General features: G+C 60.6%; 72 protein-coding genes (1 of these 72 running past the window's edge). 24 read left to right on the top strand and 48 right to left on the bottom strand.

Features of this window, described 5'->3' with window-relative positions:
- Positions 1-1615, top strand: the 3' portion of a protein-coding gene (locus B9A19_RS00360) for an ATP-binding protein (protein WP_084088558.1). It extends 521 nt beyond the left edge of the window; only the last 1615 of its 2136 coding nucleotides appear in the window; its start codon lies off the left edge, out of view; it ends in the stop codon at positions 1613-1615.
- Positions 1612-2115 (top strand): putative pterin-binding protein, encoded by a 504-nt coding sequence (locus B9A19_RS00355; protein ID WP_084088557.1) that lies wholly within the window; start codon positions 1612-1614, stop codon positions 2113-2115. The genes B9A19_RS00360 and B9A19_RS00355 overlap by 4 nt, the downstream gene beginning before the upstream one ends.
- 10 nt (positions 2116-2125) lie before the next feature.
- Here B9A19_RS00355 and B9A19_RS00350 read toward each other — a convergent pair whose 3' ends face one another.
- The 5 genes from B9A19_RS00350 to B9A19_RS00330 all read right to left on the bottom strand — a co-directional run bounded on the left by B9A19_RS00350 (position 2126) and on the right by B9A19_RS00330 (position 5870).
- Positions 2126-2842: an LrgB family protein gene (locus B9A19_RS00350; RefSeq protein WP_084088556.1), complete on the bottom strand. Its 717-nt coding sequence runs from the start codon at positions 2840-2842 to the stop codon at positions 2126-2128.
- Positions 2839-3180: a CidA/LrgA family protein gene (locus B9A19_RS00345; RefSeq protein ID WP_084088555.1), complete on the bottom strand. Its 342-nt coding sequence runs from the start codon at positions 3178-3180 to the stop codon at positions 2839-2841. The genes B9A19_RS00350 and B9A19_RS00345 overlap by 4 nt, the downstream gene beginning before the upstream one ends.
- A gap of 1 nt (position 3181) precedes the next feature.
- Positions 3182-3991, bottom strand: coding sequence for a glutamate racemase (murI, locus tag B9A19_RS00340; protein ID WP_084088554.1), 810 nt, complete (start codon positions 3989-3991; stop codon positions 3182-3184).
- Between the two features lie 130 nt (positions 3992-4121).
- The gene (gene pxpA, locus B9A19_RS00335) at positions 4122-4832 is read right to left on the bottom strand and encodes a 5-oxoprolinase subunit PxpA (protein ID WP_176216715.1); all 711 of its coding nucleotides are present in this window, start codon (positions 4830-4832) and stop codon (positions 4122-4124) included.
- A 153-nt stretch (positions 4833-4985) separates the two neighbouring features.
- Complete coding sequence (locus tag B9A19_RS00330) at positions 4986-5870, bottom strand: 2OG-Fe(II) oxygenase (protein WP_084088552.1); 885 nt, start codon at positions 5868-5870, stop codon at positions 4986-4988.
- Between the two features lie 270 nt (positions 5871-6140).
- Between B9A19_RS00330 and purB the strand changes: the two genes are divergently transcribed.
- The 8 genes from purB to B9A19_RS00290 all read left to right on the top strand — a co-directional run bounded on the left by purB (position 6141) and on the right by B9A19_RS00290 (position 15230).
- Positions 6141-7511, top strand: a complete 1371-nt coding sequence (purB, locus tag B9A19_RS00325) for an adenylosuccinate lyase (RefSeq protein WP_084088551.1) — start codon at positions 6141-6143, stop codon at positions 7509-7511.
- A gap of 60 nt (positions 7512-7571) precedes the next feature.
- Positions 7572-9032, top strand: a complete 1461-nt coding sequence (locus B9A19_RS00320) for a YdgA family protein (RefSeq protein WP_084088550.1) — start codon at positions 7572-7574, stop codon at positions 9030-9032.
- A gap of 151 nt (positions 9033-9183) precedes the next feature.
- Positions 9184-10122 (top strand): DegV family protein, encoded by a 939-nt coding sequence (locus B9A19_RS00315; protein ID WP_084088549.1) that lies wholly within the window; start codon positions 9184-9186, stop codon positions 10120-10122.
- Between the two features lie 227 nt (positions 10123-10349).
- Positions 10350-11777, top strand: coding sequence for a circularly permuted type 2 ATP-grasp protein (locus tag B9A19_RS00310; protein WP_084088548.1), 1428 nt, complete (start codon positions 10350-10352; stop codon positions 11775-11777).
- A 13-nt stretch (positions 11778-11790) separates the two neighbouring features.
- Positions 11791-12717 carry an alpha-E domain-containing protein gene (locus tag B9A19_RS00305; protein WP_217806935.1) on the top strand — a complete coding sequence of 309 codons (927 nt, stop codon included), beginning with the start codon at positions 11791-11793 and terminating at the stop codon, positions 12715-12717.
- 2 nt (positions 12718-12719) lie between these two features.
- Positions 12720-13517 carry a transglutaminase family protein gene (locus B9A19_RS00300; protein ID WP_084088547.1) on the top strand — a complete coding sequence of 266 codons (798 nt, stop codon included), beginning with the start codon at positions 12720-12722 and terminating at the stop codon, positions 13515-13517.
- Positions 13518-13589: 72 nt separating this feature from the next.
- Positions 13590-14321, top strand: a complete 732-nt coding sequence (locus B9A19_RS00295; RefSeq protein ID WP_084088546.1) for a proteasome-type protease — start codon at positions 13590-13592, stop codon at positions 14319-14321.
- Between the two features lie 354 nt (positions 14322-14675).
- Positions 14676-15230, top strand: a complete 555-nt coding sequence (locus B9A19_RS00290) for a hypothetical protein (RefSeq protein ID WP_084088545.1) — start codon at positions 14676-14678, stop codon at positions 15228-15230.
- A 73-nt stretch (positions 15231-15303) separates the two neighbouring features.
- On the opposite strand, the gene mnmA is transcribed toward B9A19_RS00290, so the two are convergent.
- The 3 genes from mnmA to B9A19_RS00275 all read right to left on the bottom strand — a co-directional run bounded on the left by mnmA (position 15304) and on the right by B9A19_RS00275 (position 17518).
- The gene (gene mnmA, locus B9A19_RS00285; RefSeq protein ID WP_084088544.1) at positions 15304-16362 is read right to left on the bottom strand and encodes a tRNA 2-thiouridine(34) synthase MnmA; all 1059 of its coding nucleotides are present in this window, start codon (positions 16360-16362) and stop codon (positions 15304-15306) included.
- Complete coding sequence (locus B9A19_RS00280; RefSeq protein WP_084088543.1) at positions 16359-16829, bottom strand: NUDIX hydrolase; 471 nt, start codon at positions 16827-16829, stop codon at positions 16359-16361. Before B9A19_RS00280 ends, mnmA begins: the two co-directional genes overlap by 4 nt.
- A gap of 65 nt (positions 16830-16894) precedes the next feature.
- Positions 16895-17518: a pseudouridine synthase gene (locus B9A19_RS00275; RefSeq protein ID WP_084088819.1), complete on the bottom strand. Its 624-nt coding sequence runs from the start codon at positions 17516-17518 to the stop codon at positions 16895-16897.
- 122 nt (positions 17519-17640) lie between these two features.
- Here B9A19_RS00275 and icd point away from each other — a divergent pair, with 122 nt between their 5' ends.
- Complete coding sequence (icd, locus tag B9A19_RS00270; RefSeq protein WP_084088542.1) at positions 17641-18864, top strand: NADP-dependent isocitrate dehydrogenase; 1224 nt, start codon at positions 17641-17643, stop codon at positions 18862-18864.
- A gap of 134 nt (positions 18865-18998) precedes the next feature.
- On the opposite strand, the gene B9A19_RS00265 is transcribed toward icd, so the two are convergent.
- On the bottom strand, positions 18999-19202 hold the full coding sequence (locus B9A19_RS00265) for a cold-shock protein (RefSeq protein WP_084088541.1): 204 nt from the start codon (positions 19200-19202) through the stop codon (positions 18999-19001).
- Between the two features lie 256 nt (positions 19203-19458).
- Here B9A19_RS00265 and clpS point away from each other — a divergent pair, with 256 nt between their 5' ends.
- Both clpS and clpA read left to right on the top strand, forming a co-directional pair.
- Positions 19459-19770 (top strand): ATP-dependent Clp protease adapter ClpS, encoded by a 312-nt coding sequence (clpS, locus tag B9A19_RS00260; RefSeq protein WP_084088540.1) that lies wholly within the window; start codon positions 19459-19461, stop codon positions 19768-19770.
- Positions 19767-22049 (top strand): ATP-dependent Clp protease ATP-binding subunit ClpA, encoded by a 2283-nt coding sequence (gene clpA / locus B9A19_RS00255; RefSeq protein ID WP_084088539.1) that lies wholly within the window; start codon positions 19767-19769, stop codon positions 22047-22049. Before clpS ends, clpA begins: the two co-directional genes overlap by 4 nt.
- A 216-nt stretch (positions 22050-22265) precedes the next feature.
- On the opposite strand, the gene B9A19_RS00250 is transcribed toward clpA, so the two are convergent.
- The 8 genes from B9A19_RS00250 to ffh form a co-directional block, all read right to left on the bottom strand.
- Positions 22266-23150: a mechanosensitive ion channel family protein gene (locus B9A19_RS00250; RefSeq protein ID WP_245804227.1), complete on the bottom strand. Its 885-nt coding sequence runs from the start codon at positions 23148-23150 to the stop codon at positions 22266-22268.
- 65 nt (positions 23151-23215) lie between these two features.
- Positions 23216-24136, bottom strand: a complete 921-nt coding sequence (xerD, locus tag B9A19_RS00245) for a site-specific tyrosine recombinase XerD (RefSeq protein ID WP_217806934.1) — start codon at positions 24134-24136, stop codon at positions 23216-23218.
- Positions 24120-24629, bottom strand: a complete 510-nt coding sequence (locus B9A19_RS00240; protein WP_084088537.1) for a methylated-DNA--[protein]-cysteine S-methyltransferase — start codon at positions 24627-24629, stop codon at positions 24120-24122. The genes xerD and B9A19_RS00240 overlap by 17 nt, the downstream gene beginning before the upstream one ends.
- Before the next feature lie 137 nt (positions 24630-24766).
- The gene (rplS, locus tag B9A19_RS00235; protein WP_084088536.1) at positions 24767-25144 is read right to left on the bottom strand and encodes a 50S ribosomal protein L19; all 378 of its coding nucleotides are present in this window, start codon (positions 25142-25144) and stop codon (positions 24767-24769) included.
- Between the two features lie 163 nt (positions 25145-25307).
- Complete coding sequence (trmD, locus tag B9A19_RS00230; RefSeq protein WP_084088535.1) at positions 25308-26081, bottom strand: tRNA (guanosine(37)-N1)-methyltransferase TrmD; 774 nt, start codon at positions 26079-26081, stop codon at positions 25308-25310.
- 11 nt (positions 26082-26092) lie between these two features.
- Entirely contained in the window at positions 26093-26578 is a 486-nt protein-coding gene (gene rimM, locus B9A19_RS00225) for a ribosome maturation factor RimM (RefSeq protein ID WP_084088534.1), read from the bottom strand.
- 73 nt (positions 26579-26651) lie between these two features.
- Complete coding sequence (gene rpsP, locus B9A19_RS00220; protein ID WP_084088533.1) at positions 26652-26900, bottom strand: 30S ribosomal protein S16; 249 nt, start codon at positions 26898-26900, stop codon at positions 26652-26654.
- Positions 26901-27081: 181 nt separating this feature from the next.
- On the bottom strand, positions 27082-28440 hold the full coding sequence (gene ffh / locus B9A19_RS00215) for a signal recognition particle protein (RefSeq protein ID WP_084088532.1): 1359 nt from the start codon (positions 28438-28440) through the stop codon (positions 27082-27084).
- Positions 28441-28525: 85 nt separating this feature from the next.
- On the opposite strand from ffh, the gene B9A19_RS00210 reads away from it, so the two are divergent.
- The 10 genes from B9A19_RS00210 (at position 28526) to B9A19_RS00165 (ending at position 37941) form a co-directional block, all read left to right on the top strand.
- Positions 28526-29329, top strand: coding sequence for a cytochrome C assembly family protein (locus B9A19_RS00210; protein WP_176216713.1), 804 nt, complete (start codon positions 28526-28528; stop codon positions 29327-29329).
- A 55-nt stretch (positions 29330-29384) separates the two neighbouring features.
- Positions 29385-30644, top strand: a complete 1260-nt coding sequence (locus B9A19_RS00205) for an HlyC/CorC family transporter (RefSeq protein ID WP_084088530.1) — start codon at positions 29385-29387, stop codon at positions 30642-30644.
- A gap of 141 nt (positions 30645-30785) precedes the next feature.
- Positions 30786-32492 (top strand): type IV-A pilus assembly ATPase PilB, encoded by a 1707-nt coding sequence (gene pilB / locus B9A19_RS00200; protein WP_084088529.1) that lies wholly within the window; start codon positions 30786-30788, stop codon positions 32490-32492.
- Between the two features lie 14 nt (positions 32493-32506).
- The gene (locus B9A19_RS00195) at positions 32507-33733 is read left to right on the top strand and encodes a type II secretion system F family protein (protein ID WP_084088528.1); all 1227 of its coding nucleotides are present in this window, start codon (positions 32507-32509) and stop codon (positions 33731-33733) included.
- Entirely contained in the window at positions 33733-34605 is an 873-nt protein-coding gene (locus B9A19_RS00190) for a prepilin peptidase (protein WP_084088527.1), read from the top strand. Before B9A19_RS00195 ends, B9A19_RS00190 begins: the two co-directional genes overlap by 1 nt.
- Position 34606: 1 nt before the next feature.
- The gene (gene coaE / locus B9A19_RS00185) at positions 34607-35209 is read left to right on the top strand and encodes a dephospho-CoA kinase (RefSeq protein ID WP_084088526.1); all 603 of its coding nucleotides are present in this window, start codon (positions 34607-34609) and stop codon (positions 35207-35209) included.
- Positions 35210-35332: 123 nt separating this feature from the next.
- Complete coding sequence (zapD, locus tag B9A19_RS00180) at positions 35333-36049, top strand: cell division protein ZapD (RefSeq protein WP_245804226.1); 717 nt, start codon at positions 35333-35335, stop codon at positions 36047-36049.
- The gene (locus B9A19_RS00175; protein WP_084088524.1) at positions 36046-36234 is read left to right on the top strand and encodes a DNA gyrase inhibitor YacG; all 189 of its coding nucleotides are present in this window, start codon (positions 36046-36048) and stop codon (positions 36232-36234) included. Before zapD ends, B9A19_RS00175 begins: the two co-directional genes overlap by 4 nt.
- An 86-nt stretch (positions 36235-36320) precedes the next feature.
- Positions 36321-37073 (top strand): GNAT family N-acetyltransferase, encoded by a 753-nt coding sequence (locus B9A19_RS00170; protein ID WP_084088523.1) that lies wholly within the window; start codon positions 36321-36323, stop codon positions 37071-37073.
- Positions 37074-37227: 154 nt separating this feature from the next.
- A complete protein-coding gene (locus B9A19_RS00165) occupies positions 37228-37941 on the top strand; it encodes a lysophospholipid acyltransferase family protein (RefSeq protein WP_176216712.1) in 714 nt (237 codons plus the stop codon).
- Positions 37942-38194: 253 nt separating this feature from the next.
- Here the strand turns inward: B9A19_RS00165 and B9A19_RS00160 are convergent, their stop codons facing one another.
- On the bottom strand, positions 38195-39016 hold the full coding sequence (locus B9A19_RS00160) for a symmetrical bis(5'-nucleosyl)-tetraphosphatase (RefSeq protein WP_084088521.1): 822 nt from the start codon (positions 39014-39016) through the stop codon (positions 38195-38197).
- 49 nt (positions 39017-39065) lie between these two features.
- Between B9A19_RS00160 and B9A19_RS00155 the strand changes: the two genes are divergently transcribed.
- On the top strand, positions 39066-40016 hold the full coding sequence (locus tag B9A19_RS00155) for an HDOD domain-containing protein (RefSeq protein ID WP_084088520.1): 951 nt from the start codon (positions 39066-39068) through the stop codon (positions 40014-40016).
- Positions 40017-40059: 43 nt separating this feature from the next.
- Here the strand turns inward: B9A19_RS00155 and rplQ are convergent, their stop codons facing one another.
- From rplQ to B9A19_RS00005, 30 genes are all read right to left on the bottom strand, one after another.
- Positions 40060-40449, bottom strand: coding sequence for a 50S ribosomal protein L17 (gene rplQ, locus B9A19_RS00150; protein WP_084088519.1), 390 nt, complete (start codon positions 40447-40449; stop codon positions 40060-40062).
- Between the two features lie 25 nt (positions 40450-40474).
- The gene (locus B9A19_RS00145) at positions 40475-41458 is read right to left on the bottom strand and encodes a DNA-directed RNA polymerase subunit alpha (protein ID WP_084088518.1); all 984 of its coding nucleotides are present in this window, start codon (positions 41456-41458) and stop codon (positions 40475-40477) included.
- A 36-nt stretch (positions 41459-41494) separates the two neighbouring features.
- Positions 41495-42121, bottom strand: coding sequence for a 30S ribosomal protein S4 (rpsD, locus tag B9A19_RS00140; RefSeq protein WP_084088517.1), 627 nt, complete (start codon positions 42119-42121; stop codon positions 41495-41497).
- Positions 42122-42135: 14 nt separating this feature from the next.
- Positions 42136-42528 (bottom strand): 30S ribosomal protein S11, encoded by a 393-nt coding sequence (gene rpsK, locus B9A19_RS00135; RefSeq protein WP_018748522.1) that lies wholly within the window; start codon positions 42526-42528, stop codon positions 42136-42138.
- Positions 42529-42556: 28 nt separating this feature from the next.
- A complete protein-coding gene (gene rpsM / locus B9A19_RS00130; protein WP_084088516.1) occupies positions 42557-42919 on the bottom strand; it encodes a 30S ribosomal protein S13 in 363 nt (120 codons plus the stop codon).
- A 60-nt stretch (positions 42920-42979) separates the two neighbouring features.
- Positions 42980-43093: a 50S ribosomal protein L36 gene (gene rpmJ / locus B9A19_RS00125; protein WP_018748524.1), complete on the bottom strand. Its 114-nt coding sequence runs from the start codon at positions 43091-43093 to the stop codon at positions 42980-42982.
- A 39-nt stretch (positions 43094-43132) separates the two neighbouring features.
- A complete protein-coding gene (gene infA, locus B9A19_RS00120; protein WP_084088817.1) occupies positions 43133-43351 on the bottom strand; it encodes a translation initiation factor IF-1 in 219 nt (72 codons plus the stop codon).
- Positions 43352-43365: 14 nt separating this feature from the next.
- Positions 43366-44670, bottom strand: a complete 1305-nt coding sequence (gene secY / locus B9A19_RS00115) for a preprotein translocase subunit SecY (RefSeq protein ID WP_084088515.1) — start codon at positions 44668-44670, stop codon at positions 43366-43368.
- Between the two features lie 26 nt (positions 44671-44696).
- Positions 44697-45131 carry a 50S ribosomal protein L15 gene (gene rplO / locus B9A19_RS00110; RefSeq protein ID WP_084088816.1) on the bottom strand — a complete coding sequence of 145 codons (435 nt, stop codon included), beginning with the start codon at positions 45129-45131 and terminating at the stop codon, positions 44697-44699.
- Between the two features lie 8 nt (positions 45132-45139).
- Positions 45140-45325: a 50S ribosomal protein L30 gene (gene rpmD / locus B9A19_RS00105; protein WP_084088514.1), complete on the bottom strand. Its 186-nt coding sequence runs from the start codon at positions 45323-45325 to the stop codon at positions 45140-45142.
- Positions 45325-45837 (bottom strand): 30S ribosomal protein S5, encoded by a 513-nt coding sequence (gene rpsE, locus B9A19_RS00100; RefSeq protein ID WP_084088513.1) that lies wholly within the window; start codon positions 45835-45837, stop codon positions 45325-45327. The genes rpmD and rpsE overlap by 1 nt, the downstream gene beginning before the upstream one ends.
- Before the next feature lie 19 nt (positions 45838-45856).
- On the bottom strand, positions 45857-46210 hold the full coding sequence (gene rplR, locus B9A19_RS00095) for a 50S ribosomal protein L18 (RefSeq protein WP_084088512.1): 354 nt from the start codon (positions 46208-46210) through the stop codon (positions 45857-45859).
- A 13-nt stretch (positions 46211-46223) separates the two neighbouring features.
- Positions 46224-46757: a 50S ribosomal protein L6 gene (gene rplF, locus B9A19_RS00090; protein ID WP_084088511.1), complete on the bottom strand. Its 534-nt coding sequence runs from the start codon at positions 46755-46757 to the stop codon at positions 46224-46226.
- A 14-nt stretch (positions 46758-46771) separates the two neighbouring features.
- Positions 46772-47164, bottom strand: coding sequence for a 30S ribosomal protein S8 (gene rpsH / locus B9A19_RS00085; protein WP_084088510.1), 393 nt, complete (start codon positions 47162-47164; stop codon positions 46772-46774).
- A 15-nt stretch (positions 47165-47179) separates the two neighbouring features.
- Positions 47180-47485, bottom strand: coding sequence for a 30S ribosomal protein S14 (gene rpsN, locus B9A19_RS00080; RefSeq protein WP_084088509.1), 306 nt, complete (start codon positions 47483-47485; stop codon positions 47180-47182).
- A gap of 7 nt (positions 47486-47492) precedes the next feature.
- Positions 47493-48032, bottom strand: coding sequence for a 50S ribosomal protein L5 (gene rplE, locus B9A19_RS00075; RefSeq protein WP_084088508.1), 540 nt, complete (start codon positions 48030-48032; stop codon positions 47493-47495).
- Positions 48033-48042: 10 nt separating this feature from the next.
- Complete coding sequence (rplX, locus tag B9A19_RS00070; protein ID WP_084088507.1) at positions 48043-48363, bottom strand: 50S ribosomal protein L24; 321 nt, start codon at positions 48361-48363, stop codon at positions 48043-48045.
- Between the two features lie 10 nt (positions 48364-48373).
- A complete protein-coding gene (rplN, locus tag B9A19_RS00065; protein ID WP_035061755.1) occupies positions 48374-48742 on the bottom strand; it encodes a 50S ribosomal protein L14 in 369 nt (122 codons plus the stop codon).
- Positions 48743-48954: 212 nt separating this feature from the next.
- Positions 48955-49218: a 30S ribosomal protein S17 gene (gene rpsQ, locus B9A19_RS00060; RefSeq protein ID WP_084088506.1), complete on the bottom strand. Its 264-nt coding sequence runs from the start codon at positions 49216-49218 to the stop codon at positions 48955-48957.
- 2 nt (positions 49219-49220) lie between these two features.
- Positions 49221-49406 (bottom strand): 50S ribosomal protein L29, encoded by a 186-nt coding sequence (gene rpmC / locus B9A19_RS00055; protein WP_084088505.1) that lies wholly within the window; start codon positions 49404-49406, stop codon positions 49221-49223.
- Complete coding sequence (gene rplP, locus B9A19_RS00050) at positions 49406-49822, bottom strand: 50S ribosomal protein L16 (RefSeq protein ID WP_084088504.1); 417 nt, start codon at positions 49820-49822, stop codon at positions 49406-49408. Before rplP ends, rpmC begins: the two co-directional genes overlap by 1 nt.
- Positions 49806-50510, bottom strand: coding sequence for a 30S ribosomal protein S3 (gene rpsC / locus B9A19_RS00045; protein WP_084088503.1), 705 nt, complete (start codon positions 50508-50510; stop codon positions 49806-49808). Before rpsC ends, rplP begins: the two co-directional genes overlap by 17 nt.
- A gap of 9 nt (positions 50511-50519) precedes the next feature.
- On the bottom strand, positions 50520-50849 hold the full coding sequence (gene rplV / locus B9A19_RS00040) for a 50S ribosomal protein L22 (RefSeq protein ID WP_084088502.1): 330 nt from the start codon (positions 50847-50849) through the stop codon (positions 50520-50522).
- 9 nt (positions 50850-50858) lie between these two features.
- The gene (gene rpsS / locus B9A19_RS00035) at positions 50859-51134 is read right to left on the bottom strand and encodes a 30S ribosomal protein S19 (protein WP_084088501.1); all 276 of its coding nucleotides are present in this window, start codon (positions 51132-51134) and stop codon (positions 50859-50861) included.
- A 6-nt stretch (positions 51135-51140) separates the two neighbouring features.
- Positions 51141-51974 (bottom strand): 50S ribosomal protein L2, encoded by an 834-nt coding sequence (gene rplB / locus B9A19_RS00030; RefSeq protein WP_084088500.1) that lies wholly within the window; start codon positions 51972-51974, stop codon positions 51141-51143.
- Between the two features lie 12 nt (positions 51975-51986).
- Entirely contained in the window at positions 51987-52292 is a 306-nt protein-coding gene (rplW, locus tag B9A19_RS00025) for a 50S ribosomal protein L23 (RefSeq protein WP_084088499.1), read from the bottom strand.
- Positions 52289-52909: a 50S ribosomal protein L4 gene (gene rplD / locus B9A19_RS00020; protein ID WP_084088498.1), complete on the bottom strand. Its 621-nt coding sequence runs from the start codon at positions 52907-52909 to the stop codon at positions 52289-52291. Before rplD ends, rplW begins: the two co-directional genes overlap by 4 nt.
- Positions 52909-53553 (bottom strand): 50S ribosomal protein L3, encoded by a 645-nt coding sequence (rplC, locus tag B9A19_RS00015; protein ID WP_084088497.1) that lies wholly within the window; start codon positions 53551-53553, stop codon positions 52909-52911. Before rplC ends, rplD begins: the two co-directional genes overlap by 1 nt.
- A gap of 157 nt (positions 53554-53710) precedes the next feature.
- Positions 53711-54022 carry a 30S ribosomal protein S10 gene (rpsJ, locus tag B9A19_RS00010; RefSeq protein ID WP_084088496.1) on the bottom strand — a complete coding sequence of 104 codons (312 nt, stop codon included), beginning with the start codon at positions 54020-54022 and terminating at the stop codon, positions 53711-53713.
- Between the two features lie 93 nt (positions 54023-54115).
- The coding region (locus tag B9A19_RS00005) for an EF-Tu C-terminal domain-related protein (RefSeq protein WP_505579032.1) at positions 54116-54434 on the bottom strand (319 nt) is incomplete at its 5' end.

Here is a 54434-nt window from a genome sequence, read left to right as displayed (position 1 = left end):
ACTGGTGACGCGACTGGGCCGCACCCGCATTGCGCTGGCCGTGTTCCAGTCGTTGCTGCTGCTGGGCTTTGCCGGCATGGCGCTGTTCGAGCTGCGGCGCAGCCTGCAGCGTGAACACCTGCTGGGCGAGGCCCGCAGTGCCGCGCAGGCAGCCAACGAGGCCAAGAGCCGCTTCCTGGCCAATGTCAGCCACGAGATGCGCACGCCGCTGACCTCGGTGCTGGGTTACGCCGGGCAAACGCTGAAAGACCCGTCGCTGAGCGCGACCTCGCGCCACCAGTTGGGGCTGATCCGCCGCAGCGCCGAATATCTGGCCAGCTTGCTGGGCAATGTGCTCGATGTATCGCGTATCGAGGCCAACCGGGTGCAACTGAACAGCGAGCGACTGTCGCTCTCCAGCCTGGCCGACGATCTGTATGGCCTGTTTGCCTTGCAGGCCAGCGAGAAAGGCATTCTGCTGACTATTGCGCCCCCCCCGGAAAACGCCCCGCAGCTGCAGATCGATGGTGGCAAGCTGCGGCAGATCCTCATCAACCTGATCGGCAATGCGGTCAAGTTCACCCTGCAGGGCCATGTGCACGTGGCCTTCAGCCTGCGCGATGCCCCACAGGGGCGTTTGCAGCTGCAAACCCGCGTCAGCGACACCGGCCCCGGCATTGCCGCCGGCGAACTGACACAGCTGTTCTCGCCCTTCGAGCAAACAGCCAGCGGCCGCGCTGCGGGTGGCAGCGGGCTGGGGCTGGCCATCAGCCGCGAGTTTGCCCGCCTGATGGGCGGCGACGTGGTCTGCAGTGCCAGCAGCTCGGCCGGCAGCGTATTCGACGCCACCGTGCTGGCAGATGCCGCGCCGGACGCAGGCCCGGTCACTACCCCGATACTGGCGGCGCCACAGTTGCACGGGCTGGCCGTGCTGGTGCTGGAGGACCAGGCCATCAACCGGGAATTGCTGGCCGAAATCCTGCGCGGCGCACATGCGGTGGTGACCACGGTGGCCACCCTGCACGATGCGCGCCAATTGCTCACGCACAAGGCCTTTGATGCCGTAGTGCTCGATTACAATCTGCCCGACGGCAACGGGCTGGAGTTCGCACGCTACCTGCGCGCGCAGCAATGGCGTGGCCGCTTGCTGATGCTGAGCGCAGCGCTGCACCCCGGCACCGACGCCCTGGACGCCGCCGGGGTGGACCGCTGGCTGGCCAAGCCATTCGATAGCGCGGAACTGATCGCCGCGCTGGCCGGCCGCGCCGCCCGCAACAATATGCCCGCCCCCATCTCGCCGAGCGATCTGCTCGATATGGACGCCGCCATGCTCAGGCTGGGCTGCAATGCCAGCCGGTATCTGGCTATTGCAACGCGCGGACTGAATCGCATTGAAGAACTGCTGCGCGACTATGCCGCAGACGAGGCAGGCAACCGCAGCCGGCTGGCGCACAGCGCACGCGGTGTTGCCCTGCAGATCGGCGCCATGAGCCTGGCCGCAGCCTGCGGTGATCTGGAGTTTGCACCTGCAGCAGCAAAAGATGCGGCCAGGCTGGACAATATGGACCAGCTGCTGGCGCACACAAGACAGGCGCTGGCAACGCTGACCACCGAAACCCGCAAGGAGAACGCATGATCCCCTCGACCTGGCGTGCGCTGCTTGCCGCCGCCCTCCTGAGCGTGGCAGGTCACGCCGCTGCGCTGGAGCCGCCCAAGGGCGTGCCGGTGCTGACACTGACCGGGCAGATCAGCCACACCAACCAGGGCAAGAGCGCCGTTTTTGACGACGCCATGCTGGCCAGACTGCCGCAGAAAACGCTGCACGTGCATGCACCGTGGTACCCGACCCCGCAAACCTTTGAAGGCCCGCTGCTGCGCGATGTGCTCGACGCTGCCGGCGCCAGCGGCAAGGCGCTGAACCTGACCGCTCTGAATGACTACGTGGTCGCCATCCCCAGCGATGATGCCACCCGCTACGACGTGATCGTGGCGCGCCGCCTCAACGGCAAACCGATGTCGGTGCGCGAGAAGGGGCCACTGTTCGTGATGTACCCGTTCGACAGCAACCCGGAGCTGCGCCAGGCCGAGTATTACCGGCGCTGTGCGTGGCAGCTCAACCGCATCGAAGTGGAATAATCCTGGCGATCTAGTGTGGCCAGAAGGCCAGCACCAGCGGCAGCACCACTGAGGTCCACACGCCGTTCAGCCCCATGGCCAGCCCGGCAAATGCCCCGGCCGTGGGCGACAGCTGGAACGCCCGCGCCGTGCCTACGCCGTGTGCAGCCACACCCAGCGCAAAACCACGCTCCACGTCCCCGTCAACCCTGAGCAGGCGCAACAGCGGCACCACGGCCACCGCACCGACCACGCCGGTGATGATCACCACGTTGGCGGTCAGCGCTGGCAGGCCGCCCAGATGCTCGGCCAGCGCCATGGCGATCGGCGTGGTGACCGACTTGGGCGCAAACGACAGCTGCACCGGCCAGCTCAAACCGAACAGATGCGCCAGCCCCAGCGCCGATACGATGCCGACCACGCCCCCCACCAGCAGTGCAATCATCAGCGGTGCAAGCAGGCTGCGCACGCGCTGCAGGTTGTCGAACAGCGGCACGGCCAGCGCCACGGTAGCCGGCCCCAGCAACCAGTGAAGCGGGCGGGCGCCGGCAAAGTAATCGGGATAAGGCACGCCCAGTACCAGCAGCAAACCAGCCACCAGCACGATGGCCACCAGCACCGGATGCAGCAGTGGAAAATGGCGGGTATGCCGATAAAGCTTTTCAGCCAGCAGATAGGCAAACGCCGTCACCGCCAGCCACAACAGCGGCGCCGCCTTGAGCGGGGCCAACCAGGCTGCGGCATTCATGGGCGGTGCCTCAACAGCCATTTGAGCAACAGCGCCGTCACCGCCAGCGTGATCAACGTAGAGAGCACCAGCACCGCCAGCATGGGCCAGCCCTGCGCGCGCACCTGCGGGTCCAGCGCGATGATGCCGACGCCGGCCGGCACAAACAGCAAGCCCAGATAGCCGAGCAAAGCCTGCGCCACCTTGGCGACACGTTCATCGACGCCCCGCCGCAGCATGCACCATGCCGCCAGCAGCAACATGCCCAGCACCGGCCCCGGCAAGGGCAGATGCAAGAGCTGGCTGAGCAATTCGCCCAGCAGCTGGAACACGATCAGCAGCGTGATGCCATAGAGCATCTCACAACTCCACGCGGTCTATCCGGTTGAGGCTGCGACCGAGAAAGCGCTCGCCGATGGTCTGGAACTTGACCGGCACATCGGTCACCACATACCGATAGTCCGGCATGGCACGGCTGGTGTTGGCCAGGCCCTGCGCCTGCAACAGCTCGGCGGTCTGGTCGGCAATCGACAATGCCGAATCAACCAGCTGCATGCGGTCACCGGTCACATCCAGCAGCAGTGGCTTGAGCAGCGGATAGTGGGTGCAGCCCAGCACCAGGGTGTCGATCTGCTCGACAAATACCGGCTTGAGGTATTCCTGTGCGGTCAGCCGCGTGACCGGATGATCCAGCCACCCCTCCTCCACCAGCGGCACGAACAACGGACAGGCTTGCGAATACACGTGCTTGTCCGGGCTGAGCTGGTGGATGGCGCGCGCATAGGCATTGGAATTGATGGTGGTGGGCGTACCGATCACGCCAATCCCGCCCGAGCGGGTACGGGCAATGGCATTCTTCGCCCCGGCCTCGATGACGTCGAGCACCGGCACCGGCGATTTGGCCCGCACCACGTCGGCGGCCACTGCGGCCATGGTATTGCAGGCGATGATCAGCAGTTTCACGTCTTGCTGCAGCAGGAAGTCGGCAATCTGCTGGGTGAAATGCTGGATGGTCGACACCGACTTCACGCCATAAGGCACGCGCGCGGTATCGCCGAAGTAGACGATGTTTTCAAACGGCAGCCGGTCCATCAGCGCGCGTACGACGGTCAGGCCGCCAACGCCGGAATCGAATACGCCAATGGGATGGGAGGGCAGCGACTGAGCCATGCAACAGGATCCGGAGCTTCCAAAACCGGCATTCTACGCCGCGCCAACGAACACTGGACAGGCGGGGAAAAACAAACAGCGGCTTTTGTGACGGAATTACATCCGCCACACCCGCCGCAAGCGAAGCGGCTCAGGCTGCGATCAACTTGCCGCGCAGCGCCCGCACAAACGCCAGGGCGTGCGGATTGTCGCCATGTACGCACAGCGTATCGGCCTGCACCGGCAGCCAGCTGCCATCGACGGCTGTCACGCCCCCTTGCTCCACCAGGCTCAGCGCCTGCGCCAGCGCGGCTTCCTCATCCAGCACCGCACCGGGCAAGTCACGCGGTTGCAGCGTGCCATCGGACCGGTAGGCACGATCGGCAAATGCCTCGCTGATCACATCCAGCCCGGCCTGCCTGCCGGCAGCCAGCAATTCGCCCCCCGCCAACCCCATCAGCGCAAGACCGGGGTCGATTTCGCGCACGGTATCGGCGATCAGTTTGGCCAGCACCGGGTCACGTGCAGCATCGTTGTAGAGCGCGCCATGCGGCTTGACGTAGGAAAAAGACACGCCTGCCTCGAAACAGACCGCCTTGAGCGACCACAGCTGCGCGGTGATGTCGATCACCAGCCGGGATGGCGCCAGCGGCATGCTGCGGCGGCCGAAGTTGGCGCGGTCGGGGTAGCTGGGGTGGGCGCCGATGCGCACGCCATGCGCACGCGCCAGCAACACGGTCGCACGCATGGTGTCGACGTCGCCGGCATGGCCACCACAGGCCACATTGGCCGAGTTGATCAAGGGCATCAGCGCGGCATCGTTGGGGGCGCCTTCGCCAAGATCAGCGTTGAGATCAATCATGCTTGCTGCCACTGCCATTCCCCTGCGGATTCGGGTACAGGCTTCAGCATAGCCCTTTTATTGCACTGCACCATAATTTCCTGCCGCGCGGCCAAGAACTGAAAAAGGCGAGGCCGCAGCCTCGCCTTGCGAACGCAAACCACCTTCTGCGCATCAACCGCCGTAGCGATGCTGCCGCAGCCACTTGGTGGCGATCCACTTCTCTCCTTCGATGACCGGGTTGCCGCCATGCAGGGTGAGCGGGTCAACCTGATCGAGGCTGTTGCAGTACTCGAAGTACACCGCCGAGCCCTTCTTGGGCGCAACGGCCAGGCCCAGCTCGGGGAAGATGGTCTCGCCACCGGCCGGTACGTCGTTCAGATACATCACCAGCGTGGAAATCCGCTGGCCACCCTGGCCAAGATGCACCTTGCTGCCTTCGTCGCTGGGCGGGAAGTAATCAAAGTGCGGCTTGTATTCCCCACCGACCTTGTAATTGAGGATCTGGATGCCCTCGCCGTTTTCCACCGGCCAGCTCATCAGCTCGGCCAGGCGGCGGTCGATATTGGCAATCAGCGGATTTTCGTTGATCGCGAAGAACGCACCATAGCTGGTACGGTCGGCAATCACCGCATCGCCACCGGTCTTGGGATCAACCGTCATCGAGCGCTTGAGCTTGTCCGACGACAGCCGGATCATTTCGTCGCACTCTTCCGCGGTCAGCACGTTTTCCAGTACCACCACATAGGGCTTGTTGATGCGGGTGACCACACGCACGGTCAGATCATGCGTCTGGATGGTGTTGCCGGCGGGCGCCAGCCTGGGGGCTTCGTATTGATAACCGGTTTGCGCTGCGCGCTGGCCGGCAGAGGGCTCCGAGGCCTGTGCCGCCGGCACCTGGCGCAAGGCGCTGAAGTGAAAAACGATCGCATTGGCGAACATCGGTTCGAATTGATGCGACACCATGACTTCAACCAGCGACTGCGGCGTGCAGCCGCGTGCCAGATTGTCCTGCAGCCAGCTCTGCCATTCAGGAGACAGTTCGGCAATCTTGTCCATTTATCTACTCCATCCTCGTGATGGACTCGTATATACGGTCCATTTTTTATGTAAGGACTATTGTCAGCCAGCCGCGGGCCAAAGTCATCCGCTTTCCACGTTGCATTGCAATATATGCGCAACGCGCCACACCCGGCAGTAATGCGCCTGCACTATTGCATGGCAGCATTGCTGCGCCCCCTTGGCAAGTATTGCCCGCCGGGCGGGGGCAGGCGCGTGATCTGGCTGTGCTAGAATTCCGCCTTTGTTTCGATCCGCTGCAGACCGCTCATGGAACTCTCCGCACTGACCGCCCTCTCGCCGCTCGACGGCCGTTATGAAAAGCAACTCGCCGACCTGCGCCCTCATTTTTCGGAATATGCGCTGGTAAAGAACCGCGTAACCGTTGAAGTGGCGTGGCTGAAGGCGCTGGCAGCGGAAAGCGCCATTGCGGAAATCAAGCCCTTCTCGGCCGCCACCATTGCCGAGCTGGATCGCGTCGTCGCCGACTTCTCGCCCGAGCACGCGCTGGAAGTGAAGACCATCGAACGCACTACCAATCACGACGTCAAGGCGGTCGAGTACTGGATGAAGGAGCGCCTGTCGGGCAATGCCGAAGTCAGCGCCGCGTCCGAGTTCATCCACTTTGCCTGCACGTCGGAAGACATCAACAACCTCAGCCACGCGCTGATGCTCAAGGGCGCGCGTGACAGCGTGCTGGTGGGCAAGCTGCGCGAGATCGTGCTCAAGTTCAAGGAGCTGGCGCACGCGCTGGCCGACGCCCCGATGATGAGCCGCACGCACGGCCAGCCGGCCACGCCGACCACCATGGGCAAAGAAATGGCCAACGTGGCCTATCGTCTGGAGCGCCAGCTGGCACGCCTGGAAAACATCGAGCTGCTGGGCAAGATCAACGGTGCGGTCGGCAACTACAACGCCCACCTGTCGGCCTACCCGGAATTCGACTGGGAAGGCTTCTGCCGCCGCTTCGTGGAAGGTCTGGGCATCGGTTTCAATCCATACACCATCCAGATCGAGCCGCATGATTACATGAGCGAGCTGTACGACACGTTCGCGCGCATCAACACCATCCTGATCGATACCAACCGCGACATCTGGGGCTACATCTCGCTGGGCTTCTTCAAGCAGAAGGTCAACAAGAACGAAGTCGGCAGCTCGACCATGCCGCACAAGGTCAACCCGATCGACTTCGAAAACTCGGAAGGCAATCTGGGCCTCGCCAACGCGCTGCTGACCCATCTGAGCCAGAAGCTGCCGGTATCGCGCTGGCAGCGCGACCTGACCGACTCGACCGTGCTGCGCAATATGGGCGTGGGCCTCGGTTACGCACTGCTGGGCTATGTGTCGGCGCTCAAGGGCCTGAACAAGCTGGAAGTGAACCGCCAGGCCATGGTGGACGACCTGAACGATAACTGGGAAGTGCTGGCCGAGCCGATCCAGACCGTGATGCGCCGCTATGGCGTGCCCAATCCGTACGAACAGCTGAAAGAGCTGACCCGTGGCCAGCGCGGCATCACGCGTGAAACACTGGCCGTGTTCATCGACGGGCTGGCGATTCCGGATGCCGAGAAGACCCGCCTGAAAGAACTGACCCCGGCCGGCTACCTTGGCAAGGCTGAGGAACTGGCCCGCCGCATCTAACCGCAGCATCCAGCCCGGGCCGGCCCGCAGCCGGCCCATCCAAGCAAGGGATTACACAGGGTGAAACGTAACGTTCTGATCGCTGGTGCAGCCGCCGTCGTCGTGCTGGCCGCCAGCTATGTTGGTGGTGCCTGGTTTGCCGGCGCTGCCGCCGAAACCACGCTGCAAAAGCAGCACGAATGGCTGACCGGCCTGCCCTATTTCATCGTGAAGAACCGCCAGTACGAACGCGGCTGGTTCAGCTCGACCGAAAAGACCACGCTCAAGGTCAATCCCGAGCTGTACCGCTTTGCGCTGGAGAAGGAAGGCGAGCCGCTGCCGGAATTCGAAGTCACCTACACCCAGCACATCACGCACGGCCCGCTGCCGCTGCTGAGCCACTTCAACCTGCACCCGTACAAGGCGGTGGTGACCACCGACTTCGAGTTCGCACCGGCCACCAAGAAGCTGCTGGACAAGTTCTTTGGCGACAAGACACCGATCAGCATCGAGAACCGCATCGGTTTTGATGACGACGGCGTGATCAAGGTCAAGGTGCCGGGTTTCGATTACGAAGAAGCCATTTCCGGCGTCAAGGCCAAGTGGCTGGGGCTGGATACCACAGTGGATTACGGCGGCGACTTCAATCGCGTCAAGATCGACCTGAATGCCCCCGGCCTGTCCGGCGAAGCCAAGGGCAAGGGCACGTTCGACTTCAAGAACCTGCAAGTTACCCTCGATCACACGCGCGGCAAGACCGGGCTGATGGTGGGACAGACGCTGGCACATTTCGACAGCCTTGACGTGAACCTGCAGGAAGGCACGCCGCTCAAACTGCGTCTGGAAAACGCCGGCTATACCGGCAAGCTGGTGGAGAACGGCGAATTCATCGACGGCACAGCCGAATTCAAGCTGGCCAAGCTGGTGCTGGACGGCAAGCCCTATGGCCCGGCCGAGCTGCAAGCCAGTGCCCGCCACCTGCACGGCCCGACGCTGGCCAAGCTGGGCGACGCCTTCACCGCGCTGCAGAAGAAACCGATCAAGCGTGACCAGTTTGCCGATCAGCTCTCCAAGCTGGCGCACGATGAAGGCATGCCGCTGCTTGAGCACGATCCGCAACTGGCCATCGACAAGCTGGAAGTGAAGCTGCCGGATGGCGACATCCACTTCAACGGTTCGGTGGGCCTCAAGGGCTTCCAGCGTGGTGATATCGACAAGCCGGTCGAGCTGGTGAAAAAGCTCAACGCCAAGGCCGACTTCAAGGTGCCGCGCAAGGTGGTGGAAACCGTGATCGCCTGGCAGGCCACGCGCATGTTTGGCGGGCCGGATTCGGGCATCTCGCAGGCCGATCTCGATTACCTCGCCGGCCAGTTCGTCGAGGGCCAGATCAACCGCCTGGCCGAGCAAAAGCTGATCCGCGTCGAAGGCGACATGCTGGCGGCCACCGCCGACCTCAGCAAGGGTGCCTTTACGCTCAATGGCGTGAACGTGCCGATGCCGTGGGCGGCCAGCAGCCCGGCCGCAGCAGAACCCGCCAAGTAAGCCGCAATTCATGGCAAAGAAACGGGGGCGCAAGCCCCCGTTTTGCATTGCGCCGCCTGTCGCTAAAACCCGTCGCTTTGGTATTGGCCTGATTGACAGCGGCATATCACATTTACATCATGCACGACCGTTTTGTTACATAGGTATTGCCATGCGTATCGGCATCGTCACCGATTCCTGCTGCGATCTGCCGCGTGCTTTCCTCGACCGGCACCAGATCGAAATCCTGCCGATCACGATCCGCAGCGGTGAGACCACCTTCATCGACAAGCGTGACCCCAAGGCCACCCAGCAGTTCTACAAGAGTCTGGGCGATGCCGAATACCTGTCCGAACCATTCAGCGTCGACGCCATCAGCCAGCGCTTTCTGGAACGACTAGTGGTCGAATTCGACTATGTGTTCTGCCTGACAGTGATGAGCTCGCGCAGCAAGATTTTCGACAATGCCACGCAGGCGGCGCGTGCCATCCTTACCGACTACCGCCCCATCCGCGAGGCCGCCGGCCATACCCGTCCATTCAGCCTGCGCGTGTTCGACAGCCAGAACCTGTTTGTCGGCCAGGGTTTGATCGTGGCCGAAGCAGCCCGGCTGGCCGAGCAGGACGCCACCACCTCGGCCATCATCGCGCGCATTGAGCAATTGAGCCACTGCACGCAGGCTTTCCTGATCCCGTCCGACCTCAGCCAGCTGCGCAACAATGCGCGCCGCAAGGGCGACAAGAGCGTGGGGCTGGCCAGCTACCTGCTAGGCAGTGCACTCGACATCAAGCCGGTAATCCGTGGTTTCCAGGGCGATACGCACCCGGTGGCCAAGGTACGCGGCTTTGAAGCCGGCGTGAACAAGCTGTTCAACCTCGCCATCAAGCTGATCGAGGGCAAGCACCTGCTGTCCAGCATCGTCACCGTGAGCTTTGGCGGCGATCCGGCCGAGGTCGCGCAGCTACCCGGCTATGTCGATCTGGTGGCCTGCGCCGCGCGACACGGCGTTGACGTGCTGGTGAGCGAAATGAGCGTGACTGCCGGCGTGAACATCGGCGCGGGCGGGCTGGCACTGGCCTTTGCCGCCGAACACGAAATCCCGTTCGACTGATTGCACGCCAGCTTTGTCACAGACCGCCGATTGGCGGTCTGTTGCTTTGCGGCGCCTGAAAACGGGGCAATGCACTGCAGACGGCACGCCTGCATGCACAGCTTTGGCGCAAGCCCGCAGGGGCATTTAGCCACCTGCAGCCAGCCAATGCAGCAAATACGGGGCATGACGCGCCTTGGCGCGGAGCTTGCTAGTACAGCAGCATCTCGCACCGCCAGGATGACCCCATGCACCGCATCGAACCCCCTGCCGCCAGTATTTACGACGAGATGCTCGGCGCCGATCTCTCCGTGCGCCCCCACTACGATGAATTCCTGCGCTGGCTCAACCAGCAAAGCGCCGACACGCTGGCGCAGCGCCGCCAGGAAGCCGAGCTGCTGTTCCACCGCGTCGGCATCACCTTTGCCGTGTACGGCGACAACCCGGATGCCGAGCGGCTGATTCCGTTCGATACCATCCCGCGCATCCTGCCCGCTGGTGAATGGCGCACGCTGGAGGCCGGCCTGCGCCAGCGCGTGACCGCGCTCAATGCCTTCCTGCACGACATCTATCACGAGGGCCACATCCTCAAGGCCGGGCTGATCCCGGCCGAACAGGTACTGGCCAACGCGCAATACCAGACCGCGATGCGCGGCGTGAACCTGCCGCACGGCATTTACTCGCACATCAGCGGCGTGGACGTTATCCGCCACAACGACGGCCAGTATTACGTGCTGGAGGACAATCTGCGCGTGCCGTCCGGCGTGTCCTACATGCTGGAAAACCGCAAGATGATGATGCGGCTGTTCCCCGAGCTGTTCGCCCGCCATGCCGTCGCGCCTGTCGAGCACTACCCCAGCTTGCTGCTGGATACCTTGCGCCATGCCACCCATGCCGACAACCCGACCGTGGTGGTGCTCACACCGGGGCATTTCAACAGCGCCTATTTCGAGCATGCCTTCCTCGCACAGCAAATGGGCGTGGAGCTGGTGGAGGGGCGTGACCTGTTCGTGCGCAACGAACGCGTTTACATGCGCACCACAGCCGGCCACAAGCAGGTGGACGTGATCTACCGCCGCGTCGACGACGTGTTCCTCGACCCACTGGCTTTCCGCCCCGATTCCATGTTGGGGGTGCCCGGTCTGCTGGCGGCGTATCGCGCCGGCAATGTGGTACTGGCCAATGCAATCGGTACCGGCGTGGCCGACGACAAATCCATTTACCCCTATGTACCGGACATGGTGCGCTTTTATCTGAGCGAAGAACCGCTGCTCAACAACGTACCCACCTGGCAGTGCCGCAACCCGAGCGAGCTGTCGCACGTGCTGGCGCACCTGGATGAACTGGTGGTGAAGGAAGTCCACGGCGCCGGCGGCTACGGCATGTTGATCGGCCCCAAGGCCAGCCGCGCCGAGATCGACGACTTCCGTGCCCGACTGATCGCCGATCCGGCCAATTACATCGCCCAGCCCACCCTGGCACTATCGACCTGCCCGACCTTTGTCGAGGAAGGCATTGCGCCGCGCCATATCGACCTGCGCCCCTTCGTGCTGGCAGGCAAGGACGTCAAGATCGTGCCGGGCGGACTGGCGCGCGTGGCGCTGCAGCGTGGCTCGCTAGTGGTGAATTCATCGCAGGGCGGCGGCACCAAGGACGCCTGGGTGCTGGAAGCGTAAAGGAGACGAGAACATGATGCTGAGCCGAACCGCCGATCACCTGTACTGGATGAGCCGCTATCTGGAGCGTGCCGAAAACTTGGCGCGTTTGCTGGACGTGAGCTTCAGCCTGGCGCTGCTGCCGCAATCGCAGAACGGCGCGCGCGCCGAGATCAGCGCACCGCTGGTCATCACCGAAATGCTGGATGAATACAACCGCCGCCACGACGAGCTGACGCCGGAAAAACTGCTGCACTTCGTTGCACTGGACCGCAGCAACCCCGCCAGCATCGTCAGCTGCATCCGCCAGGCGCGCGAGAACGCGCATGCGGTGCGTGGCAAGATCACCGCCGAGATGTGGGAGAACATCAACGCCACCTGGATCGAAGCGCGCGACTACGCCACGCGCGGCATCGACAACGTCGGCGCCTTCTTCGACTGGGTGAAGGAGCGCTCGCACCTGTTCCGTGGCGTGACCTATGGCACCATCCTGCGCGGCGATGCCTACAGCTTCATCCGGCTGGGCACCTTCATCGAGCGCGCCGACAACACCGCCCGCCTGCTGGACGTGAAAGCCCACCTGCTGCAGGTGGAAGCCAGCGCATCTGACTATTACGCCTGGAGCGCCTTGCTGAAGGCACTGTCGGCCTACGAGGCCTATCTGGAAATCTACCGCGATGCCGTCACCGCCCGGCAGGTGACCGAGATGCTGATCCTGTCACCCCGCCTGCCACGCTCGCTGCGCGCCTGCCTGGAGGCCATCTGCAAGATCCTGGCGCAGATCGAGGGCGACAACGGCCGGCTGGCGCAGCGCGATGCCGCCGCGCTGCTGGCACAGCTCAAGTTTGCCAGCGTGGACGAGATTGTTGCCGATGGCCTGCACGACTATCTGAGCCAGCGGCTGATCGACATCAACGGGCTGGGTGACCGCATCTACCAGGCCTATCTGAAAGCCGCCTGATCATGCGCCTGCACATCCATCATGAAACCGTCTACCGCTACGACAGCACGCTGGCGCACAGCGCGCAATTGCTGCGGCTGACACCCCGGCTAGATGACGGCCAGCGGATCGTGGACTGGCAACTGTCGCTGCCCGCTCCCGCCAGTGCCGGTACGGATGCCTATGGCAACCGGCAGCACCTGCTGGTGCTGGATACGCCGCGCGACCTGATTCATATCGTGGCCGAAGGCGTGGTGGAAACCCACCCGGCCACAGCCGCTGCCGACGATGCAACCCTGCCCGCAGCGCTATTCCTGCGCGACACCCCGCTGACCCGCTGCGATGCGGGGTTGGGCGCGTTTGCCGACACCTACCGCAACCTGATCGCCCGGCACGGCCGCGAAGCACTGCTCGACCTGATGGCCGACCTGCTCGACCGCATGCCCTACCGGCTGGGCGGCACGCATGCCGGCACGCCCGCTGCCGACGCCTTTGCGCTGGGACAGGGCGTGTGCCAGGACCACGCACACGTGTTCATCGCCGCCTGCCGCCAACTGGGCCTGCCGGCGCGCTATGTGAGCGGCTATCTGTTTACCGAGCACGACGGCCACGTGGCCAGCCACGCCTGGGCTGAAGTCTGCTGCGGCGGGCACTGGCATGGTTTCGATGTCAGCAACAACTGCATACCGGACGAGCGCTATGTGCGGCTGGCCATCGGCCTTGATTACCTCGAAGCCGGCCCGGTGCGCGGCGTGCGGCGTGGTGGCGGACAGGAGTCGCTGCATTCGCTGGCACGCGTAGCACTGGCACAGCAGCAATAGGCGCTCGACTATCGCACTGGGTGGCTGGCGTACAATGGGGCGAATCTGCCCCGGTTTTATCGGATTTACCGCATGACTTACTGCGTTGCCATGGCCCTGCAAGACGGGCTGCTGTTTGCCTCCGACTCGCGCACCAATGCCGGGGTCGATCACATCGCCACCTTCCGCAAGATGCACGTGTTCGAAACTGCCGGCGAGCGCCTGGTGGTGTTGCTGAGTGCCGGTAACCTGGCCACCACGCAAAGCGTGATCAGCCTGCTGCGCAGTCGCTGCGGCGGTGACGGCGCCAGCCTGCTGACCGTACCGACCATGTACGCCGCCGCCGAACTGGTCGGCCAGGCGGTGCGCGAAGTGATCGCCCGTGACAGCGGTGGCGAGATGACGCAAGGCGTCGATTTCAGCTGTTCCATCCTGCTGGGCGGGCAAATCCATGGCGAAGCACCGCGCCTGTTCAACGTCTATGCCGCCGGCAACTTCATCGAAGCCACCGAGGACACGCCCTACTTCCAGATCGGCGAAGCCAAATACGGCAAACCCATCATCGACCGCGTGGTGCGCCACGACACGGCGCTGAAGGAAGCGCTCAAGTGCACGCTGATTTCGTTCGATTCGACCATACGCAGCAATCTGTCGGTCGGCCTGCCGGTGGACGTGTTGAGCTATCGCCGCGACAGCTATGCCCCGGCCAAGCCGTATCGGGTGACTGAGCATGACCCCTACTTCAACAGCATCCGCCAGCGCTGGGGGGCGGGGTTGCGGCAGGTGTTCAGCGAGCTGGATGATGCAGGGTGGTTTGAGCAGTAAGTGCCGTACTGCGGGCGGCTTTTTTCTGCATCACCCGAGGCATCAGTTAAGCGCCTGCGGCGCACTTCTTAAGTGCCGGTTCCGCCCGGCGGACAGGTTAAGGGATGGTCTCGCCCATCCCTTAACAATCCCAGGCGACCCTACTAAAGCGCCCCTGCGGGGTTCCCTGCGCTGCGCGCCAAGCCCCGCGGGTCGGTAACTCGGCCCTTTGGGCCTCAAACATCCCTCCCCTTCATCCGGGCTTGGCTGTGCTGCTCGGCGCTTCAGAAGGGATTGGGGTGGTGTGCCACGGGCAGTTGGCATCGTATTGAAAAATCGATTTCTGACCAAGAACACCTATTGAGAATCCACACCATGCATGCCGAGTTTCTGCAGCAAGTCGATGAGGAATGGTGCAGCGCTCCGTCGATCAAAGTGCACCTCAGCCAGCAGGTCACGAGAATAGCGAGGTCTGTTGGCATAACGGTCACGCCAACATCAGCACTGCGCGTGGATATATGCGCGGATGGTGATTGGTCAATCTTTGATGGGATCGCCTGTGCTTGTGGTTTGGTTGCGATCGGATTTTCCAATGCGCTAATCCTCATTGATCCGATCAATCGGACCAGTACAAGCTTCCAGCTCGACGGGTACTTCAGCCGTATTTACCCAAATACAGAGGAAACCCTTGAGGAATACAGCAGAGTATTCTCATTTCTGGTCACCTCTGCTTCTGAGCTCATCTGCATTTCGCCATCGGGAACACCCGCCTGGCGCACCGAAGGCCTTGCCATTGATGGCGTAGTCATCCATTCAATCAAGAACGGCCTGGTCCACGGCTCGGGGGAATGGGATCCACCTGGCGGCTGGCAACCCTTTGCGATTGACTTGAATTCAGGCATTCCTGCTTCAGTGGTACAACAAAGCTGACAAACAGCTCAGCCATGATGAAAAACAGCCAGCGCTCATCACGCTGGCCGTCCCAATACCCGCATCAAAAAAACTACTGAATGATGCCCCCGCCCAAGCACACATCGCCGTCATACAACACCATCGACTGCCCCGGCGTCACCGCCCATTGCGCTTCGTCGAAGGTCAGCAGTACGCCGTCGTCCTGATAGGCCAGCGTACAGGCAGCATCCTGCTGACGGTAGCGCGTCTTGGCGGTGTAGCGCCCCTCGGCCGGGGCTTCGCCCAGTATCCATGAGCAATCGCGTGCGAACAGCGTGGGCTTGAGCAGCAGCGGGTGGTCGTGCCCCTGCACCACGATCAGCTCGTTGGCGGCCATGTCCTTGCCGGCGACGAACCACGGCAGGCCTTCACCGCCAATACCCAGGCCCTGGCGCTGGCCGATGGTGTAGTACATCAGGCCCATGTGCTCGCCCACCACGCGGCCTTCCGGCGTGCGCATCTTTCCCGGGATCTTGGGCAGGTAGCGGTTCAGGAACTCGCGGAACGGCCGCTCGCCGATGAAACAGATGCCAGTGCTGTCCTTCTTGCGCGCATTGGGCAGCTTGATCTGCTCGGCAATCTCGCGCACTGCGGACTTCTGCAGGCCGCCGAGCGGGAACACCGCCTGACTGACCTGCTGTTGCGACAAACGATAGAGGAAGTAGGTCTGGTCCTTGCTCTGGTCGGCCGCGCGGATCAGCTCGGTGCGGCCATCGGGGCGCAGGCGATTGCCGGCATAGTGGCCGGTGGCCATCTTCACCCCGCCCAGCTCGATGGCGTAATCGAGGAAGCATTTGAACTTGATTTCGCTATTGCACAGGATGTCCGGGTTCGGCGTACGGCCGGCCGAGTATTCGGCCAGGAAGTAGCTGAACACACGGTCCTTGTATTGCGCGGCGAAGTTCACCAGCTCGATGTCGATGCCCAGCAGGTCGGCCACCGCAATGGCGTCCATGCTGTCTTCCTTGATCGAGCAGTACTCGTCGTTGTTGTCGTCTTCCCAGTTCTGCATAAACACGCCATGCACTTCGAAGCCCTGTTGCTGCAACAGGTGCGCAGTGACAGACGAATCCACCCCGCCGGACAGGCCAACCACGATCTTGTCGCTCATGGTGCGGCCTCCCGCGTTGCAGCGTCGAAATCACGCAGCAGCGCCAGCGGATAGCGTTTGCCGGCCAGATAGTCGTCAATGCACGCCAGCAGCAAGGGGCTGCGGTGCTCGGCGCTGCGCGCCACGATCTCGTCGCGGCTGAGCCACACGGCAGCCTCGATGCCATCATCAAGCTGCGCGCTGGCATCAAAACCGGTCACGTCGGCGGCAAAGGCAAAGCGCAGATAGGTCAGCTCCGGCCGCTCGGGCGGGCTCCACTGATAGATGCCCACCAAGGCGGTCGGCACCGCGTGGTGTGCGGTTTCCTCAAAGGTTTCGCGCACACAGGCCGCCACGATGGATTCGCCCTGCTCGACATGGCCGGCAGGCTGGTTGAGCTTGCGCGCACCAAGAATGCGCTCTTCCACCAGCAGGAACTTGCCGTCACGCTCGATGACCGCTGCGACGGTGGCATTGGGTTTCCACATACAACAATCAATTTCTCATGCAAAACAGGATTTTACCCGAAGCCCCACCGCCTCGGCAGGAATGATTACCGCGCCTTGTTCGGCCCGCGCCGGCCGCGCTGCTTGGGCCGTTCTGGCTGCTGCGGCACCTTGGGGGCAACAGGGGCCTGCACGCGCAGCTCGCGCCACTGGCCGGGCTGCAGCTCATCCAGCGTGTAGTCGCCGATGGCGGCACGGATCAGCCGCAGGGTGGGAAACCCCACCTTGGCGGTCATGCGCCGCACCTGGCGGTTCTTGCCCTCGGCAATGATGACCTCCAGCCAGGTGGTGGGAATGGCGGCGCGAAAGCGTACCGGCGGGTTGCGCGGCCACAGGCCGGCCGGCTCGTCGATGACGCGCACCTGCGCCGGCCTGGTGACAAAATCGCCCAGATCGACACCGGCGCGTAACGGGGCGAGTGCAGCATCGTCGGCAGCACCTTCCACCTGCACCCAATAGGTTTTGGGCAGCTTGTGCTTCGGGTCGGCAATGCGTGCCTGCAGTGCACCGGAATCGGTCAGCAGCAGCAAGCCTTCCGAATCGGTATCCAGCCGCCCTGCCGGGTAGACGTCCTTGACCGGCACATGGTCGGCCAGGCACTGATGCGGCGGGCTGGGGCTGAACTGGCAGATCACGCCATAAGGCTTGTTGAGCAGGATGAGTTTGGCCATGAATGACATTCTACCTGCCCATACATCAGGCATGGCTTGGCACAAAGTGGTGCTTCACGCGATAATCCCGTTTTTGCCAACGCTTCAAGGCGTTGTCTGACTAACCACATCAGGGAAGCAACATGAGCCACATCCAAGTTCCGCAGGGCGGCACCAAGATCGTCCCGAACCTCGCCACCCCCGACAATCCGATCATTCCGTTCATCGAAGGCGATGGCATCGGTGTCGATATCACCCCGGTGATGAAGGATGTGGTCGACGCTGCCGTGGCCAAGAGCTACGGCGGTTCGCGCAAGATCCACTGGATGGAAATCTATTGCGGCGAGAAGGCTGCCAAGGTCTACGGCAACGACAACTACCTGCCGGAAGACACCCTGGCCGCACTGAAAGAATACGTTGTTTCGATCAAGGGCCCGCTGGCTACGCCGGTTGGCGGCGGTATCCGTTCGCTGAACGTGGCCCTGCGCCAGCAGCTGGACCTGTACGTCTGCCTGCGCCCGGTACGCTACTTCGACGGCGTGCCGTCGCCGGTGAAGCGCCCGGACCTGATCGACATGGTGATCTTCCGTGAAAACACCGAAGACATCTACGCCGGTATCGAGTGGGATGCCCAATCGGAAGGCGCCAAGAAGGTCATCGATTTCCTGCAACAGGAAATGGGCGTCAAGAAGATCCGCTTCCCGGAAAGCAGCAGCATCGGCATCAAGCCGGTGAGCAAGGAAGGCACCGAGCGCCTGGTGCGCAAGGCCATCCAGTACGCGATCGACAACAACCGCAAGAGCGTTACCCTTGTTCACAAGGGCAACATCATGAAGTTCACCGAAGGCATGTTCCGCACTTGGGGCTATGAGCTGGCCAAGAGCGAGTTCGGCGGCGTCGAGATCGACGGCGGCCCGTGGGTGCAACTGCCGAACGGCATCGTGATCAAGGACGTGATCGCCGACGCCTTCCTGCAGCAAATCCTGCTGCGCCCGGCTGAATACGACGTGATCGCCACGCTGAACCTGAACGGCGACTACATCTCCGACGCACTGGCTGCAGAAGTGGGCGGTATCGGTATCGCTCCGGGTGCCAACCTGTCGGACAACGTGGCGTGCTTTGAAGCCACCCACGGCACCGCACCGAAGTACGCAGGCCAGGACAAGGTGAACCCGGGTTCGCTGCTGCTGTCGGCTGAAATGATGCTGCGCCACATGGGCTGGAAGGAAGCTGCCGACCTGATCATTGCCGCGATGGAAAAGACCATCAAGGACAAGATCGTGACTTACGACTTTGCCCGCCTGATGGACGACGCGGAAGAAGTATCGTGCTCGGCCTTCGGCAAGGCCATCATCGCCCGCATGTAATTGCGTGTAATGTCGAAAAAGCCCCGCGATTGCGGGGCTTTTTTTGTTGCGCCGCCACCACGGGCAGGCACACAAAACATGCTGACAATAAAAAAGCCCCGCTTACGCGGGGCTTTTCACATTCAGGCAGCGAATCAGGCAGCCTGGATGTTTGCAGCTTGCTTGCCCTTCGGGCCGTTGGCGACTTCGAAAGTCACGCGCTGGCCTTCTTTCAGGGTCTTGAAGCCCGGCATGTTGATTGCGGAGAAGTGTGCGAAGATGTCTTCGCCGCCTTCGTCCGGCGTAATGAAGCCGAAGCCCTTGGAATCATTGAACCACTTGACGGTACCGGTTGCCATTTTGGGGTCTTTCCTCAGATATAGCGTTGATGCAGACGTGTCCCGGATTGGGACTCCGGTTTGATACCAAGACCTGCACCACGGTGAACCCGGTATTGCATGAAGCTTGCTTATCAAACGCGTTGACTTTGTACTTTAGTAATCATGCGATGGTCAAGCACCGTGGGACAAAAAAACAACACGCATTGTCCCCCTCGGTAAGCTTGAAAAGCCCGGCAGTCGGGCCAAAATGAGAATCAGAGGTGAATGGAACAGCATGGCAATACAGCACCAGAGCGATCAGCAACTTGCAGAGCAGCAAACACGCGTCGGCCCACCGCCGCTTTATACGGTGCTCCTGATGAATGATGACTACACCCCGATGGAATTCGTCGTGGTGGTGCTGCAGCAATTTTTTGCGATGGGGCATGAACAAGCCACCGCCGTCATGCTCAAAGTTCATACCGAAGGCCGCGGCATCTGCGGGGTGTACCCCAAGGACATCGCGGCGACCAAGGTAGAAGAAGTAAACAGTTTTGCCCGCCAGCATCAACACCCGCTGCAATGCATCATGGAGGTACAAGAATGATCGCCCAGGAACTTGAACACAGCCTCCATATGGCGTTCATGGAAGCGAGACAAAAGCGCCACGAGTACATCACCGTGGAGCATCTCCTTCTTGCGCTGCTTGATAACCCGTCCGCCGCCGAAGTGCTGCGCGCTTGCGGCGCCAACATGGACGAACTGCGCCGCGCGCTCGGTGATTTTGTGACCGAGCACACACCGGTCGTATCCGGTACCGGCGAAGTGGAAACCCAGCCCACCATCGGCTTCCAGCGCGTGATTCAGCGCGCCATCCTGCACGTGCAATCGTCGGGCAAGAAGGAAGTGACCGGCGCCAACGTGCTGGTGGCCATTTTCGGCGAGAAGGACAGCCACGCCGTCTATTTCCTGCACCAGCAAGGCATCAGCCGGCTGGATGTGGTGAACTTCATTTCGCACGGCATTGCCAAGCAGGCCGGTGGCAGCACGCCTCCGGGCAACAGCGCATCGCGCCAGGAACAATCGGAAGAGCACGACAGTGAAGTCACCCCGGGTGGCGCGCTGGAGAACTTCACGCAGAACCTGAACCAGATGGCACTGGCCGGCCGTATCGACCCGCTGATCGGCCGCGAAGCCGAGCTGGAGCGTGTGGTGCAGATCCTGTGCCGCCGCCGCAAGAACAACCCGCTGCTGGTTGGCGAGGCCGGCGTGGGCAAGACCGCCATTGCCGAAGGCTTGGCGCGCCGCATCGTCGATGGCGAAGTGCCGGATATCCTGGCTGATGCCACCGTCTACTCGCTGGACATGGGCGCCCTGCTGGCCGGCACCAAGTACCGTGGCGACTTTGAACAACGCCTGAAGGCCGTGATCAAGCAGCTGACCGAAGAGCGCAACGCCATCCTGTTCATCGACGAGATTCATACGCTTGTCGGCGCGGGCGCGGCGTCGGGGGGCACGCTGGATGCATCCAACCTGCTCAAGCCTGCGCTGTCGAACGGCACGCTCAAGTGCATTGGCGCGACCACGTATACCGAGTATCGCGGCATCTTCGAAAAGGACAACGCGCTGTCGCGCCGCTTCCAGAAGATCGATGTGGCCGAGCCGACCGTCGAGCAGACCGTCGAGATCCTCAAGGGTCTGAAGGAAAAGTTCGAGACGCACCACGGCGTGAAGTACACGCTGGCGGCGCTGTCGACGGCTGCCGAGCTGTCGGCCAAGTACATCAACGACCGCCACCTGCCGGACAAGGCCATCGACGTGATCGACGAGGCCGGTGCCGCGCAGAAGATCCTGCCGCGCTCCAAGCAGAAGAAGACGATCAACAAGCACGAGATCGAAGAGATCGTGGCCAAGATCGCCCGCATTCCGCCCAAGAGCGTATCGAACGACGACAAGAGCGCGCTCAAGACCCTAGACCGCGATCTGAAGAACGTCGTGTTCGGCCAGGACAAGGCAATTGAAGCATTGGCTACCGCGATCAAGATGGCGCGGGCAGGTCTCGGCAACCCGCAGAAGCCGATTGGCGCCTTCCTGTTCAGCGGCCCGACCGGCGTGGGTAAAACCGAGGTTGCGCGCCAGCTGGCCTATACGCTGGGCATCGAGCTGATCCGCTTCGACATGTCCGAATACATGGAACGGCATGCGGTCAGCCGGCTGATCGGCGCGCCTCCGGGCTATGTGGGCTTCGAGCAGGGCGGCCTGATGACCGAGACCATCAACAAGCATCCGTATTCGGTGCTGTTGCTGGACGAAATCGAAAAGGCCCACCCGGATATCTTCAACATCCTGCTGCAGGTGATGGATCACGGCACGCTGACCGATAACAACGGCCGCAAGGCGGACTTCCGCAACGTCATCATCATCATGACGACCAATGCGGGCGCCGAGTCGCTGAACAAACCGGTGCTGGGCTTTACCGCCAGGAAGGAAACCGGCGACGAGCTGCAGGAAATCAAGCGCCTGTTCACGCCGGAATTCCGCAACCGGCTGGATGCAACAATTCCGTTCGCACCGCTGGATCACAGCATCATCCTGCGCGTGGTGGACAAGTTCCTGCTGCAACTGGAACTGCAACTGCAGGAAAAGAAGGTGGATGCGCACTTCACGCCGGCACTGAAGGCCATGCTGGCGGAAAAGGGCTTCGACCCGCTGATGGGGGCACGGCCGATGGCACGCCTGATCCAGGACACCATCCGCAAGGCACTGGCAGACGAGCTGCTGTTTGGCCGCCTGACGCGCGGCGGCGAGGTCACCATCGACCTCGACGACGACGGCAAGGTCACGTTGCAGATGGCCGATGCCGAAGCGGCCGCCGAACCGGCTTGACGAGCAACACGCTGCAAAACAAAACCCCGCCTTGGCGGGGTTTTGTTTTTGGGGACGACGGGCAAGCTACCCACGCCAGGTTGTTTACGATCCTGGCGAGAGGGAGCCCAGTGGGTGAGGTGCAGCACAAAAACCGGCATCCACTCAACGTACATGCGGATTTTGAGCAGCATATGCGCCGCGATCAGCCCCATCGCAGCCAGATCGTAGACAGGCTCAATCGCCTTTGAACTTGCTGGCCAAAGCCTCCAGCACGGACGGCGTACCCAAGGTCACCACCTGCGACGGTGTCGGCGCAGGGAAGCCGGCCTCGGCCAGCGCTTCCTTGATCACCCGGTTGGTATCGAAGTAAACCTGCCAGTAGTGGTCGTTGTTGCAATGCGGGCGCACGGCCAGCACCGGGCCAACCAGATTGAATTCGAGGATTTCCACATCCACCGGCGGCACCGCAATCACATTGGGGATGGCGGCGACTTTTTCCTTCAGCAATGCAATGGCTGCGGCATGGTCGGCGGCGCCGGCCAACTGCGCCTTGAGATCGACGCGACGATACTCGTTGATGCTGTAGTTCTGGATGGTGTCGGAGAAAATCTTGTTGTTGCCGATCAAGGTCACCACGTTATCCGGGGTGTTGACCGCGGTGGCAAACAGGCCGATTTCCTTCACTGTACCGGTCACGCCCGCCACCGTGACGAAATCACCCACCTTGAACGGTCGCAGCACGATGATGAACGCACCGGCCGCAAAATTGGCCAAGAGGCCGGACCAGGCCATGCCGATGGCCACACCAGCAGCAGCGATCAGCGCAGCAAAGGTGGTGGTCTGTACGCCGAAGTAGCCGAGAATGCCGATCACCAGCAGGATGTTCAGCGTGACGGTGATGACCGAACCCACATAGCGCAGCACGGTCGGATCGACCTTCTGCTTTTCCAGCGAACTCTGCACCATGCGCACTGCCACATGGATCAGCCAGCGGCCGATCACCCAGAAGGCAATGGCGGCAAGGATTTTCACGCCGAATTCGGTGGCATAGCCCACCACGATGTCCTGATACTTGCTTGCCGTATGCACGGTTTGATCGACCAGACTGTCTGCCATCATGTACTCCTTGTTGATTTACCGAAACCGGCACAAGCATACGACAAAAACAAGACAGTCTTGCGTAATCATTTTCCGCGCGGGTGATGTTCCTTGTGCAGCGCCTGCAGGCGCGCGGTGGCCACGTGGGTATAAATCTGCGTGGTGCTGATGTCGGCATGCCCCAGCAGCGCCTGCACGATGCGCAGATCGGCCCCGTGGTTCATCAGATGTGTGGCAAAGGCATGGCGCAGCACGTGTGGCGACAGGCGCTCGGCCGCGATGCCAGCGCGCGCGGCATAGCCCTTGATGATGAACCAGGCCCCCTGCCGGGTCAGCGGCTCGCCGCGCTGGTTGACGAACAGGGTGGGCACGTTGCGCCCTCCACACAGCAGCACACGCGCCTCGGCCAGATAGCGCCCGCACCAGTGGCGTCCTTCCTCGCCCACCGGCACTAGCCGGTGCTTGTTGCCCTTGCCGCCGATCACCTGCACATAGCCGGGGTTGAGGTGCAATTGCTCGACTGGCAGCCCCACCAGCTCGGACACGCGCAAGCCAGTGGCATACATCAGCTCCAGCATGGCGCGATCACGCAAGCCAGCGGCATCGTCCACATCCGGCGCATTCAGCAACGCCTCGACCTGTACTTCTTCCAAGGCCTTCGGCAGTGGCCGCACCCGGCGTGGCGAGGTCAGCGTGTCGGTCGGATCGGCAGCAATGCGCTCGGACTGCAGGTAGTGCCGGTAGAACTTGCGCAGGCTGGCCAGCCGTCGCGCCAGCGTGGCGGCTTTCATGCTCTCGGCCTGCTCGGCGAGGAAAATCTGGATGTCGCTGCTGGCAGCTGCCAGCAACGCCCCGCCCTGCCCTTGCAGCCAGTGGGCCCAGATCAGCAGGTCCAGCCGATAGCTATCCACCGTGTGCTGTGCCAGCCCGTCGGCTAGCCAGACGTTGTCGATGAAGCTGTCGATCAACGCCTGCTCGGCGGCGGGCAACTCAATCGAACCAGTCACGCAATACGCCCTCGTGCTTGAGCAGCCAGCGCTTCACCGGCAGCCAGTCCACGCCATTGCGGCGGGCATTGAACCCGCCCAGACCATCTGCCGCCACCACCCGATGGCATGGAATCAGCAATGGCAGCGGATTGGCCCCACAGGCACCACCCACGGCACGCGCCACCGAGTTGATGTCCTGCGCCAGATCGGCGTAGCGGATTACCTCACCCGACGGAATGGCAGCAATACGCTGCCACACCTTGCGTTGGTGCAAGCTGCCCTGCAGCCGGTACGGCAAATCAAACTGGAATAGCGGGTCTTGCAGGTAAGCGGCGACCTGCCCGGCCGCTTCGCGCAGGATGGCAGACTGCGGCGCCTGCAGCGGCACCGTCGGCAACACGAAGTCGATGCGCACCAGCACATCCCCGTCCGCGCCAAGGCCGATACGCGAGAACGGCGCGTCGATGACGGCTTGATAGTCAGCGGCATTGAAAGGACGCAAATCAGCCATGGGGAATCCGGATAGACGCCGGAACAGGCGCCCGCAAACGCATGATACCGGGAGCGCGCGTGCGCTGCGCCCGGCTGCGCGCATAAAAAAACGCGGGCCGGAGCCCGCGTTTTTCATTCCCGAAGGAAAACCGCCTATCAAGCAGCAGCGACAGTCTTGCGTGCCGGCAGCTTTTCCTTGATACGTGCGGACTTGCCCGAACGATCGCGGAGGTAGTACAGCTTGGCGCGACGAACGTCACCACGACGCTTCACTTCGATCGAAGCAACCAGCGGCGAGTAGGTCTGGAACGAACGCTCAACGCCCGTACCGGCCGAAATCTTGCGCACGATGAAGGCGCTGTTCAGGCCACGGTTACGCTTGGCGATAACCACACCTTCAAAGGCCTGCAGACGCTCACGTGTGCCTTCCTTTACCTTGACTTGCACGATGACGGTGTCACCCGGTGCAAATTCAGGAATGGTTTTGCCCAGACGAGCGATTTCTTCTTGTTCGAGTTGCTGAATCAGATTCATTGCAATTTACTCCTTGCGAAGCTTGTTCCTTCTGCCTGCTTTCGCTTTCACGACGATACTTTGTCGGCCGCGCTGCGCTGCGCCTCGATGGGCTCAAGCCCGATCTCGTTGCTGCTCGCCAGCCTTCGCGTCTCGTCGCGAAATCGTTCGCAGGTATTGCTGGTCAAGCCGATTGTTCGGTCTTGAATTCAGCCAGAAGCCGAGCTTCCTCTTTTGAAAGCTGGCGATCGGCAAGCAAATCCGGGCGACGCAACCAGGTGCGCCCCAGAGCCTGCTTCAGGCGCCAGCGCCTAATGTTGGCATGATTTCCCGAAAGCAGAACTTCCGGAACCGCCATGCCGCGGTAATCTTCGGGACGGGTGTAATGCGGGCAATCCAGCAACCCGTCCACAAACGAATCTTCTGCCGCGCTGGCCTGTGTGTTCAAAACGCCGGGCCAGAGCCGCGCCACCGCATCGATCAGCACCATGGCCGGCAGCTCGCCGCCAGACAGCACGTAATCGCCGATGGATATTTCTTCATCGACCTGCCGCTCGATCAGGCGCTCATCCACGCCCTCGTAACGGCCGCACAACAAGATCAGCCCGTCCAGCTCAGCCAGTTGGGCTACTTTGGCATGCGTCAGCGGCGCGCCCTGCGGGGACAGGTAAATCACCCGCGGCGTCACGCCGGCAGCCAGCTGACGGTTCTTTGCCGCCACGATGCTCTGCTCAAGCGGCTCGGGCTGCATCACCATGCCGGGACCACCACCAAACGGCCGATCATCCACACGCCGATAGTTATCGGTGGTGAAATCACGCGGGTTCCACGGCTGCAACGCAAAGATGCCCAGCTCCACCGCGCGGCGGGTAACGCCGCTGCGCGTGATCGCGTCGAACATCTCCGGAAACAGCGTAACGACATCAATCTGTCGCGTGACTGCAGCCTGCACCGTCATGCGGGCACCACTCAGTAGTCCAGACCCCAGTCCACCGTGATGCATCCCGCATCGCGATCAACCTTGAGTACCACGTGCGCCACAAAGGGCAGCAGCCGTTCGGTCTTGCCGTCCAGCACCACCAGTACGTCGTTGGCACCGGTTTCAAACAGCTTGTCGACCACGCCCAGGCTCTCGCCCTGCGTATTGACGACCTTCAGGCCGATCAGGTCAGCCCAATAGAATTCGTCATCGCTGTCGAGCACCGGCATGGCGCTGCGCGGCACGGCAACCTGCATGCCCTTGAGCGCAAACGCACTGTCGCGGTCGTCGATGCCTTCCAGTCTGGCGGCCAGCTTCTTGGGCTGCACATGACTATCCTGCACTGCATACGCCTGCCAGCGACCATCACGCCCCAGCCACCAGGTCTCGTAATCGAGCAGGCTGTCGGCGAATTCGGTGTCGGCAATGACGTTGATCCAGCCACGAATGCCAAATGCCCCGCTGACGTAGCCCATTCCGACGAGATCACCGGGGACCTCAGCCGCAACGGACGCCTGCGGGGCAGTCGCTGCTTGCTTCGCTGCCAAATCAGGCTGCCGGCTTGTAGCTCTTCAGCAGCTTGGCGACGGACTCATTCACTTGCGCGCCAACGCCGATCCAGTAGTTCACGCGATCCAGCGCGAAACGAACGCCTTCTTCGCCTTCAACAGCGACCGGGTTGTAGAAGCCCAGACGCTCGATGAAGCGGCCGTCGCGGCGGTTGCGCGAATCAGTGGCGACGATGTTGTAGAACGGACGGTTCTTGGCGCCGCCACGGGAAAGACGAATCACAACCATGTTCAGTATCCAGTTTGGAAATCGGTTAATGCGAAACCCGCGATTGTACGGGAATTTTGCAAACACGCACAAGCAAAAACGCCAAGCGGCTGCAATTTATACAAAAGAATGAGGCGCTTGCGTTGCAGCAAGCGCCGGATCAGCACGCCCCGCCGCCGCATGCATGGCGGCAAGACCGAGCCTACATGCCGGGCAGCATGCCCTTCATGCCCTTGAGGCCCTTCATCATTTTCATCATGCCGCCGCCGGAGAACTGCTTCATCATCTTCTGCGTTTCTTCAAACTGCTTGAGCAGGCGATTGACCTCCTGCACCGACACGCCGGCGCCCGCAGCAATGCGGCGCTTGCGACTGGCCTTGAGCAATTCCGGCTTGCGACGCTCCAGCGGAGTCATCGCGTTGATGATGCCCTCGATACGCGCCACCGCCTTGTCGGTCACCTGACTGCTGGCCATCTCGGCCATCTGGCCCATACCCGGCAGCTTGTCGAGCAGCGCCGACATGCCGCCCATCTTCTTCATCTGGCCGATCTGCGTCTTGAAGTCTTCCAGGTCAAAGCCCTTGCCGGACTTGACCTTCTTCATCATCTTCAGCGCTTCAGCTTCATCGACGGTCTTTTGTACGTCCTCGATCAGGCTGAGCACGTCACCCATACCGAGAATGCGGCTGGCCATGCGATCCGGATAGAACGGCTCGATGCCGGTCAGCTTCTCGCCCACACCGAGGAACTTGATCGGCTTGCCGGTGACATTACGCACCGACAGCGCCGCACCACCGCGCGCATCGCCGTCCATCTTGGTCAGGATCACGCCGGTCAACGGCAGCGCCTCGTTGAAGGCCTGTGCGGTATTGACCGCATCCTGGCCCTGCATGGCATCGACCACGAACAGCGTTTCGACCGGGTTGATCGCTGCATGTACGGCCTTGATTTCGGCCATCATCGCCTCATCGATGGCCAGGCGGCCAGCGGTGTCAACGATCAGCACGTCATGGAAATGCTTCTTGGCATAATCCAGCGCAGCCGCGGCGATATCGACCGGCTTTTGCGACACGTCGGACGGGAACCACTCCACTTCGATCTGCGCTGCAAGGGTCTTGAGCTGTTCGATCGCGGCAGGGCGATAAACGTCGCCGGACACCAGCAGCACTTTCTTCTTGTGCTCTTCCTTCAGGCGCTTGGCGAGCTTGCCCGAGGTCGTGGTCTTGCCCGCACCCTGCAGGCCGGCCATCAGGATGACGGCGGGCGGCACGGCAGCCAGGTTGAGCGCATCGTTCTGCACGCCCATGAGCTTGGTCAGTTCTTCATACACCACGCCGATGAAGGCCTGGCCCGGTGTCAAACTGCCGATCACATCCTGGCCCAGTGCGCGCGTCTTGACCTCGGTCATGAAGGACTTGACCACCGGCAGCGCCACATCGGCCTCCAGCAGCGCCATGCGCACTTCGCGCAGGGCGTCCTGGATATTGTCCTCGGACAAGCGCGCATTGCCGCGCAGATTCTTGATTACGTCGCCAAGTCGGTTGGAGAGGTTCTCCAGCATTGCAATTCCCTTTACCAAGCGCGCGCCTGTGCACGGGCGCGCTCTGCTAGACTGTCAATCCCGACATTCTACCCGATTTGGCCTCGTGACCTGGCTTGCACTCATCGCCTTCGCGCTTTACCTCGCACTGGGCTGGCATTTCTGCCGCAGCCGGCTGAGCCAGCGCGCGCCCGCTTACCCGGCCGTCGAGCACGGGCTGCTGACGCTGGCACTGGCCGTGCACGGACTGGCGCTCTGGCCGGAATTCGCCATGCTGCCGCTGCGCTTTGGCGCGGCAGAAGCGCTGTCACTGACCGCCTGGCTGGCCATGCTGGTCTATCTGGTCGGCAATCTGGCCTACCGGCTGGACGGGCTGCAGCCCGCCCTGCTGGGCATGGTGGTGGTGCTGTTCGGCACCAGCCTGGCACTGCCCCAGGGTCATGTCCTGGATTACCCGCAGAACGCGATTTCGCGGCTGCATTTCTTCTCTGCCATGCTGGCCTATGCGGTACTGACCATTGCCGCCGGCGTAGCCTTTCTGATCAGGCTGGCTGACCGCCGCCTGCACAAGGCGGCTGCCAACCTGCTGGTGCAAACCCTGCCGCCGCTGCTGGCACTGGAGCGCCTGCTGTTTGCATGCATCTACACCGGCTTTGCGCTACTGAGTGTGGCATTGCTGACCGGCATCTTCTTTGCCGAGCATATCTATGGCCCGCATCGCGGTCTGTGGCACAAGGTGATTTTTTCCGCACTGGCCTGGCTGAGCTATGGGGCGCTGATCGTCGGCCGCATGCGTGCAGGCTGGCGCGGCCAGCGCGCCGCAAACTGGGCACTGGCGGGCTTTGCACTGCTGCTGCTGGGCTATATCGGCACGCGGGTGGTGCTGGACGCTATCCTGCAACACGGCTGACCGGCCACGGCATGCCGCTATAATGACTGCGACCTGCCCCTAGCCGGACTCCCAATTGGACGACATCCCCCTACCCGCCCTGGTCATCGGCCTGATTGCCTGCCTGATCAGCTCGGCGTTTTTCTCCGGCGCCGAAACGGCGATGATGGCAATCAACCGCTACAAACTGGCCAGCAAAGCCAAACAAGGGCACCGCGCCGCGCTGCGCACACAGGCCCTGCTCAATCAAACCGAGAAGCTGCTGTCGGTCATCCTGCTGGGCAACACCCTCATCAATACCGGTTCGGCCACGCTGTCGGCGCTGATCGCGGCCAAGGTTTTCGCCGGCAACGATACCGCCATCGGCTTGTCGGCGATTCTGGTAGCCTTTGCCATCCTGGTGTTCTCCGAAGCCACGCCCAAGGTAATTGCCGCCACCCACGCGGAAAAATTTGCCTTTGTCACCAGTGCAGCGCTCACCCCGCTGTTGCGCCTGTTCTATCCCGCCGTGTGGTTCGTCAACCTGTTCGTCAATGCCATTGTGCGCACGCTGCGGCTGGATAAGCCCACCCATGGCCAGCAAGCCCTTTCACCCGAAGAGTTACGCGTGCTGGTGCTGGAATCAGGCAAATACATTCAGAAAAAGCATCAAGCCGCATTATTGAACCTGCTGGAATTGGGCACCATTACGGTTGATGACGTGATGACGCCGCGCCATCAGATCGAGATGGTCGACCTCGCCACCGCCGACGAGGAATTACGCCATCAGCTATTTACCAGCCACCATTCCCGACTACCCATTTACAGCGACAATCAGGATGACATCCTGGGCATATTGCACGTGCGCAAACTGCTGTCGCTGCGCGAAGAAGATGTCGATGCCGAAACAGTGCGCACGCTGGCGCGCAGCCCCTATTTCATTCCATCTGGCACGCCGCTGCTGACGCAGCTGCAAAACTTCCAGGAAAACCGCCGCCGCATCGGTCTGGTGGTGGATGAATATGGCGAATTGCTCGGACTGGTAGCGCTTGAGGATATCCTTGAACAAATCATCGGCGAATTCACCACCAACGCACCGCAAGCCGGACTACGCTTTGAAAAGCAGGCCGACGGCAGTTATCTGCTTGACGGGGCATCCAGCCTGCGCGAATTGAATCGCAAACTGAAACTGGCCTTTCCGATAGACGGCCCGAAGACACTCAACGGGCTGATTCTTGAATATTTTGAAGAAATTCCCGATGCCGGCACTTGTTTCGTACTGGCGGGCGAACGGCTGGAAATCGTGCAAACGCAGGACCGTAGTATCCGCATGGTGCGACTTTACCCACACTCGTAAGCCGTAAATGCAGATGAGTACTACGAATACGTAGCGATTTGCTAGACTGCAGCAGATTGCCGACGAAAGGCGGTTTACCTTTACACTCGGTTAACAAATGGCGATCGCGCAAGCGCTCCAAAAGACCAGACGCACAGAATCATGACGACTGCTGCTCCCATTTCCGGTTTGGCCCGACTGCTGGTTCAGCATGGTCGGCTCGTGGAAGCCGATGCTGAGCAACTTCAGCACTCTGCGGCCAGCAACAAGCTGTCCTTCATCGAGCAACTGATTCAATCGCGCAAGATGTCCGCCAAGGACATTGCGGAATTCAGTTCGCAAGCCTTCGGCTATCCGCTGCTTGATCTGGACAAGATAGACAGCGCGTACATCCCGACCGGCGTGATGGACAACAAGGTGATGCAAAGCCAGCGCATCGTGCCCCTGTTCAAGCGCGGCACCAAGCTGTTCATTGCCATTTCGGACATCACCAACCTGCAGGCCATGGAGGAAGTCCGCTTCCAGAGCGGGATGCAGGTCGAGCCCATCGTGGTCGAGGACAACAAGCTGGCGCCGCTGCTGTCCAGGCTGGTCGAGGACAGCGGTGCCACCCTCAAGAACCTTGACGTCGATGATTCCGAGCTGGAAATCACCGGCGGCGACGAAGAAGCCAAATCCGACGCCGTCAACGCCGACGTCGATGACGCGCCGGTCGTCAAATACCTGCAGAAGATCCTGCTCGACGCCATCAATGGTGGCGCGTCGGACATCCATCTTGAACCGTACGAAAAGTTCTACCGCATCCGCTACCGCCAGGATGGCGTGCTGCGCGAAGTGGCCCAGCCGCCGCTGGCGATCAAGGAAAAGATTGCCTCGCGGATCAAGGTGATCTCCAAGCTCGATATCTCGGAAAAGCGCGTGCCGCAGGACGGCCGGATGAAGCTGGTGCTATCCAAGACCCGCGCCATCGACTTCCGGGTCTCGACCTTGCCGACCCTGCACGGCGAAAAGATCTGTATGCGTATTCTGGACCCGACATCAGCCACGCTGGGCGTCGACGCCCTCGGCTACGAGCCGGACCAGAAAGCTGCACTGCTGGATGCGGTGCACCGCCCCTATGGCATGGTGCTGGTGACCGGGCCAACCGGCTCGGGCAAGACCGTGTCGCTCTATACCTGCCTGAACATCCTCAACGAGCCCGGCATCAATATTTCCACCGCGGAAGACCCGGCGGAAATCAACTTGCCCGGCATCAACCAGGTCAACGTCAACGACAAGGCCGGCCTCACCTTCCCTGCCGCGCTGAAGGCATTCCTGCGGCAAGACCCGGACATCATCATGGTGGGTGAAATCCGCGATCTGGAAACGGCCGACATCGCGATCAAGGCCGCGCAAACCGGCCACATGGTGTTTTCCACGCTGCACACCAACGACGCGCCCGGCACACTCACCCGTCTGCTCAATATGGGCGTGGCACCATTCAACGTTGCCTCATCGGTCATCCTGATTACCGCGCAGCGGCTGGCGCGCAAGCTGTGTACCAGTTGCAAGGCCCCGGTCGACATCCCGCATGAGGCCCTGCTCGACGCGGGCTTCACCGAAGCCGATCTGGACGGCAGCTGGACGCCCTACAAGGCAGTGGGTTGCGATGTGTGCAAGGGCTCCGGCTACAAGGGCCGCGTCGGCATCTATCAGGTCATGCCCATTTCAGACGAAATGAACCGTATCATCATGACCAATGGCAATGCGATCGATATCGCCGACCAGGCAAGGCGCGAAGGCGTGCGGGACTTGCGTCAATCCGGCCTGCTCAAGGTCAAGCAGGGGATGACCTCGCTTGATGAAGTCATGGCCGTGACCAACGAATAATCAGGAGGAGCACAATGGCAACGAAGGCAAAAGCCGCGCTGGTGGTCAAGGAGCACACGTACTCCTGGGAAGGGCGTGATCGCAACGGCAAGACCATCAAGGGCGAAATGCGCGCCTCCGGCGAAGCGGTGCTGAAGAACCAGCTGCGCCGCCAGGGCATCAACGTGACCCGTGTAAAGAAAAACCGTATGGGTACCGGTCGCCGCATCACCGACGAAGACATCACCATGTTCACCCGCCAGCTGGCGACCATGATGAAGTCCGGCGTGCCATTGCTGACCTCGTTCGACATCGTGGCCAAGGGGCACTCCAATCCATCGGTTACCCGTTTGCTGATGGAAATCAAGACCGACATCGAAACCGGCTCGTCGCTTACCGTTGCCTTCCGCAAGCACCCGGCTTATTTCGATGCGCTGTATTGCAACCTGGTACAGGCCGGTGAACAGGCCGGTATTCTGGACAATCTGCTGGCCCGCCTGGCCACGTACAAGGAAAAAATCCTTGGCGTGAAGAAGAAGATCAAAGCCGCGCTGTTCTACCCGACTGCGGTGATCGTGGCCGCCTTCGTGATTACCGCCGTGATCATGATTTTCGTGATCCCGGCCTTCAAGGACCTGTTCTCCAGCTTCGGCGCCGACCTGCCGTACCCGACCCAGGTGGTGATCGCCATCTCGGATGGCTTCGTCAGATACTGGTGGCTGATCTTTGGCGTTACCTTTGGCGGCATCTATTCCTTCCTCAAGGCCTGGAAGCGCTCCGAAGCGATCCAGATTTTCATGGACAGGCTCTTCCTCAAACTGCCGATCTTGGGCGAGATCATCAAGGGCGCCACGCTGGCACGCTGGGCACGCACGCTGTCGACCATGTTTGCCGCTGGTGTGCCACTGGTTGAATCGCTCGACTCCGTGGGCGGTGCGTCGGGCAACTATATCTATCGCATCGCCACCAAAAAGATCCAGACCGAGGTCAGTACCGGTACCAGCCTGACGGTGGCCATGCAGAATGCCAACGTCTTCCCGAACATGATGTTGCAGATGGTGTCGATCGGCGAAGAATCGGGCGCACTCGACTCCATGCTGAGCAAGGTGGCCGACTACTACGAAGAAGAAGTCGACAACGCCGTCGAGGCACTTTCCAGTCTGATGGAACCGATCATCATGGTGGTGCTGGGTACACTCATCGGCGGCTTGGTCGTCGCCATGTACCTGCCGATCTTCAAGATGGGCGAGGCGGTCAACTGATGTCCGACTACGCAGTTTTGTTTGCCAACCCGCCATTGTTTGGCGGGTTTTTATTCGTGCTCGGCCTGCTGGTCGGCAGCTTCCTGAACGTGGTCATCCATCGCCTGCCCAAGATGATGGAAAACGATTTCCGCCACGAATGCAGCTGCCTTGACCTGCCTGCGGATGCCACAGAACCGGAGAAGCCCCGCTACAATCTGGTCCTGCCGCGCTCCGCTTGTCCGCATTGCGGCCACCAGATCACCGCGCTGGAGAATATCCCGGTCATCAGCTATCTCGCGCTGCGCGGCCGCTGCCGTGGCTGTGGCGCAAAGATCAGCCCCCGTTACCCCATCATCGAGCTGCTGACCGCGCTGGTGACCATGCACCTGGGCCTGCACTTCGGCCCCACCCCGTTGGTAGTAGGTGCCATTGCGCTGAGCTGGGCGCTGATCGCGCTGATTTTCATCGATGCCGATACCACGCTGCTGCCGGACGACATCACGCTGCCGCTGCTGTGGCTGGGACTGCTGTTCAACCTCTACGGTGGCTTCACACCGCTGTCGGCCGCCGTGGTCGGTGCCGTGGCCGGCTATCTGTCGCTGTGGAGCGTGTACTGGATCTTCAAGAAGCTCACCGGCAAGGAAGGCATGGGTTATGGGGACTTCAAGCTGCTGGCAGCGCTGGGCGCCTGGTTTGGCTGGGCTGCGCTGCCCGCCATCATCCTGCTGTCGTCGCTGGCAGGCTCGGTGATCGGCATCGGACTGATCATTGCCGCCAAACGCGGCTTCGATACCCGCATCCCTTTCGGCCCCTATCTGGGCGTGGCCGGCTGGCTATACCTGATTTATGGCCAAACCTTGCAGCAAATGCTGTTTGGCAGCCTGCACTGACATGCACGTCATCGGACTGACCGGCGGCATAGGCAGCGGCAAATCGACAGTGGCCGAACTGTTTGCCCAGCACGGGGTGCCGGTGATCGACACCGACCTGATCGCGCATGCCTTGACGCGCGGGCCGTCGCCGGCCATGACGCAGATTGCTCACACCTTCGGCCCCGAGTTCATCGCGCCGGATGGCAGCCTGCGACGAGACGTCATGCGCGCCCATGTATTCCGCCAGCCCGATGCCAGGCAAAGGCTGGAGCACATCCTGCACCCGGCCATCCACGACGCAGCCAGCGCCGCGCTGGCCCATCTGCCGGCACACACCGCCTACGCCCTGCTGGTGGTGCCCCTGCTGTACGAAACAGGCGACTATGATGACCTGGTAGACCGCGTACTGGTCATCGACTGCGACGAGGCCACGCAAATGGCACGCGTGCTGTTGCGCCCCGGGCTGAGCCGTGAAATCGCGCAAGCCATCATGGCACAACAATGGCCACGCCAGCGGCGCCTGGCCGCTGCCGATGATGTCCTCAATAATGAGGGGAATTTGCATACATTGGCACTGCAAATCAGCACGCTGAATCAGCGATATCTGCGTTGGGACTATTAATATGCGAATTGGCTTACGCTGCGGGTTTTCAAATGCCGCACCTTGCTGCAAAATTGCGTATCTTTGCCGTTTAGGCCTGCCGTGATCAATTACGAGTTTCCAATTACCGAGCGCATCCGCACTTTGTTGCGACTCGAGGATCTGTATGATCGAACCACGCTGTTCGCATCGCGTGAGCATGGCCTCGACCACCACGCCGCCCTGGCCGGCATTTTCGAAATCATGGAAGTGGCAAGCCGCGCCGACCTGAAATCGGATCTGCTGCAGGAGCTGGAACGCCAACGGCAAGCGCTGTCGGCATTGCGCAACAATCCGCATATTTCCGAAGCCGCGCTGGAGCGCGTCTTGGGCGATATCGAGGAAACCCACGCGCGCCTGCTGCAAATGACCGGTAAATTCGGCCAGTACCTGCGCGACAATGAATGGCTGATGGCCGTCAAGCAGCGCATGGGCATCCCCGGTGGCGCCTGCGAATTCGACCTGCCCGGCTACCATTACTGGCGCCAGCAAGCCGCCGACCGTCGCCGCGCCGATCTGGACCGCTGGTTCGGCCCGCTGCTGCCCATCAAACAGGGGCTGGACATCGTGCTGCGCCTGCTGCGTGATTCGTCCAAGGTCAGCCACTACACCGCGCGCAACGGTCATTTCCAGCAAATGTCCGGCGGCAAAAGCATACAGCTGCTGCGCGTGAGCCTGCCGCCCGACCTGCCCGCCATTCCCGAGCTGTCAGCCAACCGCTACGCCATCAACATCCGTTTCGTGCTGCCATCGACCACCGGCGAACGCGCCAAGGTGGTCGAGGCAGACATCGATTTCGCCCTCGGCTACTGCAATCTGTGACCACCGCTCGTCAGGTTAGCTGCCCGTCTTGTGGGCAGCGTCATCTTTATACAACACAAAATCCCTACCGTCCGTTCTGCAGCGAACGCTGCAAACTCATCGACCTCGGCGCCTGGGCCGAGGAGCGCTACCGTGTTCCGGTCACTGCCCCACTCGATCCTGACTTCGATGATTTGATCGACTAAAGCATTAGTCACATTGACGTCATCTTTCAGTCATCGTAACGTCATTGCAAACGCTTAGTTTTGTCTTACTTGCAGGAGGAAGACCCATGCTACAGCAGTTGCAATCGCCCACCAGTCATACCCGCAGACGACCGCTGTCGGTGGTGCTCGCACACCACGAAGACCAGATTCGCGCCGCCCAGAAGCTGCGTTACAAGGTATTCGCCGAGGAAATGGGTGCACGCCTGCCCAGCCGCGAAGGCAATATCGACCAGGACCTGTTCGACGCCTATTGCGATCACCTGCTGGTGCAGGACGATGAAACCGGCGAAGTCGTCGGCACTTATCGCATTCTGCCGCCTGCCCAGGCCAAAAAACTGGGCAGCTACTACTCGGATACCGAGTTCGATCTCACCCGCCTGTCGGCACTGCGCCCCGAGCTGGTGGAAATCGGCCGTTCTTGCGTGCATCCGGATTACCGCACCGGCGCCACCATTGCACTGCTGTGGTCGGGCCTTGCCGAGTACATGCAGGCACGCAACTATCAGTACCTGATCGGCTGCGCCAGCGTCTCGCTGATCGATGGTGGCCATCTGGCTGCCAGCCTGTACCGCAAGCTGGCCGAAAAGCACCTGGGCCCGATCGAGTGGCGTGTATTCCCGCGCTGCCCGCTGCCGCTGGCCGCCCTGAACCAGAAGCTGGATGCCGAGATCCCGCCGCTGATCAAGGGCTACCTGCGTGCCGGCGCCATGATTTGCGGCGAACCGGCCTGGGACCCGGACTTCAATACGGCGGATCTGTTCGTGCTGCTGCCGATGCAGAAGGTGGATCAGCGTTATGCACGTCACTTTATTCGCTGATGTTTGGCAATAGCCACATAGCACGATGAATACGGAGCAGCTAAAATTTCGGGAACTTTTTTCCAGACTCCCGATTCAGCCGCTCCCGGCCATGCCAGCATTTGCCCTCAGACTCGTACGCCTCTGCCGTTTCGCCCTCCACGTCGCCTGTGGCATGGGGGCTGTAGCCTGGATCTTTCCACGCTACAGCCAGCCACAGCGCGTTGCGCACATCCAGCGCTGGTCGGCCAAGCTCACCCGCATCCTCGGCATCCACGTACGCGTGCAAGGGCTGGCACCGGGAGTTTACCCCGCCAACCACCTGTTGATTTCCAACCACATTTCCTGGCTGGACATCTTCGTACTGAATGCGGTCACCGTGTCGCGCTTCGTCGCCAAATCGGAGATCCGCAGCTGGCCCATCATCGGCAAGCTCTGTTGCGGCACCGGCACGCTGTTCATCGAGCGGGCCAAGAAGCGCGACACTGCCCGCGTCGGCCAGGACATGCTGAGCGCGCTGCAGGCAGGGCATTGTCTTGCCGTGTTTCCGGAGGGCACCACCAGCGATGGTGGCCGCATCCTGCCCTTCCGCTCGTCGCTGTTGCAGGCGGCAGTTGAGGGCAATACCACGCTGCAGCCGATTTATTTGCGTTATTGCAACACTAGCGGCCAACGCTGCGCACTCGCGGCCTACATTGACGACGTCAGTTTTGGTCAGTCGCTGTGGCGCATCTTGGGCAATCGCGGCCTGACGGTCGAAATCAACTTCCTGTCGCCCATCGCCTCCAACCAGGTTGAGGACAGACGCAGCCTCACCCGCACGGTGGAAGCACGCATACAGGCCGCGCACAACGCGCTGGAGCATCACGCGCAGCGCGAGGCAGCCTGAGACATGGCCGGCAGCGGCAAACGCCGCTGCCGGCCTTGGTGTGCCCCTGCAGGGGCACATACTCAGCAATATCGGGTGCGAGGCAGAACCACCGCTTGCGTGGCAACGCGAGTATCTGGGTCAAGCAGAGCGAGAACACACCATTGCGCCCCGGGACTGACGCCGGCAACAGGCCTGGCAAAGCAGGCAAGGTGTACCCGGGCGATGCCAGACCGTCTGGTCATTGCATACCCCAGGAAGGCCAGCAGCGCTCTTACTCAGCCAGCGCTTGATAAGCCCGGTGTGCCGGCACTTGATACAGACGGCCGCTATCCAGATCGATGCCGGTCAGCGCACCACCCCAGATGCAACCGGTATCCAGCGCACACAAGCTGCCATTCTGGCGCAGGCCCAGCGCCGACCAGTGACCACACACCACACGGGCATCCTGTTTGCGCTGCGGCCAGTCAAACCAGGGGTATAGCTCAGCCGGCGCCTTTTCCAGCTCGCCCTTGTACTTGAGCTGCAGGCTGCCATCGGTGTTGACGAAGCGCATGCGTGTCATCGCGTTGACCACAAAACGCAGCCGCTCCACCCCTTGCAGGTCATCCTGCCACAGCGCCGGCTGGTTGCCATACATGGCCGCAAGGAAATCACGCCAGCCCGGCCCGCACAAGGCAACGGACACCTCGTCGGCCAGCGCCTGTGCCTGCGCTGCACTCCAGCCCGGCCAGATGCCGGCATGCACGATCGCGGTCCTGCCCAGAGAGATCATCAGCGGCTGCTGGCGCAGAAAATCAATGATGGCATCGCAATCGGGCGCCTGCAGTACGTCGTCGATGGTGTCGCCTGCCTTGGTCTTGCCCAGGCCAGCGGCCACCGCCAGCAAATGCAGATCATGGTTGCCCAGCACCATGCGCACGGCGTGCCTTTGGGCCATGACCCAGCGCAGCACGGGCAGCGATGCCGGCCCGCGGTTGACCAGATCGCCAACCAGATAAAGTGTGTCCTGCAGCGGATCAAATTCCATACGCTGCAACAATTGCTCGAACTCGACAAAACACCCTTGCAAGTCACCGATTGCGTACCGCGCCATATGCAAACACCCACTACAATGGAATTACCAAAAAGGACGAAGCGCCCACATGCTGAGCAGCCCGCTTTCCAATCAGGCCGCATGGATCGCCCACTGGCAGTCACTTGATCTGCCGGTGCTGCAGTATACGCTGGAACAGATGCGCGGCCTGCGCAGCAAGGCCGACGAGCTGGGCTTGCGCGACCTGGCAGCGCTGATCGAACATGATGCGCTGTTGACGCTACGCGTGATCCGCTTCCTGCAGGATCATCGCCACGCCAGCCAGTTGACCGACGTCAGCACCGTGGAGCGCGTGCTGTTGATGATAGGTATCGATGGCTTCTTCAAGGAGTTCTCGCGCGCCGAGTCACTGGAAACCCGGCTGGCTGACTATCCCTCCGCACGCGAAGGGTTGCGCCGCGTGATGGCACGCCACTATCTGGCCGGGCGACTGGCAACCGCGCTGGGCGACCAGCGCCACGATGTAGACTCCACCGAGGTCAAAACCGCCAGCATGCTCAGCGGGCTGGCGGAGATGCTGCTCTGGCTGTCTGCCCCGCAACTGGCGACGCAAATCATGCGCATGCAGCTGCAACAACCGGGCCTGCGCAGCCGCGATGCACAGATCGCCGTGATCGGCCTGCCCTTGCTCGAGCTGCAGCTGGAGCTGGCATCACGCTGGCACCTGCCCGAGCTGTTGACCCATCTGATGGATGAAAAACGTGCCGACGAAGCACGTGTACGCACCGTCAGCGTGGCCAGCGCACTGGCCCGCCATCTGGGCTCGGGCTGGAACAACCCGGCCCTGCCCGACGACTATCAGGCCGTGGCCGATCTGCTGGGTTGTGATCTGGACCACGCCTATCAACTGGTGCTGCGCACGGCACTTGCAGCCGGGCGCCAATGGCACTGGTATCAATGCCAGCCGCCCATTGCTCTGCGGGCACTGATCCTGTCCATGCCCGACGCAGCACCATCAACCCAGTGGGCAACCAGCCCGGCGGAAATGCCGGACAAATAAAAAGGCCGGCATAAGCCGGCCTTTTTACTGTCATCGCGACTGCTTATTCAGCAGCTTCGACCACTTCCGCATCTTCCGGACGGTCGACCAGTTCGACAAACGCCATCGGCGCATTGTCACCCGGGCGGAAACCGCACTTCAGGATACGGAGATAGCCGCCATTGCGGGCAGCGTAACGCGGGCCGAGCACGTCGAACAGCTTGACGACGATGTCACGATCGCGGGTGCGATCGAATGCCAGGCGACGGTTAGCCAGCGACGGAGCCTTGCCGAGAGTGATCAGCGGCTCTGCAACACGGCGCAGTTCCTTGGCCTTCGGCAGCGTGGTTTTGATGACTTCGTGACGCAGGAGCGCATTAGCCAGGTTGCGCAGCAGCGCCTGGCGATGGCTCGAGGTACGATTCAGTTTGCGATTGCCATTACGGTGACGCATTTGTCAGTTCCTTTCCGTTGACCGCTCAGGGCTTTTCCAAGCCAGCCGGCGGCCAGTTTTCGAGGCGCATACCCAGCGACAGGCCCTTCGAAGCCAGCACTTCCTTGATTTCGTTCAAGGACTTGCGGCCCAGATTCGGCGCCTTCAAGAGTTCAGTCTCGGTGCGCTGGATCAGATCCCCGATGTAATAGATGTTTTCGGCCTTCAGGCAGTTCGCCGAACGCACGGTCAGCTCAAGGTCGTCCACCGGACGCAGCAGGATCGGATCGATCTGCGGCGCTTGCGGCTTTTCTTCCTCAACCGGCGTACCTTCGAGATCGGCAAACACCACGAGCTGATCCATCAGGATGCGTGCAGCTTGGCGCACGGCATCTTCCGGCGTCAGCACGCCGTTCGTTTCGATATCGAGGATCAGACGATCCAGGTCGGTACGCTGCTCGACACGCGCGCTTTCAACTGCATAGCTGACGCGACGGATCGGGCTGAACGACGCATCCAGCTGAATGGTGCCGATGGTGCGGTTTTCGTCGTTTGCGAGACGAACCGGCGCCGGCTGGTAACCACGGCCTTTTTCGACCTTGATTTCCACATTCAGCTTGCCGCCTGCGGACAGATGCGCAATCACGTGATCCGGATTGACGATCTCGACGTCGTGCGGCAGTTGGATGTCGCTGGCTTTAACCACGCCTTCGCCATCCTTCACCAGTGTCAGCGTCACGGCTTCACGGCCGTGCAGCTTGAGCACCACACCCTTCAGATTCAACAGGATGTCGACCACGTCTTCCTGCACGCCATCCAGCGCGCTGTATTCGTGGACGACACCGTCGATCTTGACCTCGGTCGGGGCAAAGCCCGGCATCGAGGACAAGAGGATGCGGCGCAAGGCGTTACCGAGCGTATGGCCGTAACCGCGCTCGAACGGCTCCATCACCACCCGGGCTTGGGCAGCCGATTGAGCCTGCACGTCGATGATGCGCGGCTTGAGCAACTCATTAGCGAGGTTTTGCATATATTCAGTGATCCTTGGCCTGAGCGGGTTTAGCAATTACTTGGAATAGAATTCCACCACCAGCGATTCGTTGATGTCGCTGGACAGGTCGGAACGCTCCGGCGAGCTCTTGAACACGCCTTCCATCTTCTTGCTGTCAACCTGCACCCAACCCGGAAAACCGATGCCTTCCGTGAGGGACAGAGCCTCAACCACGCGAGCCTGCTTTTGAGCCTTTTCGCGCACGGACACAACGTCACCTGCCTTCACCTGGAAGGAAGCAATGTTGACTACCTTGCCGTTCACCAGGATCGCTTTGTGCGAAACCAGTTGGCGCGCTTCAGAGCGAGTCGAACCGAAGCCCATGCGATAAACGACGTTATCGAGGCGCGATTCGAGCAACTTCAGCAGGTTTTCGCCAGTCGAGCCCTTGCGGCGGCTGGCTTCTTCAAAATAGCGGCGGAACTGACGTTCCAGCACGCCGTAGATACGACGGATCTTTTGCTTTTCACGCAGGTGAACGCCATAGTCCGACAGACGCGGCTGTTTGCCGTTAGCGCCGTGCTGGCCTGGGGCTTGTTCCAGCTTGCACTTGCTGTCGAGGGCGCGACGTGCGCTCTTGAGGAAAAGGTCAGTCCCTTCGCGGCGTGCGAGTTTGCACTTGGGTCCAATATAACGAGCCATGACTTACTCCGGGATTAGATACGACGCTTTTTCGGCGGACGGCAGCCGTTGTGCGGCACAGGCGTCACATCCGAAATGCTGGTGATCTTGAAGCCGAGCGCGTTCAGAGCACGCACAGCGGATTCACGACCCGGACCAGGACCCTTGATACGGACTTCAAGGTTCTTCACACCATATTCTTGGGCAACTTTACCAGCGTGCTCTGCAGCAACCTGTGCCGCAAAGGGTGTACTTTTCCGAGAGCCTTTAAAACCAGCACCGCCCGAGGTAGCCCAAGAAAGTGCATTGCCTTGGCGATCGGTGATGGTAATGATCGTGTTGTTGAAGGAAGCGTGCACATGCACGATGCCTTCCGACACGCTCTTCTTGACTTTCTTGCGTACACGCACTGTGTTTGCTTTAGCCATTTACTAAATCCTTTAAATACTTGCCGGCTTATTTCTTGCCAGCAATTGCCTTGCGCGGGCCCTTGCGGGTGCGGGCGTTGGTACGCGTACGTTGACCACGCACCGGCAGGCCTTTGCGATGACGGAAACCACGATAGCAACCAAGGTCCATCAGACGCTTGATGCTCATCGTCACTTCACGGCGCAAATCGCCTTCAACGGTGAACTTGCCAACTTCTTCACGCAGCTTGTCCAGCTCAGCTTCGCTGAGATCCTTGACCTTCTTGTTCGGCGCAATGGCGGAGGCTTCGCAGATCGCGTATGCGCGAGTGCGGCCAATGCCAAAAATCGCCTGAAGGCCGATCACAGCATGCTGGTGATTGGGAATGTTAACCCCAGCAATACGGGCCATACTTCTTTACCCCAGGTTAAAAAAGTTTTCGAGTATAACGCTAGTTGCCGATTTATTCAATCAGCCTTGGCGTTGCTTGTGCCGCGGGTCGGTGCAGATCACACGAACCACGCGATTGCGGCGGATGATCTTGCAGTTGCGGCAGATTTTCTTGACCGATGCTTGAACTCTCATCGTCTTTCCTTTCAGTCAAAATGAACTCCGGGTGGAGATTTACTTCGCCCGGAATACGATGCGAGCCTTGGTCAGATCGTAGGGAGTTAGCTCTACGGTGACCTTGTCGCCGGGAAGGATGCGGATGTAATGCATCCGCATCTTGCCGGAGATATGACCAAGAATCACATGCCCGTTTTCGAGTTTTACCCGGAACGTTGCGTTCGGCAGCGTTTCGAGTACCTCGCCTTGCATTTGAATGACGTCTTCCTTCGTCATATGCGCGCCCTGCATTAGCCCTTGAAGTTGGCTTTCTTCAGCAGACTCTCGTACTGGTGCGACATCACATACGATTGCATCTGCGCCATGAAGTCCATCGTCACCACCACCAGAATCAGTAGCGAGGTGCCGCCAAAGTAGAACGGTACGTTCCACTTCAGAATCAGGAATTCAGGAATCAGGCAGATGGTGGTGATGTACACCGCACCGATCAGCGTGAGTTTCAGAATCAGCTTTTCAATGTAACGCGCGGTATGCTCGCCCGGACGGTAGCCCGGAATCATCGCACCACTCTTCTTCAGGTTTTCCGCGGTTTCCTTCGGGTTGAAGACCAGCGCGGTATAGAAGTAACAGAAGAAGATGATGGCAGCGGCATAGAGCAGCACATACAACGGCTGGCCAGGATGCAGCTTGTCGCCAATCGACTTCATCCAGCCAAAGCGTTCCAGATTGCCGGCCGACGACAGGGCCATGGCCGGGAACAGGATGATGGACGAAGCAAAGATCGGCGGAATCACGCCAGCCATGTTCAGCTTCAGCGGCAGGTGCGTGCTTTGCGCCTGCTGAATGCGGTTGCCGACCTGGCGCTTGGCATAGTGCACCGGCACCTTGCGCTGACCACGTTCGACGTACACCACACCGGCAGTCAGCAGTACTACACCAACGAACAGCGCCAGCACCAGCAGCACCGGCAGCGAGCCAGTGGAAGCCAGGCTCAGTGTCTTGCCGATGGCTGTCGGCACGCCGGCAGCAATACCACCACAGATCAGGATCGAGATACCGTTGCCGATGCCACGCTCGGTGATCTGCTCACCCAGCCACATCAGAAACAAGGTACCGGTCACCAGCGTGACCACGGCAATGAACACGAACTGACCAGCTGGAATGGTGATCATGCCGCCCTGCTTGGACAGCGACAGCGCCAGAAAGGCACTTTGCACCGTGGCCAGCAGCACGGTTGCATAGCGCGTGTACTGGGTGATCTTGCGGCGACCTGCGTCGCCTTCTTTCTTGAGCTGCTTCAGGCTAGGGAACACCTCGGCGGCGAGCTGCAAAATGATCGACGCCGAGATGTAAGGCATGATGCCGATGGCAAATACGGTGGCACGCGACAGCGCACCACCGGAGAACATGTTGAACATGTTCAGCAGGCCCGCCTGCTTCGATTCAAACAGCTTGAGCAGTTCTACCGTATTGATACCCGGCACCGGAATGTGTGCACCGATGCGATATACGATCAGTGCGCCAATCAGGAACCAGATCCGTGTCTTCAGATCTGCAAACTTGCTGCCTGCAGAAGCCAGAGCGGGGTTTGCCACGTTGTGCCTATTCCTTCAAAAGCCGATTATTCGACGATGCTGCCGCCAGCGGCTTCGATCGCGGTACGTGCACCCTTGGAGGCAGCAATGCCCTTCAGGGTAACAGCACGTTCGATCTTGCCCGACAGGATCACCTTGGCCTGGTTGGCGTGTTGCGACACCAGGCCAGCCTGCAGCAGAACCAGGAAGTCGATCTCGCTGACCGGCAGCTTGTTCAGATCGGTCAGGCTGACTTCGGCCGACTTGCCAGCATGCAACGACTTGAAGCCGCGCTTCGGCAAACGACGTTGCAGCGGCATTTGACCGCCTTCAAAACCAACCTTGTGGAAGCCGCCAGTACGGGACTTTTGACCCTTGTGGCCGCGACCTGCGGTTTTGCCCAGACCCGAACCGATACCACGACCCACGCGACGCTTTGCGTGAGTGGCGCCTTCGGCCGGCTTCAGGTTGTTAAGTACCAGAGCCATGATTAGCCCTCCACTTTCAGCAGGTAGCTGATCTTGTTGATCATGCCGCGGTTTTCCGGCGTATCGATCACCTCAGCCGACGAGTTCAGCTTGCGCAGACCGAGACCGCGCGCGCATGCCTTGTGGCTTTCCAGGCGACCGATCAGGCTTTTAACCAGCTTGACCTTGATCTTGTTGGTTGCGGACATTATGCATCCCCCAGAATTTCTTCGACGGTCTTGCCGCGCTTGGCGGCGATGTCGCCAGCCGTGTACAGCTTGGACAGACCATCCAGCGTGGCGCGAACCACGTTGTACGGGTTGGTCGAACCGTGGATCTTGGCGGTGACGTTATGCACGCCACACACTTCGAACACAGCACGCATCGGACCGCCGGCGATGATACCGGTACCATCCGGCGCCGGCTGCATGAACACGGTGGTCGCGCCATGCTTGCCGATCACGGTGTGCGGCACGGTACCGTTCTTCAACGGTGCCTTGAACATTTTCTTGCGGGCTTCTTCCAGGGCCTTCTGCACAGCGACCGGAACTTCCTTCGCCTTGCCCTTGCCCATGCCGATGCCGCCATCGCCATCACCGACCACGGTCAGTGCAGCGAAACCCATGATACGACCGCCCTTGACGACTTTGGTGACGCGGTTAACGCCAACCATCTTCTCGCGAAGGCCGTCCGTGCGATCTTCTACTTCATTCCTAGCCATGTTGTTGCTCCAAGCTCAATTAGAAGACGAGGCCGCCTTCACGAGCCGCGTCAGCCAGAGCCTTCACGCGACCGTGATAGTGGAAACCGGAACGATCGAACGCCACTTCCTTCACGCCGGCAGCAGCCGCTTTTTCAGCGATGCGCTTGCCAACCAGGGTTGCAGCTTCGACGTTGCCGCCGTTCTTGATTTGACCGCGCACTTCAGCCTCGAGGCTGGAAGCAGCTGCCAGCACCTTGCCGCCAGTCGCATCGATGACCTGGGCGTAGATGTTGCCATTGGTCCGATGCACCGACAGGCGCACCGCCTTGAGCTCCGCAATCTTGGCACGGGTTTTACGTGCGCGACGGAGTCGAGTTTCTTTCTTGTCCATGATTCAGCCTCGATTACTTCTTCTTGGTTTCTTTCAGAACCACGACTTCATCCGAGTAGCGAACGCCCTTGCCCTTGTACGGCTCAGGAGCGCGGTAAGCGCGGATATCAGCCGCAACCTGGCCCAGCGCATGCTTGTCAGCACTCTTCAGGATGATTTCGGTCTGAGTCGGGGTTTCCGCCTTCACGCCAGCCGGCAGCTTGTGAGCAACCGGGTGCGAGAAACCAAGCGTCAGGTTCACAACATCGCCAGCGGCTTGAGCACGATAGCCCACGCCAACCAGGTTCAGCTTGCGCTCGAAGCCCTTGGACACACCAGTCACCATATTGTTGACCAGTGCACGCAGGGTGCCGGACATCGAACGGGAGAACTTGTCACCGTTCTTGGCCGCGAACACAACCGAGTTGTTTTCAACTTTTACTTCAACGGTGCCATTCAGCGGCTGGGTCAGAGTGCCGTTCGGGCCCTTGACCACAATCGCAGCAGCGTCGACTTTGACTTCGACACCAGCCGGAATGACTACCGGGTTTTTAGCTACGCGAGACATTGTTCAACACCTCATCAAGCGACGTAGCACAGCAGCTCGCCACCAACACCATTGGCGCGCGCTTTGCGATCGGTCATCACACCCTTGGATGTGGACAGGATTGCCACACCAAGACCATTCATCACTTGCGGGATGTCGTTCGCGCCCTTGTACACGCGCAGACCAGGCTTCGAGACGCGGTCGATGCGCTCGATAACCGGACGGCCGGCGTAGTACTTGAGTTCGATCGTCAGCACCGGCTTTACATCGCCAGTAGCAGCAAACGACTCGATATAACCTTCGTCTTGCAGCACCTTGGCGATAGCCAGCTTCAGCTTCGACGACGGCATCGCAACTTGCGCCTTTTCCGCACGCTGAGCGTTACGGATGCGGGTCAGCATATCGGCGATAGGATCATGCATTGCCATGTTTCTTCTCTCCTATTACCAGCTGGCTTTCGTCATGCCAGGGATTTCACCCTTCATGGCGAGCTCGCGGAGCTTGTTACGGCCAAGGCCGAATTTGCTGAACACGCCACGCGGACGGCCGGTCAGCGAGCAACGGTTATGCAAACGATGCTTGCTGGAGTTACGCGGCAGAGCCTGCAGCTTCAGACGAGCGGCAAAACGCTCTTCTTCGCTGACGCTCTGGTCGTTGATGGTTTTGAGCAGCGCTTCACGCTTGGCGGCGAACTTGTCGACGACGGCCTGGCGCTTTTCTTCACGTTTAATCAGTGCAAGTTTTGCCATGATCGCCTCAGTACTTGAACGGGAACTTGAAGGCTGCCAGAAGCGCGCGGGCTTCGTCGTCAGTCTTCGCAGTCGTCGTAATGGTGATGTTCATACCGCGGAGCGCGTCGATCTTGTCGTACTCGATTTCCGGGAAAATGATCTGTTCTTTCACGCCCATGTTGTAGTTGCCACGGCCGTCGAACGACTTGGCAGACACACCACGGAAGTCACGAACGCGCGGCAGCGCGATCGAAACCAGGCGATCCAGGAACTCATACATCCGTTCGCGGCGCAGGGTAACCTTGCAACCAACCGGATAATCATCACGAATCTTGAAGCCGGCGATCGACTTCTTGGCCTTGGTGACCACAACTTTCTGGCCGGTGATCTTTTGCAGATCGCCAACAGCGTGTTCCATGACCTTCTTGTCGGCAACCGCTTCGCCCACACCCATGTTCAGGGTGATCTTTTCGATGCGCGGCACTTCCATGACGGACTTGTAACCGAACTGCTCAACCAGCTTCGGCACCACTTGCTCTTTGTAAATATCTTGCAGACGAGCCATGTTTTACCCCTTAGGCGCCGACGACTTCGCCGCTGGACTTGAACACGCGCACTTTCTTGCCGTCAGCCAGCACTTTGAAGCCTACGCGGTCAGCCTTGCCGGTTGCCGGGTTGAAAATAGCAACGTTGGAAACGTGCACCGGCAGCGTCAGTTCGACGATACCGCCCTGAACACCACGCATGGGGTTCGGCTTCTGGTGCTTCTTCACAACGTGCACGCCCTCGACAACGACCTTGTCTTCGGTCGGCAGCACGCGCAGCACGGTGGCGCGCTTGCCCTTGTCCTTGCCGGTCAGTACGACCACTTGGTCGCCTTTGCGAATCTTGTTCATTCCGATCTCCTTACAGCACTTCCGGCGCCAGCGAGACGATCTTCATGAATCGCTCGGTGCGCAGCTCACGCGTCACCGGCCCGAAGATACGGGTGCCGATCGGCTCAAGCTTGTTGTTAAGGAGAACGGCGGCGTTGCCGTCGAACTTGATCAGCGAACCGTCGGCACGGCGCACGCCCTTGGCGGTACGCACGACAACAGCGCTGTACACGTCACCCTTCTTGACGCGGCCGCGCGGGGCCGCATCCTTGATGGTGACCTTGATGATGTCGCCCACCGAAGCGTAGCGACGCTTGGAGCCGCCCAACACCTTGATGCACATGACATGACGCGCACCCGTGTTGTCTGCAACCTCCAGCATGGATTGCATTTGGATCATGGAAAAACAACCTCCAACTTATACCGCAATAAATTCCCGGCAAAGCCGAGACGCTCGGCCAAACCGAGCCAGGATGCGGCCAGTTTTGGACCCCGTCAGGAACATCCTGTTGGGGAAGAACACACTGCAGCCGTTGCAAGCACCGCAGCATAGAAAAACGGGCATTCTACACAGAGTAGAATGCCCGCGCAAGTACGTTGATCAAAAAATGATCAGACCACTCGTGCCTTTTCCAGCAGCGCAGTCACGTACCAGGATTTGGTCTTGGAAAGCGGACGGCCTTCCTCGATCGTCACCAGGTCGCCTTCGTTGTACTGGTTGGCTTCGTCGTGTGCGTGATACTTCTTGGAACGACGCACGACCTTGCCGTACAGCGGATGCTTGACCAGATGCTCGACCAGAACCGTCACGGTCTTGTCCATCTTGTTGCTGACCACGCGGCCGGTCAGGGAACGCTTGAGTTTAGCTTCGCTCATGATTAACCCTTGGCAGCCAGAATGGTACGAACACGCGCAATATCCTTGCGCACCCGGTTGATTTCAGTCGTCTTGGCGAGCTGACCTGTTGCATGTTGCATGCGCAGACCGAATTGGGCGCGCAGCAGTGCAGTCAGTTCGACCTTGAGCTCATCAACAGATTTTTGACGAAGTTCAGCAGCTTTCATCATTGCCCCACTTGGCGAGCAACGAAGGTCACCGCGAACGGCAGCTTGGCCGAAGCCAGGCGGAACGCTTCGCGAGCGATTTCTTCGCTAACGCCGTCAAGTTCATAGATCACCTTGCCCGGCTGGATTTCAGCAACCCAGTACTCCGGACTACCCTTACCGTTACCCATACGGACTTCGGCCGGCTTGGTCGAAATCGGCTTGTCCGGGAACGCACGGATCCACACGCGACCACCACGCTTGATGTAGCGGGTGATGGCACGACGGGCGGCTTCGATCTGGCGCGCAGTCAGGCGACCACGTGCCGTAGCCTTCAGGCCGAAAGTACCGAACGCAACAGTATTGCCACGAGTGGCGATACCGGTGTTGCGGCCCTTCTGGACCTTACGGTATTTAAGTCTAGTTGGCTGCAGCATTGCGAGGCCCCTTACGTGGTTTCTTCTGTGCTTCCGGCGCCGGCTCAGCAGCCTTTTCGCCCGGCTTCACTTCGCCTTTGTAAACCCAAACCTTGATACCGATGATGCCGTAGGTGGTCTTGGCTTCCGAAGTCGCGTAGTCGATGTCGGCACGCAGGGTGTGCAGCGGCACACGGCCTTCGCGATACCATTCGGTACGGGCGATTTCGATGCCGTTCAGACGACCCGACGACATGATCTTGATGCCCTGGGCACCCAGACGCATGGCGTTCTGCATCGAACGCTTCATGGCACGACGGAACATCACGCGCTTCTCAAGCTGCGATGCAATACCGTCAGCAATGATCTGCGCGTCGATTTCCGGCTTGCGCACTTCTTCGATGTTGACGTGCACCGGCACCTTGAGGATGTTTTGCAGCTCTTTCTTGAGCAGCTCGATGTCCTCACCCTTCTTGCCGATCACCACACCCGGACGAGCGGTGTGAATGGTGATCTTGGCATTCTTGGCCGGGCGCTCGATCACGATGCGGCTCACGGAGGCATTCGCCAGCTTCTTCTTCAGGTAGTCACGCACTGCGATGTCGGCAGTGAGCATTTCCGAGAAGTTCTTGCTGTTGGCGTACCAGCGCGAGGCCCAGTTCTTGGTGACGGCGAGACGAAAACCCGTCGGATGAATTTTCTGACCCATATTCGCTCCTTAGTCGCCAACAGTCAGCGTGATGTGGCAGGTCTGCTTCTCGATGCGATTACCGCGGCCCTTGGCACGAGCGGAGAAACGCTTCAGGGATGCACCCTTGTCCACAAAGATCGTCGTGACTTTCAGCGCGTCGATATCGGCGCCTTCATTGTGCTCGGCGTTGGCAATTGCCGACTCGAGCACCTTCTTGATCACGACAGCAGCTTTTTTCGGGCTGAAGGCGAGGATGTTCAGCGCTTGCTCGACCGACTTGCCACGGACGAGGTCAGCAACCAGCCGCGCTTTTTGGGCGGAGAGACGAGCACTGCTCAGTACAGCGGATACTTGCATGTCTTCACCTTATCGCTTGGCTTTTTTATCGGCGGCGTGACCCTTGAAAGTACGGGTGAGTGCAAACTCGCCCAACTTATGGCCAACCATGTTTTCGTTCACGTAGACCGGAACGTGCTGCTTGCCGTTGTGCACGGCGATCGTCAGACCGACGAAGTCCGGCAGCACGGTCGAGCGACGCGACCAGGTCTTGATCGGGCGCTTGTCGTTCGAACCACGCGCAGCCTCGATCTTCTTGATCAGGTGCAGGTCAACGAACGGGCCCTTCTTGATAGAACGTGCCATGTTCAATTACCCCTTATTCGCAGGACGACGACGTACACGCATGTTGTCGGTACGCTTGTTGTTACGAGTGCGATAGCCCTTGGTCGGCTGGCCCCACGGGCTGACCGGCACGCGGCCTTCACCGGTACGACCTTCACCACCACCGTGCGGGTGGTCGATCGGGTTCATGGCGGTACCGCGAACGGTCGGGCGAATACCCAACCAACGCTTGGCACCAGCCTTGCCGTAGGAACGCAGGCTATGCTCTTCGTTACCAACTTCGCCCAAGGTAGCGCGGCAGTCGATGTGAACCTTGCGGATTTCACCCGAACGCAGACGCAGCTGAGCGTAAGCACCTTCGCGCGCCAGCAGCTGAACCGAAGCACCGGCCGAACGCGCGATTTGCGCACCCTTGCCCGGCTGCAGTTCAACGCAGTGGATGGTCGAACCGATCGGGATGTTGCGGATCGGCATGGCCGAGCCAACCTTGATCGGTGCATCCGAACCCGAAACCACGGACTGGCCGGCCTTCAGGCCCTTCGGGGCGATGATGTAGCGACGTTCGCCATCGGCGTAGCACAGCAGCGCGATGTTGGCGGTACGGTTCGGGTCGTATTCCAGACGCTCAACCTTGGCAACGATGCCATCCTTGTTGCGCTTGAAATCGATCACACGGTAATGCTGCTTGTGGCCACCACCCTTATGACGGGTTGTGATCACGCCGCGGTTGTTACGACCGGCAGTCTTCGATTGCGACTCGAGCAGCGGCGCGTACGGAGCGCCCTTGTGCAGATCCGGGTTAACGACCTTGACGACAGCGCGGCGACCCGGGGACGTCGGTTTTACTTTAACCAATGCCATGTTTAAGTCTCCTTATTGCGCAGCCGCGACGTCAATTTCTTGGCCCGGAGCCAGGCTCACATAAGCCTTTTTCCAGTCCTTGCGAGTGCCATTGAAACGGCCGAAACGCTTGGATTTGCCCTTGACGTTGAGTACGGTAACGCCCTCGACCTTCACCTTGAACAGGAGCTCGACGGCAGCCTTGATCTCCGGCTTGGTTGCATCAGCAGCCACGCGGAAAACGATTTGTTCGGTCTTTTCAGCAACCAGGGTGGTCTTTTCGGATACGACCGGACCACGCAGAACCTGAAGCAGACGGTTTTCTGTGAATTGCGTCATGCGAAGATCTCCTCGAATGCAGCCAGCGCTTCACGGGTCAGCACGACCTTGCCAAAGCGAACCAGGCTCACCGGATCAGCTTGCGACGGCTCCAGCACCAGCACGTTCGGCAGATTGCGCGAAGCGAGGTACAGGTTTTCGTCCAGTTCCTTGGTGATGATCAGCGCGGAGTCGAGCTTGAGCGCGCCCAGCTTCTGAACCAGTTCCTTGGTCTTCGGGGCTTCGAGCACGAGCGAATCCACCACCACCAGACGATCTTCACGCACCAGCTGCGACAGGATGGTCGCGATACCGGCACGGTACATCTTGCGGTTAACCTTCTGGCTGAAATTTTCGTCCGGGCTGTTCGGGAAGGTCTTACCACCACCACGCCACAGCGGCGACGAAGTCATACCAGCACGGGCACGACCGGTGCCCTTTTGCTTGAACGGCTTCTTGGTGGAGTGATGAACTTCCGAACGGTCCTTCTGCGCACGGTTGCCGCTGCGAGCATTGGCGAAGTACGCGGTCACAACCTGGTGAACCAGCGCTTCGTTGAACTCACGAGCGAACAGCGCATCGGACGCGGCGACGGCGGCTTGCGCCTCACCGCTAGCATTGATGACTTTCAGTTCCATCATGCACCTGCCTTCACGCTCGGGCGTACGACAACGTCGTTGCCCTTGGAACCCGGGACCGCGCCCTTCACCAGCAACAGCTGGCGCTCGACGTCGATACGGACGACTTCGAGGTTTTGCACGGTGCTCTTTACATTACCCAGCTGACCAGCCATGCGCTTGCCCGGGAAAATACGACCCGGATCCTGTGCTTGACCGATGGAGCCCGGGGTATTGTGCGAGCGGGAGTTACCGTGGGTGGCACGGTTGGAACTGAAGTTGTGACGCTTGATGACACCGGAAAAACCCTTACCTTGCGAGGTACCGGATACATCGACCAATTGGCCGGCAGCGAACAACTCAACGGACAGCGCATCACCTGCCTTCAGGCCGGCCAGCTTGTCAGCAGCAACGCGGAATTCCACGAGTGCCAGACCTGCTTCCACACCTGCTTTGGCAAAATGACCAGCTTCCGCCTTGTTGACGCGATTGGCCTTCTTGGCGCCGAAGGTCACCTGCACGGCTGCATAGCCGTCGGTTTCCACGGACTTGATTTGGGTGACGCGGTTAGCCGACATATCCAGCACCGTCACGGGGATGGAAGCACCATCCTCAGCGAAGACGCGGGTCATGCCGACCTTGCGACCTACAAGACCTAAGCTCATAGTTATTTCCTTTTCAGGGCCGATTACGATTGATCGGCTAATAACTGACTATTTAAAAATACAAAAGGGCTTACCCCCAGAGGGGATAAGCCCGCGATACTAGCACAGCTTTTTCTTATGCCGCAAGTACTTAGCGCACCGACGGCGGCAGAAACAATTACTGCAGCTTGATCTCGACGTCGACGCCAGCCGGCAGATCCAGCTTCATCAGCGCATCCACAGTCTTGTCGGTCGGATCAACGATGTCCATCAGACGCAGGTGAGTGCGGATTTCGAACTGGTCGCGCGAGGTCTTGTTCACGTGCGGCGAACGCAGCACGTCGAAACGCTCGATCTTGGTCGGCAGCGGAACCGGGCCCTTGACCACAGCGCCAGTGCGCTTGGCAGTGTCAACGATTTCCTGGGCCGAACGGTCGATCAGTTGATAGTCGAACGCCTTCAGACGGATGCGGATTTTTTGGTTAGCCATGGTTTTTCCTAAAGAACGAGGCGATCACATGATCGCCAACACAACATGAAAGAGCGAATGGGCGAGCCTTGCGGCCCGCCCGCTTGCGAGTGATTACTCGATGATCTTGGCAACCACGCCCGCGCCGACGGTACGACCGCCTTCACGGATGGCGAAACGCAGACCTTGTTCCATCGCGATCGGAGCGATCAGCGACACAACCACTTCCACGTTGTCGCCCGGCATCACCATTTCGGTGCCGGCCGGCAGCTCAACCGCACCGGTCACGTCGGTGGTACGGAAGTAGAACTGCGGACGATAGCCGTTGAAGAACGGCGTGTGACGACCGCCTTCTTCCTTGCTCAGCACGTAGACCGAACCGGCAAACTTGGTGTGCGGGGTGATCGAACCCGGCTTGGCCAGCACTTGGCCA

It is taken from the genome of Andreprevotia lacus DSM 23236 (assembly GCF_900176275.1).
Lineage (GTDB): Bacteria > Pseudomonadota > Gammaproteobacteria > Burkholderiales > Chitinibacteraceae > Andreprevotia > Andreprevotia lacus.
This window is presented reverse-complemented; position numbering and strand designations above follow the sequence as displayed.

Coding starts and splice junctions, on each gene's coding strand:
- B9A19_RS00315 (WP_084088549.1), top strand. CDS start 9,184: ATGCGTATCGGCATCGTCACCGATTCCTGCTGCGATCTGCCGCGTGCT.
- rpsK (WP_018748522.1), bottom strand. CDS start 42,528: ATGGCTAAAGCAAACACAGTGCGTGTACGCAAGAAAGTCAAGAAGAGC.
- rpsM (WP_084088516.1), bottom strand. CDS start 42,919: ATGGCCCGTATTGCTGGGGTTAACATTCCCAATCACCAGCATGCTGTG.
- B9A19_RS00165 (WP_176216712.1), top strand. CDS start 37,228: ATGGGGGCTGTAGCCTGGATCTTTCCACGCTACAGCCAGCCACAGCGC.
- rpmJ (WP_018748524.1), bottom strand. CDS start 43,093: ATGAGAGTTCAAGCATCGGTCAAGAAAATCTGCCGCAACTGCAAGATC.
- B9A19_RS00290 (WP_084088545.1), top strand. CDS start 14,676: ATGCATGCCGAGTTTCTGCAGCAAGTCGATGAGGAATGGTGCAGCGCT.
- B9A19_RS00265 (WP_084088541.1), bottom strand. CDS start 19,202: ATGGCAACCGGTACCGTCAAGTGGTTCAATGATTCCAAGGGCTTCGGC.
- rplW (WP_084088499.1), bottom strand. CDS start 52,292: ATGACGCAATTCACAGAAAACCGTCTGCTTCAGGTTCTGCGTGGTCCG.
- B9A19_RS00190 (WP_084088527.1), top strand. CDS start 33,733: ATGTCCGACTACGCAGTTTTGTTTGCCAACCCGCCATTGTTTGGCGGG.
- clpS (WP_084088540.1), top strand. CDS start 19,459: ATGGCAATACAGCACCAGAGCGATCAGCAACTTGCAGAGCAGCAAACA.
- B9A19_RS00280 (WP_084088543.1), bottom strand. CDS start 16,829: ATGTGGAAACCCAATGCCACCGTCGCAGCGGTCATCGAGCGTGACGGC.
- B9A19_RS00355 (WP_084088557.1), top strand. CDS start 1,612: ATGATCCCCTCGACCTGGCGTGCGCTGCTTGCCGCCGCCCTCCTGAGC.
- rplQ (WP_084088519.1), bottom strand. CDS start 40,449: ATGCGTCACCGTAATGGCAATCGCAAACTGAATCGTACCTCGAGCCAT.
- clpA (WP_084088539.1), top strand. CDS start 19,767: ATGATCGCCCAGGAACTTGAACACAGCCTCCATATGGCGTTCATGGAA.
- rpmD (WP_084088514.1), bottom strand. CDS start 45,325: ATGTCCGCAACCAACAAGATCAAGGTCAAGCTGGTTAAAAGCCTGATC.
- rpsS (WP_084088501.1), bottom strand. CDS start 51,134: ATGGCACGTTCTATCAAGAAGGGCCCGTTCGTTGACCTGCACCTGATC.
- rplD (WP_084088498.1), bottom strand. CDS start 52,909: ATGGAACTGAAAGTCATCAATGCTAGCGGTGAGGCGCAAGCCGCCGTC.
- B9A19_RS00310 (WP_084088548.1), top strand. CDS start 10,350: ATGCACCGCATCGAACCCCCTGCCGCCAGTATTTACGACGAGATGCTC.
- rplB (WP_084088500.1), bottom strand. CDS start 51,974: ATGGCATTGGTTAAAGTAAAACCGACGTCCCCGGGTCGCCGCGCTGTC.
- infA (WP_084088817.1), bottom strand. CDS start 43,351: ATGACGAAGGAAGACGTCATTCAAATGCAAGGCGAGGTACTCGAAACG.
- pxpA (WP_176216715.1), bottom strand. CDS start 4,832: ATGATTGATCTCAACGCTGATCTTGGCGAAGGCGCCCCCAACGATGCC.
- rplF (WP_084088511.1), bottom strand. CDS start 46,757: ATGTCTCGCGTAGCTAAAAACCCGGTAGTCATTCCGGCTGGTGTCGAA.
- B9A19_RS00240 (WP_084088537.1), bottom strand. CDS start 24,629: ATGGCTGATTTGCGTCCTTTCAATGCCGCTGACTATCAAGCCGTCATC.
- B9A19_RS00195 (WP_084088528.1), top strand. CDS start 32,507: ATGGCAACGAAGGCAAAAGCCGCGCTGGTGGTCAAGGAGCACACGTAC.
- rplC (WP_084088497.1), bottom strand. CDS start 53,553: ATGAGCTTAGGTCTTGTAGGTCGCAAGGTCGGCATGACCCGCGTCTTC.
- rpsD (WP_084088517.1), bottom strand. CDS start 42,121: ATGGCTCGTTATATTGGACCCAAGTGCAAACTCGCACGCCGCGAAGGG.
- B9A19_RS00160 (WP_084088521.1), bottom strand. CDS start 39,016: ATGGCGCGGTACGCAATCGGTGACTTGCAAGGGTGTTTTGTCGAGTTC.
- pilB (WP_084088529.1), top strand. CDS start 30,786: ATGACGACTGCTGCTCCCATTTCCGGTTTGGCCCGACTGCTGGTTCAG.
- coaE (WP_084088526.1), top strand. CDS start 34,607: ATGCACGTCATCGGACTGACCGGCGGCATAGGCAGCGGCAAATCGACA.
- rpsJ (WP_084088496.1), bottom strand. CDS start 54,022: ATGGCTAACCAAAAAATCCGCATCCGTCTGAAGGCGTTCGACTATCAA.
- rpmC (WP_084088505.1), bottom strand. CDS start 49,406: ATGAAAGCTGCTGAACTTCGTCAAAAATCTGTTGATGAGCTCAAGGTC.
- purB (WP_084088551.1), top strand. CDS start 6,141: ATGGAACTCTCCGCACTGACCGCCCTCTCGCCGCTCGACGGCCGTTAT.
- icd (WP_084088542.1), top strand. CDS start 17,641: ATGAGCCACATCCAAGTTCCGCAGGGCGGCACCAAGATCGTCCCGAAC.
- B9A19_RS00145 (WP_084088518.1), bottom strand. CDS start 41,458: ATGCAAAACCTCGCTAATGAGTTGCTCAAGCCGCGCATCATCGACGTG.
- B9A19_RS00275 (WP_084088819.1), bottom strand. CDS start 17,518: ATGGCCAAACTCATCCTGCTCAACAAGCCTTATGGCGTGATCTGCCAG.
- murI (WP_084088554.1), bottom strand. CDS start 3,991: ATGGCTCAGTCGCTGCCCTCCCATCCCATTGGCGTATTCGATTCCGGC.
- rplS (WP_084088536.1), bottom strand. CDS start 25,144: ATGAATCTGATTCAGCAACTCGAACAAGAAGAAATCGCTCGTCTGGGC.
- B9A19_RS00350 (WP_084088556.1), bottom strand. CDS start 2,842: ATGAATGCCGCAGCCTGGTTGGCCCCGCTCAAGGCGGCGCCGCTGTTG.
- rplV (WP_084088502.1), bottom strand. CDS start 50,849: ATGCAAGTATCCGCTGTACTGAGCAGTGCTCGTCTCTCCGCCCAAAAA.
- ffh (WP_084088532.1), bottom strand. CDS start 28,440: ATGCTGGAGAACCTCTCCAACCGACTTGGCGACGTAATCAAGAATCTG.
- rplR (WP_084088512.1), bottom strand. CDS start 46,210: ATGGACAAGAAAGAAACTCGACTCCGTCGCGCACGTAAAACCCGTGCC.
- rpsQ (WP_084088506.1), bottom strand. CDS start 49,218: ATGAGCGAAGCTAAACTCAAGCGTTCCCTGACCGGCCGCGTGGTCAGC.
- B9A19_RS00155 (WP_084088520.1), top strand. CDS start 39,066: ATGCTGAGCAGCCCGCTTTCCAATCAGGCCGCATGGATCGCCCACTGG.
- rpsE (WP_084088513.1), bottom strand. CDS start 45,837: ATGGCTAGGAATGAAGTAGAAGATCGCACGGACGGCCTTCGCGAGAAG.
- B9A19_RS00170 (WP_084088523.1), top strand. CDS start 36,321: ATGCTACAGCAGTTGCAATCGCCCACCAGTCATACCCGCAGACGACCG.
- trmD (WP_084088535.1), bottom strand. CDS start 26,081: ATGACGGTGCAGGCTGCAGTCACGCGACAGATTGATGTCGTTACGCTG.
- mnmA (WP_084088544.1), bottom strand. CDS start 16,362: ATGAGCGACAAGATCGTGGTTGGCCTGTCCGGCGGGGTGGATTCGTCT.
- B9A19_RS00345 (WP_084088555.1), bottom strand. CDS start 3,180: ATGCTCTATGGCATCACGCTGCTGATCGTGTTCCAGCTGCTGGGCGAA.
- rpsC (WP_084088503.1), bottom strand. CDS start 50,510: ATGGGTCAGAAAATTCATCCGACGGGTTTTCGTCTCGCCGTCACCAAG.
- rplP (WP_084088504.1), bottom strand. CDS start 49,822: ATGCTGCAGCCAACTAGACTTAAATACCGTAAGGTCCAGAAGGGCCGC.
- B9A19_RS00250 (WP_245804227.1), bottom strand. CDS start 23,150: ATGATGGCAGACAGTCTGGTCGATCAAACCGTGCATACGGCAAGCAAG.
- rplE (WP_084088508.1), bottom strand. CDS start 48,032: ATGGCTCGTCTGCAAGATATTTACAAAGAGCAAGTGGTGCCGAAGCTG.
- rplX (WP_084088507.1), bottom strand. CDS start 48,363: ATGAACAAGATTCGCAAAGGCGACCAAGTGGTCGTACTGACCGGCAAG.
- rpsN (WP_084088509.1), bottom strand. CDS start 47,485: ATGGCAAAACTTGCACTGATTAAACGTGAAGAAAAGCGCCAGGCCGTC.
- rpsH (WP_084088510.1), bottom strand. CDS start 47,164: ATGGCAATGCATGATCCTATCGCCGATATGCTGACCCGCATCCGTAAC.
- rimM (WP_084088534.1), bottom strand. CDS start 26,578: ATGGGCTACGTCAGCGGGGCATTTGGCATTCGTGGCTGGATCAACGTC.
- B9A19_RS00305 (WP_217806935.1), top strand. CDS start 11,791: ATGATGCTGAGCCGAACCGCCGATCACCTGTACTGGATGAGCCGCTAT.
- B9A19_RS00295 (WP_084088546.1), top strand. CDS start 13,590: ATGACTTACTGCGTTGCCATGGCCCTGCAAGACGGGCTGCTGTTTGCC.
- rpsP (WP_084088533.1), bottom strand. CDS start 26,900: ATGGTTGTGATTCGTCTTTCCCGTGGCGGCGCCAAGAACCGTCCGTTC.
- B9A19_RS00300 (WP_084088547.1), top strand. CDS start 12,720: ATGCGCCTGCACATCCATCATGAAACCGTCTACCGCTACGACAGCACG.
- B9A19_RS00330 (WP_084088552.1), bottom strand. CDS start 5,870: ATGGACAAGATTGCCGAACTGTCTCCTGAATGGCAGAGCTGGCTGCAG.
- rplN (WP_035061755.1), bottom strand. CDS start 48,742: ATGATCCAAATGCAATCCATGCTGGAGGTTGCAGACAACACGGGTGCG.